55 protein-coding genes and 1 pseudogene (1 of these 56 cut by a window edge) are annotated in these 56,885 nt (G+C 62.7%); 18 read left to right on the forward strand and 38 right to left on the reverse strand.

Features of this window, described 5'->3' with window-relative positions:
• Window positions 1-4: 4 nt before the first annotated feature.
• From NKH50_RS18650 to NKH50_RS18680, 7 genes are read right to left on the reverse strand one after another with little or no spacing between them, the layout of a single operon-like run.
• Window positions 5-1,801 carry an ABC transporter ATP-binding protein gene (locus NKH50_RS18650; protein ID WP_352880345.1) on the reverse strand — a complete coding sequence of 599 codons (1,797 nt, stop codon included), beginning with the start codon at window positions 1,799-1,801 and terminating at the stop codon, window positions 5-7.
• Entirely contained in the window at window positions 1,798-2,742 is a 945-nt protein-coding gene (locus NKH50_RS18655; protein ID WP_352880347.1) for an acetamidase/formamidase family protein, read from the reverse strand. Before NKH50_RS18655 ends, NKH50_RS18650 begins: the two co-directional genes overlap by 4 nt.
• Entirely contained in the window at window positions 2,732-4,375 is a 1,644-nt protein-coding gene (locus NKH50_RS18660) for an ABC transporter substrate-binding protein (protein ID WP_352880349.1), read from the reverse strand. Before NKH50_RS18660 ends, NKH50_RS18655 begins: the two co-directional genes overlap by 11 nt.
• A 31-nt stretch (window positions 4,376-4,406) precedes the next feature.
• Window positions 4,407-5,327: an ABC transporter permease gene (locus NKH50_RS18665; RefSeq protein ID WP_352880351.1), complete on the reverse strand. Its 921-nt coding sequence runs from the start codon at window positions 5,325-5,327 to the stop codon at window positions 4,407-4,409.
• Window positions 5,324-6,190, reverse strand: coding sequence for an ABC transporter permease (locus NKH50_RS18670; protein ID WP_254818659.1), 867 nt, complete (start codon window positions 6,188-6,190; stop codon window positions 5,324-5,326). The genes NKH50_RS18665 and NKH50_RS18670 overlap by 4 nt, the downstream gene beginning before the upstream one ends.
• Window positions 6,191-6,209: 19 nt before the next feature.
• Window positions 6,210-6,812 (reverse strand): ANTAR domain-containing response regulator, encoded by a 603-nt coding sequence (locus NKH50_RS18675; RefSeq protein ID WP_352476692.1) that lies wholly within the window; start codon window positions 6,810-6,812, stop codon window positions 6,210-6,212.
• Window positions 6,809-7,936 carry a transporter substrate-binding protein gene (locus tag NKH50_RS18680; protein WP_352505196.1) on the reverse strand — a complete coding sequence of 376 codons (1,128 nt, stop codon included), beginning with the start codon at window positions 7,934-7,936 and terminating at the stop codon, window positions 6,809-6,811. The genes NKH50_RS18675 and NKH50_RS18680 overlap by 4 nt, the downstream gene beginning before the upstream one ends.
• Before the next feature lie 516 nt (window positions 7,937-8,452).
• Here NKH50_RS18680 and NKH50_RS18685 point away from each other — a divergent pair.
• Window positions 8,453-9,568: a hypothetical protein gene (locus tag NKH50_RS18685; protein WP_352880354.1), complete on the forward strand. Its 1,116-nt coding sequence runs from the start codon at window positions 8,453-8,455 to the stop codon at window positions 9,566-9,568.
• A gap of 47 nt (window positions 9,569-9,615) precedes the next feature.
• Here the strand turns inward: NKH50_RS18685 and nadE are convergent, their stop codons facing one another.
• From nadE to NKH50_RS18725, 8 genes are all read right to left on the reverse strand, one after another.
• Window positions 9,616-10,623, reverse strand: coding sequence for an NAD(+) synthase (nadE, locus tag NKH50_RS18690; protein ID WP_352701589.1), 1,008 nt, complete (start codon window positions 10,621-10,623; stop codon window positions 9,616-9,618).
• Complete coding sequence (locus NKH50_RS18695; protein ID WP_352737045.1) at window positions 10,620-12,167, reverse strand: class I adenylate-forming enzyme family protein; 1,548 nt, start codon at window positions 12,165-12,167, stop codon at window positions 10,620-10,622. The genes nadE and NKH50_RS18695 overlap by 4 nt, the downstream gene beginning before the upstream one ends.
• A 22-nt stretch (window positions 12,168-12,189) precedes the next feature.
• The gene (locus NKH50_RS18700; protein ID WP_254818658.1) at window positions 12,190-12,453 is read right to left on the reverse strand and encodes an acyl carrier protein; all 264 of its coding nucleotides are present in this window, start codon (window positions 12,451-12,453) and stop codon (window positions 12,190-12,192) included.
• A gap of 19 nt (window positions 12,454-12,472) precedes the next feature.
• Window positions 12,473-14,410: an asparagine synthase (glutamine-hydrolyzing) gene (asnB, locus tag NKH50_RS18705; protein WP_352737046.1), complete on the reverse strand. Its 1,938-nt coding sequence runs from the start codon at window positions 14,408-14,410 to the stop codon at window positions 12,473-12,475.
• A gap of 184 nt (window positions 14,411-14,594) precedes the next feature.
• Window positions 14,595-15,566: an NAD-dependent epimerase/dehydratase family protein gene (locus NKH50_RS18710; protein WP_352880356.1), complete on the reverse strand. Its 972-nt coding sequence runs from the start codon at window positions 15,564-15,566 to the stop codon at window positions 14,595-14,597.
• Window positions 15,567-15,675: 109 nt separating this feature from the next.
• Window positions 15,676-19,134 (reverse strand): chromosome segregation protein SMC, encoded by a 3,459-nt coding sequence (smc, locus tag NKH50_RS18715; protein WP_352880358.1) that lies wholly within the window; start codon window positions 19,132-19,134, stop codon window positions 15,676-15,678.
• Between the two features lie 117 nt (window positions 19,135-19,251).
• Complete coding sequence (locus tag NKH50_RS18720; protein WP_352688951.1) at window positions 19,252-19,980, reverse strand: DsbA family protein; 729 nt, start codon at window positions 19,978-19,980, stop codon at window positions 19,252-19,254.
• Window positions 19,981-20,109: 129 nt separating this feature from the next.
• On the reverse strand, window positions 20,110-20,610 hold the full coding sequence (locus NKH50_RS18725) for a DUF721 domain-containing protein (RefSeq protein ID WP_352807613.1): 501 nt from the start codon (window positions 20,608-20,610) through the stop codon (window positions 20,110-20,112).
• Between the two features lie 49 nt (window positions 20,611-20,659).
• Here NKH50_RS18725 and mutY point away from each other — a divergent pair, with 49 nt between their 5' ends.
• Both mutY and NKH50_RS18735 read left to right on the forward strand, forming a co-directional pair.
• The gene (mutY, locus tag NKH50_RS18730) at window positions 20,660-21,772 is read left to right on the forward strand and encodes an A/G-specific adenine glycosylase (protein ID WP_352880361.1); all 1,113 of its coding nucleotides are present in this window, start codon (window positions 20,660-20,662) and stop codon (window positions 21,770-21,772) included.
• Between the two features lie 11 nt (window positions 21,773-21,783).
• Window positions 21,784-22,395, forward strand: a complete 612-nt coding sequence (locus NKH50_RS18735; protein ID WP_352645940.1) for an HAD family hydrolase — start codon at window positions 21,784-21,786, stop codon at window positions 22,393-22,395.
• 62 nt (window positions 22,396-22,457) lie between these two features.
• Here the strand turns inward: NKH50_RS18735 and NKH50_RS18740 are convergent, their stop codons facing one another.
• The gene (locus NKH50_RS18740; protein WP_352476683.1) at window positions 22,458-23,591 is read right to left on the reverse strand and encodes a site-specific DNA-methyltransferase; all 1,134 of its coding nucleotides are present in this window, start codon (window positions 23,589-23,591) and stop codon (window positions 22,458-22,460) included.
• Between the two features lie 181 nt (window positions 23,592-23,772).
• On the opposite strand from NKH50_RS18740, the gene NKH50_RS18745 reads away from it, so the two are divergent.
• Complete coding sequence (locus NKH50_RS18745) at window positions 23,773-24,462, forward strand: HAD family hydrolase (RefSeq protein WP_352880363.1); 690 nt, start codon at window positions 23,773-23,775, stop codon at window positions 24,460-24,462.
• Between the two features lie 38 nt (window positions 24,463-24,500).
• On the opposite strand, the gene NKH50_RS18750 is transcribed toward NKH50_RS18745, so the two are convergent.
• Window positions 24,501-25,199, reverse strand: coding sequence for a hypothetical protein (locus NKH50_RS18750; RefSeq protein WP_352476682.1), 699 nt, complete (start codon window positions 25,197-25,199; stop codon window positions 24,501-24,503).
• A 128-nt stretch (window positions 25,200-25,327) separates the two neighbouring features.
• Between NKH50_RS18750 and thrC the strand changes: the two genes are divergently transcribed.
• From thrC to NKH50_RS18770, 4 genes are read left to right on the forward strand one after another with little or no spacing between them, the layout of a single operon-like run.
• A complete protein-coding gene (gene thrC, locus NKH50_RS18755; protein WP_352880365.1) occupies window positions 25,328-26,725 on the forward strand; it encodes a threonine synthase in 1,398 nt (465 codons plus the stop codon).
• 14 nt (window positions 26,726-26,739) lie between these two features.
• Complete coding sequence (locus NKH50_RS18760; RefSeq protein WP_352476680.1) at window positions 26,740-28,032, forward strand: M16 family metallopeptidase; 1,293 nt, start codon at window positions 26,740-26,742, stop codon at window positions 28,030-28,032.
• Window positions 28,033-28,047: 15 nt separating this feature from the next.
• On the forward strand, window positions 28,048-28,644 hold the full coding sequence (locus NKH50_RS18765; protein WP_254818464.1) for a GNAT family N-acetyltransferase: 597 nt from the start codon (window positions 28,048-28,050) through the stop codon (window positions 28,642-28,644).
• Between the two features lie 3 nt (window positions 28,645-28,647).
• Entirely contained in the window at window positions 28,648-31,536 is a 2,889-nt protein-coding gene (locus tag NKH50_RS18770) for an EAL domain-containing protein (protein ID WP_302895658.1), read from the forward strand.
• Between the two features lie 25 nt (window positions 31,537-31,561).
• On the opposite strand, the gene NKH50_RS18775 is transcribed toward NKH50_RS18770, so the two are convergent.
• Window positions 31,562-32,170, reverse strand: a complete 609-nt coding sequence (locus NKH50_RS18775; protein ID WP_352777207.1) for a YqgE/AlgH family protein — start codon at window positions 32,168-32,170, stop codon at window positions 31,562-31,564.
• Window positions 32,171-32,317: 147 nt separating this feature from the next.
• Between NKH50_RS18775 and NKH50_RS18780 the strand changes: the two genes are divergently transcribed.
• From NKH50_RS18780 to NKH50_RS18790, 3 genes are all read left to right on the forward strand, one after another.
• A complete protein-coding gene (locus NKH50_RS18780) occupies window positions 32,318-33,124 on the forward strand; it encodes a protein-disulfide reductase DsbD domain-containing protein (protein WP_352880368.1) in 807 nt (268 codons plus the stop codon).
• Window positions 33,125-33,206: 82 nt separating this feature from the next.
• Entirely contained in the window at window positions 33,207-33,707 is a 501-nt protein-coding gene (locus tag NKH50_RS18785) for a peroxiredoxin (protein WP_352688974.1), read from the forward strand.
• A 148-nt stretch (window positions 33,708-33,855) separates the two neighbouring features.
• Entirely contained in the window at window positions 33,856-34,335 is a 480-nt protein-coding gene (locus tag NKH50_RS18790; RefSeq protein ID WP_352880371.1) for a DUF2938 domain-containing protein, read from the forward strand.
• Window positions 34,336-34,353: 18 nt separating this feature from the next.
• On the opposite strand, the gene rnhA is transcribed toward NKH50_RS18790, so the two are convergent.
• The 11 genes from rnhA to coxB form a co-directional block, all read right to left on the reverse strand.
• Complete coding sequence (gene rnhA, locus NKH50_RS18795) at window positions 34,354-34,893, reverse strand: ribonuclease HI (protein WP_352701603.1); 540 nt, start codon at window positions 34,891-34,893, stop codon at window positions 34,354-34,356.
• Window positions 34,890-35,852 carry a homoserine kinase gene (locus NKH50_RS18800; protein ID WP_352645925.1) on the reverse strand — a complete coding sequence of 321 codons (963 nt, stop codon included), beginning with the start codon at window positions 35,850-35,852 and terminating at the stop codon, window positions 34,890-34,892. The genes rnhA and NKH50_RS18800 overlap by 4 nt, the downstream gene beginning before the upstream one ends.
• Window positions 35,853-35,857: 5 nt before the next feature.
• A complete protein-coding gene (gene ispH, locus NKH50_RS18805) occupies window positions 35,858-36,862 on the reverse strand; it encodes a 4-hydroxy-3-methylbut-2-enyl diphosphate reductase (RefSeq protein WP_254818458.1) in 1,005 nt (334 codons plus the stop codon).
• A gap of 107 nt (window positions 36,863-36,969) precedes the next feature.
• Window positions 36,970-37,725 carry an SURF1 family protein gene (locus NKH50_RS18810; protein ID WP_352880373.1) on the reverse strand — a complete coding sequence of 252 codons (756 nt, stop codon included), beginning with the start codon at window positions 37,723-37,725 and terminating at the stop codon, window positions 36,970-36,972.
• Window positions 37,722-38,108 (reverse strand): DUF983 domain-containing protein, encoded by a 387-nt coding sequence (locus NKH50_RS18815; RefSeq protein WP_352645920.1) that lies wholly within the window; start codon window positions 38,106-38,108, stop codon window positions 37,722-37,724. Before NKH50_RS18815 ends, NKH50_RS18810 begins: the two co-directional genes overlap by 4 nt.
• Before the next feature lie 82 nt (window positions 38,109-38,190).
• The gene (locus tag NKH50_RS18820) at window positions 38,191-39,072 is read right to left on the reverse strand and encodes a cytochrome c oxidase subunit 3 (protein WP_254818455.1); all 882 of its coding nucleotides are present in this window, start codon (window positions 39,070-39,072) and stop codon (window positions 38,191-38,193) included.
• A 1-nt stretch (window position 39,073) separates the two neighbouring features.
• A complete protein-coding gene (locus NKH50_RS18825) occupies window positions 39,074-39,706 on the reverse strand; it encodes a cytochrome c oxidase assembly protein (RefSeq protein WP_352476673.1) in 633 nt (210 codons plus the stop codon).
• A gap of 7 nt (window positions 39,707-39,713) precedes the next feature.
• The gene (locus NKH50_RS18830; RefSeq protein WP_023674135.1) at window positions 39,714-39,881 is read right to left on the reverse strand and encodes a cytochrome c oxidase system small membrane protein; all 168 of its coding nucleotides are present in this window, start codon (window positions 39,879-39,881) and stop codon (window positions 39,714-39,716) included.
• Window positions 39,878-40,822, reverse strand: coding sequence for a heme o synthase (locus NKH50_RS18835; RefSeq protein ID WP_352645918.1), 945 nt, complete (start codon window positions 40,820-40,822; stop codon window positions 39,878-39,880). Before NKH50_RS18835 ends, NKH50_RS18830 begins: the two co-directional genes overlap by 4 nt.
• 76 nt (window positions 40,823-40,898) lie before the next feature.
• On the reverse strand, window positions 40,899-42,551 hold the full coding sequence (gene ctaD, locus NKH50_RS18840; RefSeq protein WP_352476671.1) for a cytochrome c oxidase subunit I: 1,653 nt from the start codon (window positions 42,549-42,551) through the stop codon (window positions 40,899-40,901).
• A 38-nt stretch (window positions 42,552-42,589) separates the two neighbouring features.
• Entirely contained in the window at window positions 42,590-43,468 is an 879-nt protein-coding gene (gene coxB / locus NKH50_RS18845; protein WP_352701609.1) for a cytochrome c oxidase subunit II, read from the reverse strand.
• A 371-nt stretch (window positions 43,469-43,839) separates the two neighbouring features.
• Between coxB and NKH50_RS18850 the strand changes: the two genes are divergently transcribed.
• The 5 genes from NKH50_RS18850 to NKH50_RS18870 all read left to right on the forward strand — a co-directional run bounded on the left by NKH50_RS18850 (window position 43,840) and on the right by NKH50_RS18870 (window position 47,128).
• Window positions 43,840-44,364 carry an invasion associated locus B family protein gene (locus tag NKH50_RS18850; protein ID WP_254818452.1) on the forward strand — a complete coding sequence of 175 codons (525 nt, stop codon included), beginning with the start codon at window positions 43,840-43,842 and terminating at the stop codon, window positions 44,362-44,364.
• Between the two features lie 9 nt (window positions 44,365-44,373).
• Window positions 44,374-44,865 (forward strand): GNAT family N-acetyltransferase, encoded by a 492-nt coding sequence (locus tag NKH50_RS18855; protein WP_352880377.1) that lies wholly within the window; start codon window positions 44,374-44,376, stop codon window positions 44,863-44,865.
• A gap of 82 nt (window positions 44,866-44,947) precedes the next feature.
• Window positions 44,948-46,360, forward strand: coding sequence for a metalloprotease TldD (tldD, locus tag NKH50_RS18860; protein ID WP_352737062.1), 1,413 nt, complete (start codon window positions 44,948-44,950; stop codon window positions 46,358-46,360).
• A gap of 116 nt (window positions 46,361-46,476) precedes the next feature.
• The gene (locus tag NKH50_RS18865; RefSeq protein WP_254818449.1) at window positions 46,477-46,752 is read left to right on the forward strand and encodes an AbrB/MazE/SpoVT family DNA-binding domain-containing protein; all 276 of its coding nucleotides are present in this window, start codon (window positions 46,477-46,479) and stop codon (window positions 46,750-46,752) included.
• Entirely contained in the window at window positions 46,739-47,128 is a 390-nt protein-coding gene (locus tag NKH50_RS18870; protein WP_352880379.1) for a type II toxin-antitoxin system VapC family toxin, read from the forward strand. Before NKH50_RS18865 ends, NKH50_RS18870 begins: the two co-directional genes overlap by 14 nt.
• A gap of 39 nt (window positions 47,129-47,167) precedes the next feature.
• On the opposite strand, the pseudogene NKH50_RS18875 reads toward NKH50_RS18870, so the two are convergent.
• The 3 genes and pseudogenes from NKH50_RS18875 to NKH50_RS18885 all read right to left on the reverse strand — a co-directional run bounded on the left by NKH50_RS18875 (window position 47,168) and on the right by NKH50_RS18885 (window position 49,635).
• A pseudogene (locus NKH50_RS18875) lies at window positions 47,168-47,536 on the reverse strand (antitoxin Xre/MbcA/ParS toxin-binding domain-containing protein).
• An 81-nt stretch (window positions 47,537-47,617) separates the two neighbouring features.
• The gene (locus NKH50_RS18880; RefSeq protein WP_352880381.1) at window positions 47,618-48,859 is read right to left on the reverse strand and encodes a class I SAM-dependent RNA methyltransferase; all 1,242 of its coding nucleotides are present in this window, start codon (window positions 48,857-48,859) and stop codon (window positions 47,618-47,620) included.
• Window positions 48,856-49,635: a TlyA family RNA methyltransferase gene (locus NKH50_RS18885; protein WP_352737065.1), complete on the reverse strand. Its 780-nt coding sequence runs from the start codon at window positions 49,633-49,635 to the stop codon at window positions 48,856-48,858. The genes NKH50_RS18880 and NKH50_RS18885 overlap by 4 nt, the downstream gene beginning before the upstream one ends.
• A gap of 174 nt (window positions 49,636-49,809) precedes the next feature.
• Here NKH50_RS18885 and NKH50_RS18890 point away from each other — a divergent pair, with 174 nt between their 5' ends.
• A complete protein-coding gene (locus NKH50_RS18890; protein WP_352737108.1) occupies window positions 49,810-50,211 on the forward strand; it encodes a GFA family protein in 402 nt (133 codons plus the stop codon).
• 243 nt (window positions 50,212-50,454) lie between these two features.
• Here NKH50_RS18890 and dxs read toward each other — a convergent pair whose 3' ends face one another.
• The 6 genes from dxs to NKH50_RS18920 form a co-directional block, all read right to left on the reverse strand.
• Window positions 50,455-52,368, reverse strand: coding sequence for a 1-deoxy-D-xylulose-5-phosphate synthase (gene dxs, locus NKH50_RS18895; RefSeq protein WP_352476664.1), 1,914 nt, complete (start codon window positions 52,366-52,368; stop codon window positions 50,455-50,457).
• 81 nt (window positions 52,369-52,449) lie between these two features.
• Window positions 52,450-53,370 (reverse strand): pirin family protein, encoded by a 921-nt coding sequence (locus NKH50_RS18900; protein WP_352505222.1) that lies wholly within the window; start codon window positions 53,368-53,370, stop codon window positions 52,450-52,452.
• A gap of 9 nt (window positions 53,371-53,379) precedes the next feature.
• Complete coding sequence (locus NKH50_RS18905) at window positions 53,380-53,646, reverse strand: DUF2277 domain-containing protein (protein ID WP_023716908.1); 267 nt, start codon at window positions 53,644-53,646, stop codon at window positions 53,380-53,382.
• 109 nt (window positions 53,647-53,755) lie between these two features.
• A complete protein-coding gene (locus NKH50_RS18910; RefSeq protein ID WP_031211056.1) occupies window positions 53,756-54,007 on the reverse strand; it encodes an exodeoxyribonuclease VII small subunit in 252 nt (83 codons plus the stop codon).
• A 3-nt stretch (window positions 54,008-54,010) separates the two neighbouring features.
• Window positions 54,011-54,937, reverse strand: coding sequence for a histone deacetylase family protein (locus NKH50_RS18915; protein WP_352880384.1), 927 nt, complete (start codon window positions 54,935-54,937; stop codon window positions 54,011-54,013).
• Between the two features lie 132 nt (window positions 54,938-55,069).
• Window positions 55,070-55,723 (reverse strand): TetR/AcrR family transcriptional regulator, encoded by a 654-nt coding sequence (locus NKH50_RS18920; protein ID WP_352505223.1) that lies wholly within the window; start codon window positions 55,721-55,723, stop codon window positions 55,070-55,072.
• A 118-nt stretch (window positions 55,724-55,841) separates the two neighbouring features.
• Here NKH50_RS18920 and NKH50_RS18925 point away from each other — a divergent pair, with 118 nt between their 5' ends.
• Window positions 55,842-56,885, forward strand: partial view of an MFS transporter gene (locus NKH50_RS18925; RefSeq protein WP_352880386.1) — the 5' portion only. The gene runs 180 nt beyond the window's last position; only the first 1,044 of its 1,224 coding nucleotides appear in the window; it begins with the start codon at window positions 55,842-55,844; the stop codon falls past the right edge of the window.

The following is a 56,885-nucleotide window of genomic DNA, read 5'->3' on the forward strand; positions in this document are numbered from 1 at the left end:
TCGATCAAGTAGCGACGAGGTGGCCGTCGCCAACATCTTCGAGCTTGAGTTTCCGGGGCTCCTCACCGATGCGCCGCACAGCGCTTGGAATTTCGCTGTCCAAACGGGCGAACCGGGCGCGGCGCCGGCCCGGATCGGGAACCGGAACGGCTTCGATCAGCCGCTTTGTGTAAGGATGGCACGGGTTGGAGAAGATCTGGTCGCGGGTGCCCATCTCGACGATCTGCCCCAGATACATTACCGCCACGCGATCCGAGATGTTTTCTACCACCGCCATGTCGTGCGAGATGAAGAGATACGCGACGCCAAATTCGCGCTGCAGTTCCTTCAGCAGTCTTAACACGCGCGCTTGCACCGACACGTCGAGAGCAGAGACGCTCTCGTCGGCAATGATCAGCTTCGGTCGCAGCGCCAGCGCCCTTGCAATGCAGATTCGCTGGCGCTGGCCGCCGGAGAATTCGTGGGGATAGCGCTCCATCTGGTCAGCGGAGAGGCCCACGCGTTCGAACAGGGCGGCGATCTGGGCACGCCGTTGCTCTCTGTCGCCAAGGCCGTGGATCAGCAGAGGCTCGGCGACGAGATCGCCTACTCGCATACGCGGGTCGAGGGACGCGAAGGGATCCTGAAAGATCATCTGCACATTGCGGCGGACAGCCTTGCGCTCCTTTCGGCTGAGTGCGGACAAGTCCTGGCCGCCGATTGAAATGCTGCCGATGTAGGGCACCAGCCCGGCGATCGCCTTGGCCGTCGTCGACTTGCCGCAGCCCGATTCGCCGACCAGCGACAGGGTTTCGTGCGGCGCGATCGAGAAACTGACACCTTCGACCGCGTGCACCCTGCGGTCAACGCGGCCGAAGAAGCCGCCACGCAGGTCGAAGCGGACGTGAAGATCGCCGACATATACAAGCTCGGCCGGCATGTTGGCGGCATCTTGTCGGTCTTCGGCCATCCGTCCGCCGCCGATACGCGGCACGGCGGCCAGAAGCTCGCGCGTATAGTCGGCCTGCGGGCGATTGAAGATGTCAGCCGCCCTGCCCTGCTCGACCATCCGGCCGTCGCGCATGACAATGACGCGGTCCGCCATCTCGGCGACGACGCCCATGTCGTGCGTGATCAGGATAACACTGGTGCCGTACTCGCGCTGCAGGTCGCGCAGCAGCTCCAGCACCTCGCCCTGAACCGTGACATCGAGGGCGGTCGTCGGCTCATCGGCGATCAGCACATCCGGGTTCAGGGCCAGAGCCATGGCAATCATCACGCGCTGACGCATGCCGCCTGAGAGTTCGTGCGGATAGTGCTCGAGCCGCCGTTCGGCATCCGGAATTCGGACTGCCTTCAGCGCCTCGAGCGCCCTCAGCCGCGAGTCGGAGCGCGACAGCGAGGTGTGTGCCTCGATCGCCTCCGTGAGCTGACGGCCGATGGACAGAACCGGATTGAGCGATGTCATCGGTTCCTGAAAGATCATTGCAATACGGTTGCCGCGGATGCGGCGCATGCCGCTCTCGCTGAGAGCCGCGAGATCCTGATCGCCGAGCCGGATGGAGCCTGATCTGATGCGTGCCGCCGGCTGCGGCAGCAAGCCCATGATGGCCAGCGCCGTCATCGACTTGCCGGAACCGGACTCGCCGGCAATGCAAAGCGTTTCGCCGCGCATCAGGCCGAATGTCAGGTCGGAAACGACGTCGCGCTCGCCCTCCTCGCCACGCACGGCGACGCTCAGACCTGAGACGCTGAGTACCGTCCTAATGGAGCCACTCTCCGCGGCGGCCTGCCCGGATCGTTTGATGTCCTCCACGTTCATTCAAAGACGCAGCGGGGGAAGTAGAACGAAACCACCCAGTTGGGCATGTCGACGATCTCGCTGATGCGCAGGTCACCGCAAACCGAGACGAGCATATAGGCATCTACCGGATCCATGCCGTAGCGGCCGGAGAGCAGGTCGATCATCTGGGAGACGGCGCTCCTGGCGCCGTCCATCAGATCCGGCCCGATACCGGTTGTCACCTCATAACCCTTGGCGTCGAGATGCCGCGACACCGGACCGGGCGTTGTGAAACGCGGCGTCCGCAGCCGGGCATCCTTGACCAGATCGAGCGTCAGCACGGCATTCATGGGGCTCTCGATTGCCGTGCCGCAGACCTCGCCGTCGCCTTGCGCGGCGTGCGTGTCGCCGACCGAGAACAACGCTCCCGCGACCTCTACGGGCAGGTAGAGCACCGTGCCGGCAGCGAGATCGCGTATGTCCAGATTGCCGCCCACGCGCCGCGGCGGGACCACCGAATGCAGACCCGGCTCAGCCGGGGCATTGCCGATGGTGCCGGCGAAGGGCTTGAGCGGCACCCGGCCGCTCTTGCCGAACAGCGCCGGTTCGAGCGAGGCGGCGTCGTACTTCCAGATATTCAGTGCCGGTTGAGTGAAGTCATCCGCCAACAGACCGAATCCCGGGATATTTGCCGTCCACCCGAAGCCGGACGGCTTGAACGCCTCGATAGTGATTTTCAGGGCGTCGCCCGGCTCCGCCCCGTCGACATAGATCGGCCCAGTGACCGGGTTCACCTTGGCAAAATCGAGCACAGCAACGTCGTCGACGGTGCTCTCCATCGTCAGCTGCCCGCCGGACGAGTCCAGGCACTGGAACTCGATCGTCGACCCTGGCACCACTCGTTCGGCCGGGACAAAGGAATTGTCCCAGCCGAAATGATGGTGGCGCCCGTGGATGGTGTAGTCGCAGTTATTGCACATCGGTCACATACACATTGTCGTAGTTGATCGGGATGTGGACCGGGTCGACATAGAGGTTGTCGGCGCCACCCATGCGGGCTGATTTCATGGTGAAACGCTGCTCGTTGAACACCGGTGCCCAGGGCGCGTCTTCCATGATCTTGCCGTAGATCTCGCTCCACATCTTGGCCCGTTCGCCAGCCTTGGCCGGGTCGACGATGGAGTCGGCTTCGGCTGCCTTGGCGTCGAGCTCCTTGTTGCAATACCACGACCAGTTCCAGCCGCCCGGGACGGCACCAGCGCAGCCGAGGATCGGTCCGTAGAAGTTCGACGGATCGGGGAAGTCGGCGATCCAGGCCATGCCGCCGGACCAGATCATCGGCGCACCGGCCTTGTCGCCGCCGGCGGCGATGACGTTGGCCTGCGCGAGCGACTGGATACTGGCCTTGATGCCGACCGCCGCCAGATCCTGCTGAATGGCCTGCGCGATGCGCGGGTTGGGATCGGTGTTCATGGCAAACAACTGCGTGTCAAATCCGTCGGGATGCCCGGCCTCGGCAAGCAAAGCCTTGGCCTTGCTCACGTCATAGGGATAGCCCTTGAATTCCTTGTCGTAGCCAGGCATCGACGGCGGCAACGGCTGATTGGCCGGCACCGCACGGTTGTTGATCAGCTGGACGATGCGGTCCTTGTTGATCGCCATGTTGACCGCCTGCCGTACCTTCACATTGTCGAAGGGCGCCATGGTGGTATTCATGGTGATATAGCCGGTGTGCAACTGGCCGCCCTCGACGACACGGGCCTTCTGCTCGGGATCGGCCATCACCTCCTGGAATTTCGCCGGGGGAATGCCGTCACCGGGAACGTCGATCTCGCCTTTCTGCAGCCGCAGCAGCGCCACGATCGGCTCCTGGCCGATCTCAAAGGTGATCTTGTCGAGATGCGGCAGACCTTTGTGCCAGTAATCCGGGTTGCGCTCGAAGACCACGCGCTGGCCGAGCGTCCATTCGGCGAGCTTGAAGGCCCCGGTTCCGACCGGATGCTTGCCGAAGTCCGCGCCGTATTTTTCGACCTCTTCCTTCGGCACGACGTGCGAGAAGTTGATCGCCATGACATGCAGGAAGGTGGCGTCGGGCCGGGTCAGCTCGAACTTGATCGTGTAGGGATCGACGACGGTTATGCCGGCCAGGCTTTCCGCCTTGCCGGCAGCGACATCGTCATAGCCTTTGATCGAGCCGAAGAAGCCGGCACCCGGGCTCTGTGTCTTTGGATTGGTGACCCGGTCGAGCGAATATTTCACGTCGTCGGCGGTCATCTCGCGGCCGTTGTGGAATTTCACTCCATGGCGCAGCTTGAAGGCGAAGGTCTTGCCATCAGGCGCAATCTCGTAGCTCTCGGCAAGGTCGGGCCGCAGGTTGGTGGTGCCCGGCTCGTAGTCCATCAGCCCGTCGAACAGGCTCTTGATCATCGACCAGTTCTGCCAGTCATAGCCGATGGCCGGATCGAGCGTGGCGACGTCGTCCTTGTAGGTGATGGTGATCGCGCCGCCCTGCTTGGCATTCGGATCGACAATGTCTTCGGCGCGTACGCTCGTCATGCCAAGCACCAGCGCAAGCGCCGATGCTGCCACGGTGGATATCAGATATTTTCTCATGTCATGTTCCCTTTCTCTGATTTTTTGGTTTTCATCTGAGCTTGATGCGCGGATCGATGAACGGTGCGACAGTGTCGGCCAGGAGATTGCCGAGCACGATGGCAAAGGCCGAAACCAGGGTGACTCCCATGATGATCGGAATGTCGATGCGCTGAATGGCCTGCCAGGCTAGCTGGCCGATGCCTGGCCAGCCGAACACGCTTTCGACAACCACGATGCCGCCCATGAAGATGCCGATGTCGATGCCGATCATGGCGATGACCGGCAGGATGGCGTTGGGCAGCGCGTGCCGGAAGATAATGGCGCTGCGTGCAAGACCCTTGGCACGCGCGGTACGCACGTAATCCTGGCGCAGCACGTCGATCATCGACGAGCGCATCATGCGGGCGTACCAGCCGGCGCCAAGAATTCCCATGGTCAGCGACGGCAGCACCAGATGACGCCAGGTGCCGTAACCGCCGATCGGGAACCAGCCGAGCTGCACCGCGAATACATAAAGCAGCAGCAGGCCGACGACGAACTGCGGTGCCGAGACGCCGACGAAGGAGGCGACCATCAGCGACTGGTCGGTGGCGGTGCCACGCTTGATGGCGGCGATGAGGCCCATCGTCAGCCCGATCATGACTTCGCAAGCAATGGCGCCGACCATCAGCAGCAGGCTTGCCGGCAGCCGCGAGACGATAAGCTCCGTGACCTCCGAACGCTGAATGTAGGAGCGCCCCAGATCACCGCTGAGAAGGCTGGTCAGGTAGTGCCAGTACTGGACGACAAAGGGCTGGTCGAGACCGAGCTGCCGGCGGATGCTCTCGACCGTCTCGGGCGTTGCGCTGCGGCCGGCGATCTGGCGGACAGGATCGGCGGGCAGCAGATAGAGCAGCGCAAAGGTGATCAGGGAGACGCCGAGCAAGATGAGAACCGACTGGACAACGCGGCGGCCGAGATAGGCGATCATGCCCGCCCCCTTTGCGTCGGATCGAGGATGTCGCGCAGCGCGTCGCCGACCAGGTTAAAGGCTAGCGCCAGCGCCAGGATCGCCGCACCCGGAAAGAAAACAAGCCAGGGCGCTGCCTGAAAATAGGTTTGATTTTCGAAGATGATGTTGCCCCAGGAAGCAGTCGGCGGTTGCACGCCGATGCCGAGATAGCTGAGCGTCGCTTCCAGAAGTACCGTCGTCGAGATGCCGAGCGTGCCCCAGACGATGATTGTCGGCAAAAGGTGGGGCAGGATATGGCGAAACAGGATACGTGGAGCGCTTGCGCCGATGGTGCGCTCGGCATCGATGAACTCGCGCTCGGAGAGCGAACTTGTCTCGGTATAGATGACGCGGGCGGTCTGCACCCAGTTCACCAATGCGATCACCATGGCGACGATCCACAGGCTCGGCTGGAGCACCGCCGCCAGGCAGATGGCGAGCAGCAGCGCCGGGAAAGCCATCATCAAATCGGTGAAGCGCATAAGCGCGCTGCCGATCCAGCCGCGGAAATAGCCGGCGGTGATGCCGACCAGCGTGCCGATCAGAAGCGCCACGCCATTGGCGACGATGCCGATGATCAGCGACGTGCGCGCGCCGAATAGGAGACGCGTCAGCAGGTCGCGGCCAAGCAGGTCGGTGCCTAGCCAGAACTGGGCTCCCGGCGGCAGTGGCGCGCCTTCAAGCGTGAGCCCGTCGAACATCTGCTCGTTCGGATCGTAGCCTGTCAGCCACGGTGCAAGAATGGCGCCGGCCAAGACAAGGGCAATAATCCCGAGGCCGAGCAAAGCGAGAGGCCGTTTTAGCAGACGTCGCCAAACGCCGGCGCGAGGCTTGGCTGGCATACGCCCGGCAGCTGAAAGCTCAGGCGCGATCGGATTGGTCATCGTCGCCTTCTTCTTGTGTCATCGCCACGATCCTGCGCGCGGCTTCCTCGACGCTGATTTGCCAGCTCATCGCCAGCGAGCGGAGCTGCGCATAGGCACGGCCGTCCTCGGCGCCCTTCGACAAGGCCTCCACCGCGCGTACTATGGTCTGGCGCTCCGCGACCCGCTGACGAAGCGAGGCGATCTCGCCGGCCAGAAGCTTGCGCGCCTCGAAACTCTGCCTTGCGATCAAAAGCGCGCTATAGACGCCGGCATTGCCGACCGGTTTCAGCAATTGGGCATCGGCCTTGTGCGACAGTGCCCATTCGACACGCCCCGGCGCCTCGGAGCCGATCAGCGCTATCAGCGGCATCGGGGCCTCGCCCGGCTTCCACGGAAATTGCTCGTCAAAGCCGAGGTCGACGTCGAAGAAGACGAAGTCCGCCGCCAAGGCTTCGGCCGGCAGTTCCGGCCAGAAGCCAATCGCCTCAAGGCCGATGGCCGACAATTGCCTTGTGATCGCCTGCACGGTCGGATGTGGACGATGCAGGACAAAAGCCCTGGCACCTCCAAGGTTCGGGATACGCGCCATCTTGCTCACGACACCACCCGCAGGCGTGGCCGCCCGAACGTCTCCGTCCGGTCATAGCGGGAAAGGTAGGGATCGGGTGCCACGCCCTTCGTCAGCGTGACCGTTTTGAACGATGTTCCATCGATACGTCCGATCTGCACCGGCAACGTAGCATGCTGGGTTTGCGGGTCGATGGCGATGTCGCCCAGCGGCGTTCGAAATGATGTTCCGGCAAAGACCTTGGGAAGGTCCATCCATTGTGCACCGGGGTTGCGGGTGAGTATCTCTGCGAGCGTACGCACCGAGGCATAAGCCGCCGCCTCGAAGGATGAGGCAGGCATAACGGAAGACACTGAAGCCGCTCCGCGATCCGCGCCTGAGATGTCGTGAAAATAGGGCCCAACCGAAAGATGGCCATCGCCTGCCCCGTTGAGCGCCGGCAATTCGCATTCCGTGAGATTGCAGGACAGGATCGGGCAACGCTCCGGCCTGAAATGCGGGTCGCGCCGGCCAAGCTCGGCATAGGCGGCGATAAAGGCATAGGACGAAGGGCCGATGAGATTGTTCAGAATGAAATCAGGTCTCGTCGCCTGTACCTCCGCGATCAGCCGCGCAACGTCGACCTCGCCGAGTGGCAGATAGCGTTCGCCCAGCACCTTGCCGCCGGCGTCCGCAATCAGGTCGCGCGCCACACGGTTGGTCTCCCAACCCCAGATGTAGTTGGAACCGAGCAGGAAGCCGTCGGCGCCGAAACGAGGCACGACATAGGCAAGCAGCGGTACGAGATGCTGATTGGGGCAGGCGTGCGTATAGACGACGTGCTCGTTGGCTTCGAAGCCTTCGTACGGGCAGGCGTACCACAGCGTGCCGCCTGCCCTTTCCAGGATTGGAATGACCTCCTTGCGGCTCCACGAGGTGACGCAGCCAATGATGTGACGCGCGCCACTGTTGGCGAGAATGTCCGCGCAGCCGCTTGCATACCGATCGATGTTGCCCTGCGGGTCGCGCTCAACCGGGACGAATTCGAAGGGGACAGCGGGATCGGCATTGACGTCCGCGATGGCGTTCACCGCGCCCGCGCGGCAGGAGTCGGACACCAGCCGGTAGTTGCCGGACCGCGAATAGAGAATGCCGATCTCGATATGCCGTTTCAAGCAAAGCCTCAAAATGACAATGCCCCGCAGCCACCGCCGCAAGGCGAGGCATACGAGGCATTCTTGCCGCCCGGCGGCCAGAGCCGGTATTTGTCCTCACCGTATTCCGCCCGCGCTCCCAGTCAAGAGCCGCCGCACGAAACTTTGGCTAGCCGCAACGGTTCGACGTGGAGCACGCAACTCACGCCGGTCGTATGGAGTCCGCCAGGAACCAAAATTGCTGATGCCCAGGTATGAGCCCGGACAACCAGGTTCGCTACCATTCAAAGCAACGACTTTAATATCGGTTTACCTGAATCTGCTAGCAGCAATGACGCCGGTTTTTCGTCGGTCAAGCAAAGGGTTCACCTTGCCGCAGCAATTCAGCATTCCGTTCGGTCACCCGGGCGATCGCAACTGGCCGAGGTTCCACGGCTTCATGGGCGCCGAATTGGAACGCGCGCCCGATGTTCTCGTGCCTCGTGTCGCCTTGGCCCGGAAGCTCGGTGGGTGGAACTTTGGTGGCGGGAGCCGGGCTTGAGCGTCATTCGCGCCTTGCAAGGCGCCGATCTCCCAGCAGTCGCGAACATGTTTCAACGCGTCCTGCTGAAGGAAAGGACCGAAGCGCCGGCCTCTCTCGTGGAATACATGAAACGGTTTTATCTGGATGCGCCCGGTTGCGGAGATAGCCTCCGGTCGCTTGTCCACGTCAACGACGCCGGTCGTGTCTCCGGGTTTGTCGGTGTTCATGTGTTGCCGATGACGTTCAACGGCCGTCAAGTACGCGCCGCCATCTGTAGCTCGCTCATGGTCGAGGACCATGAGCACGACCCGCTGGCCGGCGCCCGCTTGCTGAAAGCTTACCTGGATGGTCCGCAGGACATCTCCTTCAGCGAGACGGCCAACGATATCTCGGTGAAATTGTGGACCCGGCTGCGCGGCGTGGTCCTGCCGCAATACAGCCTCGACTGGGTGCGTGTGATGCGGCCAGCGACCTTCATGCTCAGCCTTTCCGCCAATCGCATGGAGCTTGCCCGAGTGCTCAATCCGTTGGCGCGTGCCGTCGACCGATTCTATTGCAGGAGGATGACGTCCAGCGAACGACGCTGGTCGGGTGTGGCGGCGGACGGGGCAGGTCACGGGGGATTTCGCATGTCCGAAATCGACAGCCACACATTTGCCAAGCTAATCGAGCCGTTTATCGCGCGTTTCGCGCTACGCCCGGAATGGACGGAAGACCAACTCAACCACATCCTGACCGATGCCGCACAAAAGCCGGATCTGGGCGAGCTTGTCTACGTTTGCGTGACGTCGCCAGTCGGCACCAATGTCGGCGCTTTCGCCTATTACGCACGGAAGTATGAAATTGGCCGCGTGCTGCAGATCCTCGCCCTGCCCGGCCAGGCGGGCTCCGTGATAGACTGCCTGATCGATCATGCCGCCGCGCGCGGCGTCAGCGGCCTGCGCGGACGTGTTCAACCTGCACTTCTAGAGGCGATGCTTGGACGACGGATCGCTTTCCTGACCGTTGCTTCAACGGTGGTGCATTCACGTGATACAGAGCTGTTGGACGCCATGAAGAACTCGCAAGTTTTCCTGAACGGGCTTGCGGGCGAGCAATGGAGCCGGCTGATCGGCACCCGTTTCAGCTAGAGCGGGATGCATGCAAATCGAACCGTGCACACCGCTCTACCTGTTTGTCAGGTGCCGATTTCCTCGACGACATCAACGAGTTGCGGACGCTGGTGCAGATAACGCGTCGCCCTGCGTTTGGCGATGATATCGGCCCAGACGCTTTCCACTTGTGTGGCGGCCAACCCCGCCGCCTGCCCCACTACCTCAGCCGCCACGCCGTTGTTGAGACCGTAAAGGCACAGATCCATGCGGTCATAAGGAAGCGAGAAGTAAAACTCCTCCTGGGTCTGCGCCAGCGAGTAGGTATCGGTGGTCGGAGGCCGGTTAAGGATTTCCTCCGGAACACCGAGATGGGCCGCAAGCGCATAGACCTGCGTTTTATAGAGATGGGCGATCGGCTTGACGTCCGCGGCGCCGTCACCGTTCTTCACGAAGAAACCCTGATCGTATTCCAGCCGGTTCGGTGTTCCAAGAACGGCGAAATTCAGGCGGTCGGCGTGATAGTATTCAATCTGCTTGCGGGTGCGTTGTTTCATATTGGTAGCGGCGACGACGCCGAGATAGACAGGCAGCGGCATTCTCAGTTTCGTCTGCTTGCCGTCCGGATCCTGCACCACCAGGGATGAGATGTTGTAACCCCCGCCCTCGAGCGCGTTCGCGATGACGATCTTCGAGGCCCAGCCTTCGCCGTATTCCGGGACCACTTCGCGGATGAAGGCGTCGCGACGCTTGTAGCAGCCCATTGCGCGCAGGATCGGCCCTATATCCTCCGTCACAGCCTCGACACCGAAAGTTTCGGCGACGAGGCGGCCGAGCCGCAGGCTTTCAGGATCGGAATCGCTTTCCGGCATGAACAGGCAAAGCACATTCTTGGGCCCGACGGCTCGTGCCGCCAACGCGACCGACACGCTCGAATCGATCCCGCCCGAAAGACCGAGCACAAGGCCCCGCTTGCGAAGCCCGCGCAACTGCTGGCGCAAGGCCGTTACGATACGGTCCGTTTCGGTGATCAGGTCGATTGCCAGAGCCTGCGTCAGAAAGGTCCGCGCATCCTCGGTCGGGCGAACATTCATTGCGCGGCCTCCATGGTTTCTGCCGCAAGCCGACGGCTGACCTTGCCGGTATCAGTCTTCGGCAGTTCCCGGCGGAACTCGATGACCTTGGGGACCATGAAGTCCTCAAGGTGGCGTGCACAGTGACGGATGATATCCTTTTCGCTAAGCGCCGGGTCGGACCGTACGATAACTGCGCCGATCGAATGCCCGAGCACGGGATCCGGCACACCGACAACCACCGCTTCCGCGATGCCCGGATGAGCGTGAAGCACGGCTTCCACTTCCTTGGGCGCCACCTTCTCCCCCCGCGACTTTATGATGTCGTCCTTGCGGCCGACGAAATAAAGGAAGCCCTCCTCATCGGCCCTGAACAGATCGCCGGTGTAGAGAACCTTCTCCCAAGGGTTCGGACCCGGGCGCAGGGCTCGTGCTGTCGCAGCTTCGTTTCGCCAATAACCCTGCATGACGTGCGGCCCGCGAATGATCAGCTCGCCTGCTACGCCCGGCGGCACCCGTTGCCCGTGGTCGTCGACGACAAAGGCTTCGGTGTTCGGAATGGCTATTCCGACCGAGCCCGGCCGGCGGTCGAGCTCCTCGGGCGGCAGATAGGTGCAGCGCTTGCATTCCGTCAGGCCATACATCGAATAGAGCCTGACACCGGGGAAAAGGAACCGAAGGCGTTCTATGTGAGAGGGCGGCAAGGCAGCCGCCGTGTTGGAAATATAGCGAAGGCTGGGCAGGAAGCCCGGCGCCAGATCACGCATCTGCAGGATCATCGCTGCCATCGTGGGCACGAGCGGAAGCCCGGTGACTCGTTCCTGGCGGATGCGTTCAAAGACCGCCTGGGGAAAAGCGAAGGACTTCTCGAGCACGAGCGTGGCGCCGAGCCTGACGGCCATCAGCAACTGATAGAGGCCGTAGTCGAAGGCGAGCGGCAGAACATTCAAGATGATGTCGTCGGGCGAGTTGCGCAGATAAGTGGTGATGGAGTCGGCCGCCGCGTCGCAATTGCGGTGCGTCATCATCACACCCTTGGGCCGGCCGGTCGAGCCCGAGGTGTAGATCAACATCGCAAGATCGACGTCAATGCCGCGATGGTCAATCTCCCCGGCTTGAAACGTCAAGCAATCCGCCAGGGATGTGGCTCCTGCCGGGCATTGGTTATCGGCAGCAACGGTGGAAGCCACGAAGATACCGGTCTTGCCGGAGTATCTTGACGCCTCCGCGACCACGGGCATCAGTTTTGCTTGAGTGAGAATCGCGGCCGCATCGCAATCGGTGATAATGTAGGCCAGCTTTTCGGCCTTAGTGGATGCGTTGATCGGACTGAAAGTCGCGCCTGCTTTAAGAACCGCGAAAATCGAAACCGCAGCCTCCCAGCAATTGTCCATGAAGATCAGGACCCGGTCGTCGCGCCTGACGCCATTCATGAAAAGGGCGGCGGCCAGGCGGCTCGAGAGATCGTCCAGCTCTTCGTAGCACAGCCTTTTGTGCTCGGTGATCAATGCCGTTTTGGCTGGATCGGCAGCGGCTTTCGCCGTCAGAAAATGTTCGATTCGCACGGACGCTCCTCGCCGATGGCGCCTACGCTGCCAGCGCTTCTGCTTTTGCCTTGATGAAGGCTGAGATGCGGTCAATCGAATCCAGATTGGCCGGTACGATGTCGGCATCGACCATCGCTATGCCGAAATCATCCTCTATAAATGCCACGAGCTCCAACACGGCCGTCGAATCGATGATGCCGTTTTCGATCAGTGACGCGGAGTCCGCAAGCTCGTAGGACGTGTCGCCGAACAAGAAGTTGTCGACGATAAAGGTTTTGACCTTGTCCTTGATTGCTACCATGATTTTTCATTCCCTCGATTTCTCAGGCCGCTCGTGCTGCACCGACCTTTTCGCCGGTGAAAATCTTCTGCCACAGCTGCGTCGACAAAATGCCGACGAAAGCCGCATTGTCGCGGAATCCGGACGCGGGCTGCAAGCGGCATTTCTCGTGCAGGTTCGCCACCGCCTTGGCGTTGAATAGTCCTCCGGCGGCGATGCTTGCCTCGCTCAACGAGTCGCGTATGTAGTCCAGTTCTCCGGGTCCAACGAAGGAGCGGGCTTCCGGCGCCCGGTAAGGCTGTTTGGTGCGCTCGCTGATGGCCGTCGGAAGCAGGTGCTTGGCAACTTTGCGCAGTATGTGTTTTTCCACCAGTCCCTTGAGCTTCATCTCCGGCGGAAGTCTTGCCGCAAACTCCACCAAGCGATGGTCAAGGAAGGGGAAACGCCCTTCGATACCATGCGCCATGGCCATGCGATCGCCCTGGCTGGAGAGGATGTAGCCCGGCAGGAGAAAGCGGGTTTCGAGATATTGCGCTTGATGCAGCGGATGCCACCGGGAAAACGCCTCAGGCAACCGGCCGGCCAGTTCCTCGGCTGCGTCGTAGCCCTTCAATGTCGCACGCAGGTCACCGGAGAAAAACATCTTGGCCGCTGATGTGGTCTTGAAACGCGGCCGATGCGAGAACAGCGGATCGTCCAGGGCTGCGCTGCCGGTGCCGAAGAACGCGGCCAGGTACTCTACGGACTGCTGCTGCAGACCTGGCAGATAGGGATAAAGCTTCCGGAACAGCTGTGGTCTTATGCGCGATGCCGGCTGTCGTCCGCAGAAACGGCGAACCCGCGCTTCCTTGAAGACATCATAGCCGGCAAAGACTTCGTCGGCGCCTTCGCCTGTCAGCACCACTTTCAAACCGGCCTGGCGAACGAGGCCGGACAGTTGATAGAGGGGGGCCGGGGCGGTGCGGATGATCGGCCGCTCGGTAAAGCGGATGACTTCGGGAAACACGCCGGCGATATCACCGGCACGACAGGCTATGGTTCGATGGCGCGTGCCAAGTGCTGACGCCATTTCGGTCTGGAAGGCGCTTTCGTCATGCTCGCCGCTGTCGAACGTTACGGAAAATGTCTGCAGCTTAAGAGGAGTCATGCCGGCCGCGAGTGCCGAAACGAGGGATGAATCGAGCCCGCCCGAAAGGTAAGAACCGACCGGCACGTCGGCGCGCATGCGAAGCCTCACCGCGTCGGTCAACAAGGTCCGCAGTTCCTCGGCCGCGTCGTCCTCATTGGTGATCTTCGATGGCGCATCTCGATGAGGATAGTCCAGATGCCAGTATGGTTTGACCGTCACTTGCCCCTCGGTCGCGATCATTACGCTTGCCGGCTCCAGCTCGTGGATATCCCGGAAAGCCGTGCGTGGCGCGATCGGCGCCCAAAGCGTAAAGATCTGGTCGAGTGCAATCGGATCGATTTCGGCAGAGATGCCGGGTACCTTCAGCAGGGCTTTTATCTCGGACGCAAAGTAGACCACCCCGTCCTTGCTGGTGTAGAACAGCGGCCTAACACCCATGCGGTCTCTTGCAAGCACCATCCGCCGCCGCCGGCTATCCCAAATCGCGAAGGCGAAATCACCGTTCAGGAGCGGGAGGCAGTCTTCGCCCATTTCCTCATACAGCTGCAGGAGAACCTCGGTGTCGCTCGACGTGCGGAAGCGTCGGCCTTTGGCCAGCAGCCCTTCGCGCAATTCCACGTAATTGAAAATCTCGCCGTTGAACGCAATCGTCAAATTGCCGGTTTCGTCGGACATCGGCTGCTGGCCATCACCAATTCCGATCACCGACAGCCGCGCATGCCCGAGTCCAGCCTCGGGCGCTACGAATTTGCCTTGTTCATCCGGTCCGCGATGGGCGATCGCGGACGTCATGCGCGCAAGCAAAGCTTCCGCATCCCGGACTGAACCGAAATAGCCCCCGAATCCGCACATCCACACAGCTCATATTGAACAGCAAGCCACGAAACATAGCCGTCATAAGCGCCTCAAAGGTTAATCGGATACCTTTCAGCGAGCATGTGGTTAACAGGATGTTAGGACAAAACGATGCTTTTGCGGACCGGCTTGTGCCCACTCCAGGTGTCCCGCTTGAAGGCGTCACGGCGAGTGGTGCAAATCACTGCTTCGAGTATGGCCGGTACCAGTCGACAAACTTCTTCAGCCCGTCCTCTATCGAAACGCTAGGCCTGAAGCCGAAATCCCGCTCCAGCGCGCTCATGTCGGCGTAAGTCTTCTCGACGTCGCTCGCCTGCATCGGCTCGTTGTGGCGGATTGCCTTGACCTTGAGCAGCCTTTCCAGAATGTCGATGAAGTCGCCCAGACGCACCGGCCGGTTGTTGCCGACATTGTAGAGCCTGTTCGGCGGAACGTCGGCTGCCGGCGGCTTGTCGAGCACGGCGACGACCGCCTTAACCACATCGTCTATGTAGGTGAAATCGCGCCACATTTCGCCATTGTTGAAAACCCGGATCGGTTTGCCCTCGAGCATCGCCCGGGTGAACATCCAATAGGCCATGTCGGGGCGGCCCCAGGGACCATAGACCGTGAAAAACCGCAGGCCGGTCTGCGATATGCCGAACAGATGGGCGTAGGTGTGGCTCATCAACTCATCGGTTTTCTTGGTGGCGGCGTAGAGCGAAACGGGCTTGTCGACCTGATCGGCTTCGCTGAACGGCACGCTGCGGTTGCCGCCATACACCGAGCTCGACGAGGCATAGACCAGATGCTCGAATGCCGGCTCGGCGCGACAGAATTCGAGCACTTCGAGGTGGCCCATGACATTGGAGCGGACATAGAGCCGCGGATTGTCGAGTGAGTGACGCACACCGGCCTGCGCGGCGAGATGCACGATCCTGACGATGCCTTGCCCGGCCAGAGCAGCCGCAAGCGCGCCCTGTTCGGCAATATCGAGCTGGTGGAACGAAAAATCCTTGCGGGGCAGAAGGCGGGCAAGCCGCCCCTTTTTGAGCGCCAGGTCGTAATAGTCGTTCATGTTGTCGACGCCGACGACCGCTTGTCCCCGGTCGAGCAGATAGTGGCAAACGTGACTGCCAATGAACCCCGCGGCACCGGTGACAAGTATAGGCAACAAGCTTCTCCACGCGCATAGCCGGGCCGGTATCTGGAGCGGCAGATCCGGCCCATTTCGTCGTGCTATAGTCGAAAGCCGAGGTGGAGACCACCATTAAGCTGATGCGTCAGCTTGCCTCGCGCATGGCTTCGGCCGCCTGCAGGTCAACCGACACCAGTTGGCTGACGCCTTGCTCGGCCATGGTTACCCCGAACAGCCGGTCCATGCGCGCCATGGTGATCGGGTTGTGTGTGATGATGACGAAGCGCGTTTCGGTGGTTGCGGCCATTTCGTCCATCAGATTGCAGAAGCGTTCGACATTGTGGTCGTCGAGCGGCGCGTCGACTTCGTCGAGCACGCAGATCGGCGCCGGATTGGTCAGGAACACGGCGAAGATCAGCGACATCGCCGTCAACGCCTGCTCGCCGCCCGACAGCAGCGTCATCGTCTGCGGCTTCTTGCCGGGCGGTCGCGCCAGGATCTCGAGCCCGGCTTCGAGCGGATCGTCGGACTCGATCAGTTGCAGCTCGGCGGTGCCGCCGCCGAACAGATGCGAAAACAGCCGTTGAAAATGGCCGTTGACCACCTCGAAGGCAGCGAGCAGCCGCTCGCGGCCTTCACGGTTCAGGCTGTGGATCGCCTGCCGCAGCTTCCGGATCGCCTCGATGATGTCGTCGCGTTCGGAGACGATGGTCTCCAGCCGGTCCGACAGTTCCTTCTGCTCTTCCTCGGCGCGCAAATTGACGGCGCCCAACCGTTCGCGCTCGACCTTCAGCCGGTCGAGCTGACGCTCGATCTCGGCCATTTCGGGCATCGGGCTGTCGGGTTCGAGGCCGGTGTGGCGGATCACCAGATGCGGCGGCGTGTTCAGCGTTTCCTGGATGCGCGCTTCGACTTCCAGCCGACGCTCGTCGGCGGCGGTCAGCCGCTCTTCGGCGCGAACACGCGTTTCGCGCGCTTCGGCGAGCGATTGGATGGCAGCGGTCGCAGCCTTGTCCAGCTCGGACTGCCGGTTCTCCGCTTCCTGCAAGCGGTCGCCGGCAGCCTTGCGCAGGCTTTCGGCCTCGGCGAGCTGCGACAGCAAGGCGCGCCGCTTGGCGTCGATCTCGTCGGGGGCGTCGGCCAGCCGCTCGCGCTCGGCCTCGGCCTCGGCCTTGCGTTCGCCGAGCGCTGCGATCTGCGTCGACGCGTTTTCGGCGCGCTCCACCCAGTTGCGCCGTTCCGCGCCGATGGCGTCGAGCCGGCGCGCACGTGCCTCGGCTTCCCGCTTCAGGCCCTCGTGAACGGCGCGCGCATCGGCAAGGGCGGCGCGGTCGCGGGCGACGTTGGCGGCCGACTGGTCGAGTTGCGACTGCAGATCGCCGAGATCGGGCGCGTCCTGCAGCAGCATTTCCGCCTCGACGAATGCTGTCGCCGTTTCCTCATGGCTGTCGACAATGCGGGCGCGCGCCTCGTCAAGTGCTGCACGCCGGCTCGACAGTTCGCCGCCGGCCTTTTCGGCCTCGGCCAGCGCATTGCGAGCGGCGTCCAGCCCGTGCTGGGCGTCGCGCCCGGCCTGTCGAGCGGAGCGTTCGGCTTCGCTCGCCTGGGCAAGCACCTGTTCGGCCCGGGCAAGAGCCTGTTCGGCGTCGCGCAGGATGCGGGTGGCATGGACGGCTTCGGCGTCGAGTTCGGCCAGCCGGTTTTTCTGCGCCAGCCGCTGCGCGGCAGCGGTCGGCGCATCGGCGCTGGCGGTAAAGCCGTCCCAGCGCCACAGCGCGCCTTCGCGGCTGACCAATCGCTGCCCGGGAGCAAGCAGCGTCTGCAGCCTTCTTCCGTCGGCGGCTTCGACAATGCCGATCTGGGCCAGCCGGCGGGCCAGCTGCGCCGGCGCGCGCACCACGCTGGCGAGGCTCTTTATGCCTTCGGGCAACGCGGCGTCGCCGGGCTGGATTTCGCTCTGGCCCCAATGCACCGGCGCGCTGCGGTCGAGCGGCACGTCGAGATCTTCGCCAAGTGCGGCACCCAGCGCCGTCTCGTAGCCGCGCTCGACGCTGATCTGCTCCAGTACCGAGGGAAACAAGTCGCCGCTCGCAGCATTGAGGATCTTGGCAAGCGTGCGGGCCTCGGTTTCGATCCGCGCCAGCTCGGCTTTTGCGTCCTGAACTGGTGGGCGGGCAGCACCTTCGCCCGCACGCGCCTCGGCGACCGCCCGTTCGGCTGCAATCGCTGCGGCCTCGGCCCCTTCGAGCAGTGCCAGCGCCTGTTCGACCAGCAGCCGCTTCTCGGCGGGATCGGGCAGGCCGGCGACCCTGGAGACAATCTCCGACAATTCGCGGTCGACATCGGCGAGCTGGCGGGCAAAGCGGTCGCGGCGCTCAGCGGCGTCGCGCAGCGTCCGTTCGATCTGGTTGCGCGAGGCGGCGGCCTCGGCCCGTTCGGCGGTCAGCGCGGCGAGCCTGGCCTCGCTCGAGGCAAGCGTCGATGCCGCCTGCTCGACAGCCGCGCGGGTGCTGGCCTCGCGCTCGGCGGCGCCGGCGTTTTCGACGTTGAGCACGGCTTCTTCGGCGGCGAGACGTTCGAGGATATCGGCATTGTCGCGGACCATGCGCTCCTCGCGGGCAAGGTCGCCATCAAGCTGTTGCAGTCGGCGGTCGAGCTCTGCCTGGCGGGCGCGGATGCGGCCTGCCTCTTCCTCGATCTGCGCCTTGGCGATCGACAGACGCTGGAAGGCTGCGGCGGCAGCGGCTTCGGCATCGCGCAGGTCCGGCAGCCGGTGGGCGTTGATGCCTTGTTCCCTGGCGGCAGCCATCTGGGCGGCGGCACGGTCGCCGACCAGCGCGGTGGCAATCGCCAGCGCCGAACGCGCTTCGCCTTCCTGCGTCTTGGCCAGCGTCCAGCGAAGATGCAGCAGCGTCGCTTCGGCCTTGCGGATGTCGGCCGACAGGTTCTTGAAGCGCGAGGCTTGGCGGGCCTGGCGTTTCAGGCTTTCGATCTGGCTTTCCAGCTCGCCGACGACGTCGTCCAGCCTTTCGAGGTTCTGTTCCGCCGCCTTCAGCCGCAGCTCGGCTTCGTGGCGCCGTGTGTGCAGGCCGGAAATTCCGGCTGCCTCTTCCAGCAGCGCGCGCCGCGCCTGCGGCTTTGCCTGGATCAGCTCGCCGATGCGGCCCTGCCCGACCATCGACGGCGAACGCGCGCCGGTCGACTGGTCGGCGAAGAGCAGCTGCACATCCTTGGCGCGGGCTTCCTTGCCGTTGATGCGGTAGAGCGAACCCGCCTCGCGTTCGATGCGGCGCGAAACCTGCAACTCGTCTGCATCATTGAAGGCCGAGGGCGCGCTACGGTCGCTGTTGTCGAGAAAAAGCGTGACTTCAGCGGTGTTGCGGGCCGGTCGTGTTCCGGAACCGGAAAAGATGACGTCGTCCATGCCGGACGCACGCATGTTCTTGTAGGAGCTTTCGCCCATAACCCAGCGCAGCGCCTCGACCAGGTTCGACTTGCCGCAGCCATTCGGCCCGACGATGCCGGTCAGGCCGCGTTCGATGACGAACTCGCCGGGTTCTACGAAGGATTTGAAGCCGAGCAGGCGAAGGCGCGAGAACTTCATTCGCGCCGGCCCATAGCCAAGTTTCGCAACACTGTTCCGGGGTTTTGCAAGGAGAACCCGCGGCAAAACAAAGAAGTGCGCACGCCGAAGCGATGCCGCTTCGGCGCTGCCGAAACGTCAGAGCAGAGGGTCGATGATGGCCGACATTTCCGCAATCGACATCGCCCCTTTGTAGGTCTTTCCGTTGATAAAAAAGGTCGGTGTGGAATCGACCTTGAATTCGTCGGCGCCGCGCTTCTGGACGGATCTCACATCGTCTAGAAGTTTCTGGTCCGTCAAGCAGGCCTCGAAGGACTCCTGTGTAAAACCGGCAAGCTTGGCGATTTGCAGCAGTGCGTCCTTGGTATTGTTCACACCAACCCAGTTGGCCTGCTGCCTGAACAGAACGTCGACCATCGGGAAATAGTTGTCCTTGGAGCAGCGCGCCAGCATGAAACCGGCCTCGGCGCTGGGATCGAACGGAAACTCGCGCAGGATGTAACGGGCCTTGCCGGTGTCGATATATTTCGTCTTCAGCTCCGGAAAAGTGGTCTCGGCGAAATGCGCGCAATGCGGGCAGGTCATCGATGCATATTCGACGATAGTGACCTTTGCATCGTCCTTGCCGAGCTGCATATCGGGCAGCGCGCCGGGCTTCAACAAGGCTGCCATATCCACCGTGCCCTGAGCTTCAGGCGCTTTGGCGGCGGCCGGAGCGGCCGGCTTCGCAGGTTCCGCCGGAGCCGCAGGTTTCACATCCTGCGCCTCGGCTTTCTCGCCCGAGTCGCTGCAGGCGGCAAGCAGGGCCGCCGCTGGTATTGCGGCCAGCGAAGTCAAAAGGTGTCTGCGGGACAAGGAACGAATCATACGAATCACCTGGCAATAGTTGGATTTTGCAATGCAAAGGCTACAAAAAGCGAGAGTTGGCGCGAATTAAGGCATTACCGCCCCTATTCCAATCGCCAAATCCGGGCATACCATCACGATAGCGCGAGATCACGGCTTCTTTTGACCAAGAATGGTGGCGCCAAGGCGCTCCAATGAGGCGCGCAGCCCGTCGTCCTCGATCAAACCGACAGTGCCCGACAGCTTCGCCTTCTCCGCCACGGTCAGCGGCCGCAAACTGGGTGTCGGCTTTTCCTTGCCCGCCATTACCGGCTTCTGCACGATCCTGATCCGGCCGATCGCATTGAAACCGAGAAACGCATTGACCCGGTTGATGATCTCGCCGGTCTCGTGCTGCAGATGCAGTGCCGCCACACCCTCGCAGGCAATTACCAGCACGGCCGGCTCGAACGGATCGTCCTCGTGCATGCGGCGCGGCCACTGGATCTTTTCCGGGCGCGAGCGGCCGGCAAGCCGCGGTCCGGCAATCTCTTCCCACGACTGGACCAGCCCGATCGACATGCCGGCCCGCTTGCGCAGCACCGGGTCGAGGATCTCGGTTGCGAGATCGCTCACCGGAACGGGATTGCCGAAGGGCCTTTTCCCTGCCATGTGCGTTCTCCAGCTTCAGCACCAGTGGATTAGGGCCGACCCTCGATCAATGGCACTGCACGACCAGACCCGCAAGGCCGTATCCGGAGACAATGGCGAGATCGCGTTCCGGCTGCTTGGCTGGTACGACGCGCATCACCGCGAGCTGCCGTGGCGCGTTCCGCCGCGTGCGCTGGCGGGCGGCGCCCAGCCCGATCCCTATCTCGTCTGGCTTTCCGAAGTGATGCTGCAGCAAACCACGGTCGAGGCGGTAAAATCCTATTTCCGGGCTTTCGTGCAGAAATGGCCAACTGTCGAGGCACTGGCGGCGGCACCGACCGAAGACGTCATGAAGGCCTGGGCCGGGCTCGGCTATTATTCCCGCGCCCGTAACCTCAAAGCCTGCGCCGATCTCGTCGCGCGGCAAGGCGGCCGCTTTCCGGACAGCGAGTCCGGCTTGAGGGAACTGCCCGGCATCGGCGCCTATACGGCGGCGGCGATCGCGGCGATCGCCTTCGACCGACCAGCCGCGGTCGTCGACGGCAATGTCGAACGGGTCGTCTCACGGCTGTATTCGATCGCCACGCCTCTGGGCGACGCCAAGGGCGAGATACGCGGCCAGGTCGAACGCATGGTTCCCCCGACAAGGCCCGGCGACTTCGCGCAGGCGATGATGGACCTGGGCGCGACGATCTGCACGCCGCGCCGGCCCCGCTGCATGCTCTGCCCCGTCAGGCAGGATTGCAGCGCCACAATCTCGGGCGGTCCCGAGCGCTTTCCGGTCCGCCTGCCCAAGGCCGAGAAACCCTTGCGCCGCGGCGCCGCCTTCGTCGCAGTCAGGGGCGACGGCGCCATCCTTTTGCGAAAGCGCGCGGATAAAGGCCTGCTGGGCGGCATGACCGAAGTGCCGACGACCGGCTGGACCGCGCGGATCGATGGCGCCACCACGGCGGCGGCAGCCCCGTTCCCCGGTGACTGGCGGCAGGCCGGACGCATCGGCCATATCTTTACCCATTTTGCGCTTGAACTCGACGTGTTCAAGGCGGAGACCGACAGCGTCGGCCCGGCCGGGCATTTCTGGTCGCTGGCCCATGAAATTTCCGGGGAGGCGCTGCCGAGCGTCATGAAAAAGGTAATCGAAGCGGCGATACCGGGCGCGACGAAGAAGCAGCGGCCGCATTGAAAGAGAGAAGAATGTCCGAAATCCGGCACATCGTTTTCGACATCGGCAAAGTGCTGATCCACTATGATCCGAACCTGCCGTTCAGCCGCTTGATCCCCGATCCCGACGAACGGAAATGGTTCTTCGACAATGTCTGCACGCACGACTGGAACATCGAGCAGGATCGCGGCCGCAGTTGGGAAGAGGCCGAAGCGCTGGCGATCGCTCAATATCCCGACCATGCCGAAAACATCCGCAATTTCCGCCGGCACTGGCACGAGATGGTGCCTCATGCCTATGAGGACAGCGTCGCCATCATGATCGGGCTGATCGAGAGCGGCCACGACGTGACGATGCTGACCAATTTCGCGGCCGATACGCTTGCCGAGGCCCGCGAGCGGTTCGATTTCCTCAATAGGCCGCGCGGCGTGACCGTGTCGGGCGACATCCGCCAGATCAAGCCGGATCGCGCCATCTACGATCACCACGTCGCCGCGTTCGGCCTCGATCCGGCAGCCACGCTGTTCATCGACGACAGCCAGAAGAATGTCGACGGTGCCAAGGCGGCCGGTTGGCAGGCTGTGCTGTTCACCGATGCAAAGACGCTCAGGGCGGACCTTGAGCGCCTTGGGATCAAAGTGTGATTTGAATCGCTTCCAGAGGTTGGGTGAGCCTTCGCATAACCGATCTGTCGCAGCTTGGAGCCTCAGGCCCCTGCCCGCTCCATGCCCAGGCGGGCAATGCGGCGAAGCTCGTCGATTGGGGTCAGGCCGCCGCTGCGCTCATAATGCCAGAAGGTCCATCCGTTGCAAGCGTCCAGCCCCTGCACGTGTGCGCCGATCTTGTGGATCGACCCGGCACTGTCGCCGATCGCCAGCGTGCCATCGGCACGCACTTTTGCCGCCCAGCGCTTCTTGGCGTCGTAGAGCGTGGCGCCGGGCGCCACCAAGCCATTGTCGAGAAGCGTGACGAATGCGACGCGCGGCTCAGCCCGCTTGCCGGTCAGCACCGTCAAATTGGCGCCTTCCAGCGGCCGGACCGCATCGATACGTTCCATGGCGGCATCGATATAGGCCTGCTCACGCTCGATGCCGACGAAGTGGCGGCCAAGCCGCTTGGCCACAGCCCCGGTGGTACCTGAACCGAAGAAGGGGTCGAGCACGATGTCGCCCGGCCTGGTCGATGCCGTCATGACGCGGGCAAGCAACGCTTCCGGCTTCTGCGTCGGATGCAATTTGTCACCATTGTCGTTCTTCAGACGCTCGCCGCCGGTGCAGATCGGAAATAGCCAGTCGGAACGCATCTGAATGTCGTCATTCGACGCCTTCAGCGCCTCGTAGTTGAATGTGTAACCCTTGCCCTTTTGGTCGCGCGATGCCCAGATCATCGTCTCATGCGCGTTCTGGAAACGGCGGCCACGGAAATTGGGCATTGGATTGGTCTTGCGCCAGACGACGTCGTTGAGGATCCAGAAGCCCAGGTCCTGCATCTTGGCGCCGACCCTGAAAATATTGTGGTAGGAGCCGATGACCCAGATCGTGCCGTTGGGCTTCAACACGCGGCGCGCCGCTAGCAGCCAGGCGCGGGTGAAGGCGTCGTAGGCCTCAAAACTGTCGAACTGGTCCCAATGGTCGTCGACGGCATCGACCTTGGATTGGTCGGGCCGATGCAGATCGCCATCGAGCTGCAGATTGTAAGGCGGATCGGCAAAGATCACGTCGATCGACTTTTCCGGCAGCCGTTCGAGCGCGGCGACGCAGTCGCCCTTCAGGATCGTATCCAGCCACTCGGATTGCTGGGGAGCATCGGAAAGGTCGTCGAGAAGACGCACGGCAGACATTGTGACACCCAAGGCACGCGTTACTGTTTACTGTCCGTTATGGTTACCGATCAGCGTAAATATTCAGTGAAGCAGCACGCCGAATTTGCGAAGCCCGGCCTGTTGGTGTATGCCGCGCCGCCTGAGCCGTTTTGACCAAAGGCCCTCTCGGCATTCCCCTCATCCCGCTTCCCGGATCACCATGCCCCAGCCAGATCTTGTCATCTTCGATTGCGACGGCGTGCTCGTCGATTCCGAAATCATCGCCGCGCGTATCGATGCCGAGCTTTTGACCTCGGCCGGCTACGAGATATCGGCCGAGGAGATTTCCGAGGTCTATGCCGGGCTGACTTTCAAGGACATCATGATGCGGGTCGAGGAAAAGTCCCGGATCCCGTTCCAGGCCTCCCTGATCGACAAGGAGGAACAGCTTGTCGATCGTAGGCTGCGCAGCGACGTGCGTGCCATCGACGGAGCGCACGAAGCTGTCGCCGCGGTAGCAGTGCCGCGCTGCGTCTGTTCGAATTCGCGTTCTGAGCGGATCGAATTCATGCTGGAGAAGGTGCAGCTTTTGCCGTTCTTTGCCGGCCGGATCTTTTCCTCGCTGGAAACCCCGACCGGGAAAACCAAGCCGGCGCCGGACGTGTTTCGGTTCGCCGCGGAAAAGCTCAAGGCCGGTCCTGCGAACACCTTTGTCATCGAGGATTCGGTGCATGGCGTCACCGGCGCCAAGACGGCGGGAATGCGTGTCATCGGCTTTACCGGCGCGGCGCACAGCTATCCCGGCCACGCCGATGCGCTGACCGAGGCCGGCGCGGAAACGGTCATCCGCCGCTGGGCGGAACTGAAAAGCGTGATCGCCGCGCTGTCGGAATGGTCGGCGGACGCGTGAGAGGCCGCCTCCAGCCGCCGTGGCGCGAATGCAGCGGCTTAGTTGGTCGCGGCGGCTTTCTTCTTCCTCGGCTTGTCTGTCGCTACTTTCGGAGCGCCCTCGTCATACCCGGCATATGCCTGGTAGTCCTTCGCCGTCGGCTCCGGAACGACGACGTTGGAATCGGTGAAGACGAACTGCGTGGCACTCGAAGGATCGGTAACCTGGACCTGATAGGAGTGAAGCTGCGAATAGAGAACTTCGGTGCCGTGCATCACCGCGATGCGGATCGGCATGGTGATGGTCCCGGGGGTGAACATCGGGCCAGGCACGACCTTGCCGGCGACGGCTATCTTCATCGACAAGGAGCCGTTGGCGCGGCTGCAGTCGCGGGTCACATCGGTGATCGAAGCCTGATAGATGATCTTGGCGGAATCGTCCGGCTGATCGACGCCAGCCGCGTCCGCTGCCGGCTGCGCGGCTTCCTCGGCGGCAACATCGGTTTTTTTCTTCGGCTTCGGACCGCTCTTGGCGTAGGTATTGAAGAAAGCGGTGCCGTCACGCAACGTCACTTTCGGGCAATAGGCCTGCAGCTGGCTGGAAAGCACCTTGGGATCGGGTGGCGGTGGCGGCGTCGTGTCCTTCTTGCCGAAGCCGAGAATACCATTGTCGCTCGATTGGCAGCCTGCGGCGGCAAGCATAAAGCCGGCGAGCCCCAGACCCGCGACAAAACGACCGTTGAATGAATGAAACGCCATGAACTGCACTTCCCTCTCGCAAAGCCGGTGACGTATATCAACCGCGCGGCAAAAATGCGACTGAGCCAGCGCAGAAATCCACCACCTCGCGGCGGGCCAAAATTCCCGGCAGCAATGGAACCGTAACGATGCAATATGTGAGTACCCGCGGGGAAGCGCCCGCGCTGGGATTTTCCGACGCGGTGCTGGCCGGACTGGCGCGCGACGGCGGGCTCTACCTGCCGAGCGCCTGGCCGCATTTTTCCGCAGCCGAGATCCGCGCCATGCGCGGCCTTGCGTATCCCGATCTTGCCATCCGGGTGCTGTCGCCGTTCCTCGGCGGCGAGATCGCGGCGCCGGTGTTCGAACGGCTGGTGCGCGAAGCCTATGCGAGCTTCCGCCATGAGGCCGTCTGCCCGCTGGTGCAGACCGGGCCGAACAGCTTCGTGCTCGAGCTCTTCCATGGCCCGACGCTCGCGTTCAAGGACGTGGCGATGCAGCTTCTTGCACGGCTGATGGACTATGTGCTGGCCGAGCGCGACCAGCGCGCCACCATTGTCGGCGCCACCTCCGGCGACACCGGAGGGGCCGCCATCGATGCCTTTGCCGGGCGCAACCGCACCGACATCTTCGTGCTTTTCCCGCATGGCCGCGTCTCGCCGGTACAGCAGCGGCAGATGACGACCTCGACCGCCGCAAACGTCCATGCGTTGGCGATCGAAGGTAATTTCGATGACTGCCAGGGCCTGGTGAAGGACATGTTCAACGACCACGGTTTTCGCGACCGGGTATCGCTGTCGGGCGTCAATTCGATCAACTGGGCCCGCATCATGGCCCAGATCGTCTATTATTTCTCCTCCGCGCTGTCGCTCGGCGCGCCCGACAGACCGGTTTCCTTCACCGTGCCGACCGGCAATTTCGGCGACATCTTTGCCGGCTATGCCGCCAAGAAGATGGGGCTGCCGATCGAACGGCTGATCATCGCCACCAACGACAACGATATTCTGGCGCGCACGCTGGCGACCGGCGAATACCGCATGAAGGGGGTTTTTTCGACCACGTCGCCCTCGATGGACATCCAGGTGTCTTCGAACTTCGAACGCTTGCTGTTCGAAGCGTCCGGCCGCGATGCCTCGACCGTGCGGCGCTACATGAACGGGCTCAAGCAGTCCGGCGCCTTCACCATCGAGGCTGGCGAAATCGCCAAGATCCGCTCCGAATTCGACGCCGGCCGCGCCACCATGGACGAGGTCGCCGCCACTATCCGCACCACACTAGCGGCGAGCGGCTATCTGCTCGACCCGCATACGGCCGCGGCCGTGCATGTGGCCGCCGGCAAGGCTGCGGGTGAGGTGCCGATGGTGGTGCTGGGCACTGCGCACCCGGCAAAGTTTCCCGCCGCCGTCGAAGCCGCCAGCGGCGTGTCGCCTGCCCTGCCTGCATGGCTAGGCGGGTTGATGAGCGCCGAGGAAAAATACACGGTACTTCCATCCGACCTGAAAATGGTGGAAGATTATCTCTGCCGCCACACGCGGGCGGCGCGTTAGGGAGTAATTGCCATATGGGTGTTGAGGTAAGCCGTCTGTCGAACGGCCTGACAGTCGCCACCGAAACCCTTCCAAGCCTCGAATCTGTTGCCCTTGGCGCCTGGGTCAAGTCGGGCGCACGCAACGAGCGTGACGAAGAGCACGGAATGGCGCACTTGCTCGAGCACATGGCTTTCAAGGGCACCAGGCGGCGAAGCGCCTTCGAGATTGCCTCGGAGATCGAGGACGTCGGCGGTGAGATCAATGCCGCCACCAGCGTCGAGACGACCTCCTATTATGCAAGGGTTCTTAGCGACGACGTGCCGCTGGCGGTCGATATTCTTTCCGACATCCTGCAGGACTCCGAATTCGATCCGCAGGAGTTGGAACGAGAGCAGCATGTGATTTTGCAGGAGATCGGCGCCGCGCACGATACGCCCGACGACGTCGTTTTCGATCACTTTACCGAGACCGCCTTTCGCCACCAGACTATCGGCCGCTCGATTCTCGGCACGCCGGAAACCGTCAAATCCTTCACTTCGAAGCAGTTGCACGACTTCATCGAGCGACAGTACGGTGCCGAGAACATGGTGATGGTGGCGGCCGGCGATATCAAGCACGACGATTTCGTGCGGGAGGTCGAAAAGCGGCTCGGCAGCTTCCGCGGCAAGGCCGACGGCACCATCCCGCAATATGCGCAGTATGTCGGCGGCGATTTTCGCGAGGACCGCGACCTGATGGACGCCCAGATCGTGCTGGGTTTCGAGGGCCGCGCCTATCACGTCCGCGATTTCTATGCCTCCCAGGTCCTGTCGATGATCCTGGGCGGCGGCATGTCGTCGCGACTTTTCCAGGAAGTCCGCGAAAAACGCGGCCTGTGCTATTCGGTCTATGCCTTCCATTGGGGTTTTTCCGACACCGGCGTCTTCGGGGTCCATGCCGCGACCGGACAAAGCGATATTGCCGAGCTGGTGCCTGTGATCATCGACGAGCTGCAAAAGGCCGGCGAAAACATCCTGCAGGAGGAGCTTGACCGGGCGCGTGCCCAGTACCGCGCCGGGCTGATCATGTCGGCCGAGAGCCCGGCCAGCCGCGCCTCGCAGATCGCCAGGCAGTTGCTTCTGTTCGGCAGGCCGATCGCCAAGGAAGAGCTGATGGAGCGCCTGTCGGCGTTGACTGTCGAGCGGCTGACGGATCTGTCGTCCCGGCTTTTTTCGACCAAGCCGACGCTTACAGCTGTCGGGCCGGTGGGTACGCTCGCGCCCTACGAGGCGATCCTCGATTCGCTTTCGGGCACGCAGACCACTGCCCGTAAGCTTGCCGTCTAAGCCCATTCGAGCATCGTGTTCGCGCTCCCTTTCTTTCGCCGCGACCTGCCGGCACTGAAGGGCGAGCTGGTCACGCTGCGCGTGCCGCTGACCAACGACTATCGCGAGTGGTCGGTGCTGCGCAGTGAAAGCCGCGCCTTCCTCGAGCCGTGGGAGCCGCGATGGACCCCTGACGAGCTCGACCGCACGGCGTGGCGGCACCGTATCGGCCGCTACCGCGAGGACTACGCGCAGGGGACGGCGATCGCCTTCTTCATCTTCGAGAAAAGCAGCGGCAAGCTGGCCGGCGGTATCACCCTCGGCAATATCCGCCACGGGGTCGCCCAAAGCGGCCATATCGGCTACTGGATCGGCGAGCGCTTCAGCGGACGCGGGCTGATGACCGATGCCGTCAAGGTGGTGACGCGTTTCGCCTTCGAAACGCTGCGGTTGCACCGGATCGAAGCTGCCTGTATCCCCGATAATGCCCGGTCGATCCGCGTGCTTGAAAAAGCCGGATTCCGGCGCGAAGGACTGCTACGATCCTATCTCAGGATCAACGGCATCTGGCAGGACCATTACCTATACGCCCGAATCGCGGACGATCCGCCGGGCGTTGGAACAAAGGACTGATTTTTGACGAATTTTCTGCGCAACGGGTCGCTGCTTGCCTTTATGCTGGCGGCAATCGTCACGCTCTGCGCGGCATCGTCGGCGTTTGCGGTCGAACCGATCAAGATCGCCCGCGACGACGTGGCGCTCGACCTTTCGGGTGCCGTCGCAATCTACCGCAACCAGGGCGAGAATTTCCAGGTCTCGACGGCACCCGGCCCGGACGGCATCGTACGGCGCATCGAGGTCGAGGCCAATGACGCGCGCTCGACCGGCGACTGGGCGGTGTTCGCGCTCGCTAACACCACCGACCAGCAGCTCGACAGGCTGATTGTCGCACCGCATTTCCGGCTGGTGAATTCCGGCCTGTTTTGGCCGGATCTCGGCTCGACCCGTATCGCTGCGATCACGCCCAGCGAAGGCTTTGCGCTCGACCGCCAGACCAGCCCCGACGCCGACGTGTTCCGGGTGACGTTGAACCCCGGAACGGTGATCACCTTCATCGCCGAGCTCGCCTCGCCCAAGCTGCCGCAGGTCTATCTGTGGGATCCTGAATCCTACAAGGACTCGGTCAATTCCTACACGCTGTTTCGTGGCATCGTCATCGGCATCGCCGGCCTGCTGGCGCTGTTCCTGACCATTCTTTTCGTCGTCAAGGGGACCTCGATGTTCCCGGCGACGGCGGCCCTTGCCTGGGCGGTGCTTGCGTATATCTGCGTCGATTTCGGCTTTCTTAACAAGATCATAGAAATATCCCCGGGCAACGAGCAGATGTGGCGCGCCGGAACGGAGGTGGCGCTTGCGGCGACCTTCGTGGTGTTCCTGTTTGCCTATCTCAACCTCAACCGGTGGCACGGCCATTTCAGCTACGGCGCGCTGGTCTGGATTCTCGGGCTGGTGCTGATCGCCGGCGTCGCCATCATCGATCCGGCGGTTGCCGCCGGCATTGCCAGGCTGTCCTTCGCCGCCACCGCACTGACCGGGCTCGGCCTGATCATCTTCCTCGGTATCCGCGGTTACGACCGCGCCATCATGCTCGTGCCCAGTTGGGTGATGGTTCTGCTGTGGCTATGCGGATCGTGGATGGCGATCACCGGCATGCTGGACAACGATATCGCCCAGCCGGCGCTGGGCGGCGGGCTGATCCTCATCATCCTGCTGATCGGCTTCACGGTGATGCAGCACGCTTTTGCTGGCGGCGCCCTGCATCAGGGCCTGTTCTCCGATCTCGAGCGGCAGGCGCTGGCGGTTGCCGGATCGGGCGATACTGTGTGGGACTGGGACGTGCTGCGCGACCGGGTCGTCACTCGTCCCGACGTCAGCATTCAGCTCGGCCTTGCTCCCAACAGTCTCGGCGGTCCCGCCCGCAACTGGCTGCCGGTGCTGCATGCCGACGACCGCGACACGTTTCGCACGACGCTCGACGTGGTGCTCGAGCACCGGCGTGGCCGGGTGTCGCAAAACTTCCGCCTGCGCGGCGCCGACGGGCACTATCACTGGTTTGCGCTGCGCGCCCGGCCGGTGATCGGCTCGGACGGCGAGGTCATCCGCTGCGTCGGCACCATGGTCGACGTGACGGAGCAGAAGAAGTCCGAGGAACGGCTGCTGCACGACGCCGTGCACGACAATCTGACCGGCTTGCCCAACCGCGAGCTGTTCATGAACCGGCTGGAGGCGATCATTTCGATCGCCCGCACCGAAGAGAAGGTGCGCCCGACCGTCTTCGTCATCGACATCGATCGCTTCAAGCAGGTCAATGACGGGCTCGGCATCTCGGCCGGCGATACCATCCTTTTGACCATAGCGCGGCGGCTGCACCGGCTGCTCAAGCCGAAGGATTCGCTGTCGCGCTTTGCCGGCGACCAGTTCGCGCTGATGCTTTTGTCGGAGCAGGATCCGGCTCGCATCGCGGCCATTGCCGATGCCATCAAGCACGCCATCAACAACCCGATCACCTTCGCCAAGCGCGAGATCGTGCTGACCGCCTCGATCGGTCTGATCACCTGGACGTCCACGCAGACCTCGGCCGAGGACATGGTCAAGGATGCCGAGCTTGCCATGCATCAGGCCAAGCGCTTCGGCGGCGACAGGATCGAGCCGTTCCGGCCCGCCTTCCGCACCGTCGGCACCGACCGGCTGCAGTTCGAGTCCGACCTGCGCCGCGCCATCGAGCGACGCGAATTCACGCTTGCCTATCAGCCGATCGTGCGGCTGGAGGACGGCAGCGTTGCCGGCTTCGAAGCGTTGCTGCGCTGGGACCATCCGCGGCGCGGCATGATCCCGCCGGCGGATTTCATTCCGGTTGCCGAAAACTGCGGCCTGATCGTGCAGCTTGGGCTGTTCGCCATGCAGCAGGCTGCCGAAGACCTGGCCGGATGGCAAAAGCAGATCGGCGATGCGCCGCTGTCGGTCTCGGTCAATCTGTCCAGCCGTCAGCTCATCCGCCGCGACCTGGTCAGCGACGTCCGCTCGGTGATCGCGCGAGCCAACCTGAAACCGCGCTGCTTCCGGCTCGAACTCACCGAATCGCTGGTGATGGACAATCCCGAGCAGACCGCCCATGTGCTGACCAAGCTGAAGCAGCTTGGCATTGGCCTGTCGCTGGACGATTTCGGCACCGGCTACTCATCGCTGGCCTATCTGACGCGCTTTCCATTCGACACCATCAAGATCGACAAGAGCTTCGTCGACGACGCGACGCCGAAACGCGCGGTGCTGCTCAAATCGATGGTCAACATGGCGCATGAGCTCGGCCTGTCGGTCGTTGCCGAAGGCATTTCGGACGAAAGCGATGCGCTGGAGCTACGGCAGATGGGCTGCGAATACGTGCAGAGCTTCATGTTCGGCGCGCCGATGCCCGGCGACCAGGTGCTGAAGACGCTGAAGGAACAGTATCCGCTCACTCAAGCGTGACAAGTTTCTGGGACGTGATGAGGGCTCAGGCGTGACCGGCAGCCAGGCTGAGATGCGCGAGATCGATGCCGATCGAGGCAAGGATCCGGTCGTATTTGCGGTCGATGTCGGCGTCGAACAGAAGCTCGGCACTTGCCGGGCAAGTCAGCCATCCATTCTCGGCGATCTCGTTTTCAAGCTGGCCCGCACCCCAGCCGGCATAGCCGAGAGCCATCAGCGCCCGCCGGGGTCCGCGGCCGGAGGAGATGGCGCGCAAAATGTCGACGGTCGCGGTCAGGCAGACGTCGTCGGACACGGCGAGCGAGGATTCCACCCGGTAGTCGCCCGAATGTAGAACGAAGCCGCGGCTGCGATCCACCGGTCCGCCATTGCGCACGACAAAGTCGCGCGCCGGCGCCGGCAGACGGATCGCCTCCATCTCATTCATGATGCCAAGTTGCACGAGCAGGTCCGGAAACAGCATCTGCTGCGTCTGGTTGATGATCAGCCCCATCGCACCTTCGTCGCTGTGCGCGCAAATGTAGATGACAGAGCGCGTGAAGCGGTCGTCCTTCATGCCGGGCATGGCAATCAGGAACTGATCGTCGAGAAAGCCGGGTCCTGCGGCCGTCCTTTTATGGCGCAACAAATCCATGGCCACAGCGTAACGCGTTTCCGGGGCGTCGAAAAGATGGGCGGCGCCCGATTTGATCAGGCTCAAAAGCCGAAGGTCACGCAAATATGATGCCGGCGGCGTCATGAAATCATTGCGCGGCCATCAACGGACGATCAAATCATCGCCATGCAAAGCTTGAAAATCCTGCTGCTTGGTGTGGCCATTGGATCGGCGACCGGCTTCCCCGCCTCAGCCTCCTCGTCGGCCTGGTACAACAGCGAAGGCGGCAGGGTGCGGCTGGTAACAAGCGGCAAAGCCGACGAGGCCGGACGTCTCCAGGGCGTCCTCGACATTGCGCTGAAGCCCGGCTGGAAAACCTATTGGCGCGATCCGGGCGATGCGGGCGTGCCGCCACAGATCGACGTCTCGGCCAGCACCAACATTGCCGACGCGACGCTTTCGTTTCCGCCGCCGCAGCGCCACGATGACGGCTATGGCAAATGGGCCGGCTACGACCACCCGGTTTCGTTACCGGTGACGTTTACGCTTGCCGCGCCCGGCCAGCCGGCCGTCATCGATGCGGACATTTTCCTCGGCATCTGCGAAACCATCTGCATCCCGGTGCAAACAAGACTGACCGTCGATCCCGGCGCCGATCCGGACAACGCCGAGGACGCGGCACTGGTCAAGGCAGGCCTTGCCACCCTGCCCGCCACGGCAACGCCCGATTTCGGCATAAACGTACTGCCGGGCGACCACGAAACGCTGATTGTCGAAGCGAGCTTTCCGGGCAGCCCCGAGCGCGCCGACTTCTTCGTTGCCGGCGAACGCGATTACATGTTCGGTGCCCCGGCACGCAGTGTAAAGGATGGCAAGCTGATCTTTACTGTGCCGATCCTCGACAGGCCGTCGACAACGCCAACCGATGGCGGCCTGCACTACACACTGACAAGTGCCGCAGGCGCGGTCGAAGGCCTGTTGCCATTCCCGTGATGCCAACGTCTGGACGGTTGCCGGGCGCGCCTTAATTCGCTATCGCAAGGACACTCCCTTCCATTTCCAAACGAGGACCATCATGACGATCTCCGTTGGCGACAAACTGCCCGATGCGACCTTCAAGACAATGACCGCCGACGGTGCAAAGCCGATCACGACGGGCGAGATATTCTCAGGAAAGACGGTGGTGCTGTTTGGCGTTCCAGGCGCTTTCACGCCGACCTGCAGCAACAATCATCTGCCCGGCTACCTGGACAATTACGACGCCATCCTGGCGCGCGGCGTCGACACTATCGCCGTTGTCTCGGTCAACGATGTTCACGTCATGGGGGCTTGGGCCCGCTTCAGCGGCGGTGAAGGCAAAATCCTTTATCTTGCCGATGGCAATGGCGATTTCGCCAAATCGGTCGGCCTCGACGCCGACCTCTCCAGCGGCGGCATGGGGCTGCGCTCGAAGCGTTTTTCGATGATCGTCGAGGACGGCAAGGTCACCGCACTCAATGTCGAGACAAAGCCCGGCGTCGATGAGTCCGGTGCGGCTCACATTCTCGGACAGCTTTCCGTCCTGGCGACAGCTTAGGCCTGGGACGGCGGCGGGGCGCCTTCTAGCGCTCAACGTCCAAAGGACGCTGACTTTTGCATCGGCGCATGATCCTTCCGAAAGCCGACCCGGTTTTCGGGGCCATGTGTCGGCCCTTCGGGACTGCTTGCTTTTGGGGACCTCGATTATGTCTGACATCTTGTGGCGCAGCGTCGCGATCGGCATCGGCGCAACCGCGCTTATGGATGTCTGGGCGATTTTCCTGAGCAAGGCCTTTGCCCAACCGCGGCCGAACTGGGGGCTGGTCGGCCGCTGGGTCTGGCATCTCCGGGAAGGCAAGGTCTTCCATGACGACATTGGCAAGGCCTCGCCCTACCCGCATGAATCAGTACTTGGCTGGGCCTTTCATTATGCTGTCGGCATCGTCTACGGCATCATACTGGTCGTGCTGGCCGGGACGGCCTGGCTCACCGCGCCGACCTTCCTGCCGGCCTTTATCCTCGGCATCGTCACCGTCGGCGCCGGGTGGTTTCTGCTGGCGCCCGGCATGGGCGCCGGCTGGGCCGCTTCGAAGCGGCCCAATCCGATGCAGGTCCGCGCCCTCAATCTTGTGTCGCATACGGTGTTTGCCATCGGACTGTTCGGCACCGCCCTCCTGATCCGCTGACACGCCAGTTCAACCGGATCAATAACTCTGGGTCGAGCGCCGAACCTTCTTGGCCGCCGATTGCCTGGACTGGGTGCCTTCCTTCGGCGGCTCGGACGCGAGCACGGGTTTCGCCGACTTCGTCTTGAATGGCGCCATGCCGAGCCGCGCCAATTCGTCGGCGCGCTCGTTCTCAGGATGGCCGGCATGGCCCTTGACCCAATGCCAGGTGACCTGATGGCGGTTGCGCGCCGCGTCGAGCTGCTGCCACAGCTCGGCATTCTTCACCGGCTGCCGGGCGGCGGTCTTCCAGCCGTTGCGCTTCCAGCCATCGATCCAACCGAAAATGCCGTCCTTGACGTAGTTGCTGTCGGTATAAAGGTCGACGACGCAAGGCTCCTTGAGCGCGTTGAGCGCCGAGATCGCCGCCAACAACTCCATGCGGTTGTTGGTGGTCAGAGCCTCGCCACCATGGAGCTCCTTGATGGCGCCGTTGAAGCGCAGGATTGCGCCCCAGCCGCCAGGCCCGGGATTGCCCGAACAGGCACCATCGGTGAAGATTTCAACGCGCTTGGTCATGTCAGTCCATATTCGGAAGGAGAGTTGATCGCCCGGTGGAAGCGCATCCGGCGAATATACTCGGTCGGGTCGCGTTTCATCACCAGCCCGCCGTCCGGAACCGTCAGCCAGTCGTAGAGCCGGGTCAGCATGAAGCGCAGCGCCGAGCCGCGCGCCAGCATCGGCAGCGCAGCTTTCTCGTCACTGCTCAACGGCCGCACGCTTTGGTAGCCGGCAAGCAGCGCCGTGCCCTTGGTCAGATTGAAGGAAAAATCCTTCTCGAAGCACCAGGCGTTCAGGCACGTGGCAACGTCATAGGCGTAGAGGTCGTTGCAGGCGAAATAGAAGTCGATCAGCCCGGACAGTTTCTCGCCGAGGAAGAACACATTGTCCGGGAAAAGATCGGCATGGATGATGCCTTGCGGCAGACCGTCCGGCCAGTTCCGCTCGAAATCGGCGAAATCGGCATCGACCTCGGCCGCCAGTCCCGGCTCGACCTCGTCGGCGCGGGCGCGGGCGGCATTCCACAGCTTGCGCCAGCCATCGATGGCAAGCGCGTTGGGGCGGGTCATCGGAAAATCCGCGCCGGCGAGATGCAGTGCCGCCAGCGCCTTGCCGACCTCGCCGCAATGCGCAGCCGTCGGCCGCCGCAGCGACAGGCCTTCGAGAAAGGTGATGATGACCGCCGGCCGACCGGCAAGTGTTCCGATCACACCGCCATCATGTGCGGTGACCGGGAGCGGACACGAAATGCCCTTTCTGGCGAGGTGAGCCATAAGGCCGAGAAAGAACGGCAGGTCAGCCTTGTCGACGCGCTTCTCGTAAAGCGTCAGGATGTAGGAGCCGCTGCTGGTGTGCAGCAGAAAATTCGAGTTTTCGGTGCCTTCGGCGATGCCCTTGTAGGACAGGAGGTCGCCGACCGGATAGTTCTTGAGGAATGCGCCGAGCTCGCCCTCGTTGACGTCGGTATAGACCGCCATCGTTGTTACGCGGCCCCGTTGACGAAGGCCATGTCGGCAGCCGTCAGTTCGACATCGCGCAACACCCGCATCACCGGAAAGTCCTCCGTCTCCGTCGCCGTTACGGCCAGCTCGATGGTCACGTCGAAGCGCTGCCTGAACGCATCGACGATCTCGTCGACGATGATCTCCGGCGCCGAGGCGCCCGCCGACAGGCCGAGCGTCGAAATGCCGGCAATCTCATTCCACGGAATTTCGGACGCGCGCTGCACGAGAAGCGACATCGAGGCGCCAGCGCGCTCGGCCACTTCGACCAGGCGCCGCGAGTTGGAGGAGTTAGGTGCGCCGACAACGAGGAAGAGATCGGCGCCGGCCGCTGTTTCCTTGACCGCTTCCTGGCGATTGGTGGTGGCATAACAGATCGATTCCGCCGCCGGCGCGTGCAGCTCGGGAAAACGCTGCTGCAGGGCGCGAATGATACCGGCGGTGTCCTCGACCGACAGCGTCGTCTGGGTCACGAAGCCGAGCGCCTGCGGGTCTGCAGGCACGAAGCTTGCGGCGTCGGCTTCGGTCTCGATCAGAGTGACCGCGCCATCCGGCAACTGGCCCATTGTGCCGATCACCTCGGGATGCCCAGCATGGCCGATCAAAAGCACGTGGCGGCCAAGCCGCTGATGGCGCATTGCCTGCTTGTGGACTTTCGAAACCAGCGGACAAGTCGCGTCGAGATAGAAGAGGTTGCGCGACTGGGCGTCGGCCGGCACCGATTTCGGCACGCCATGCGCCGAAAAGACGACCGGGCTCTGGCGATGCTCGGGCGGGATTTCGGAGAGCTCCTCGATGAACACCGCGCCGAGGCTTTGCAGCCCTTCGACGACGTAGCGGTTGTGCACGATCTCGTGGCGGACATAGACCGGCGCGCCGTATTTCTTCAGCGCCAGCACGACGATCTGGATGGCACGGTCGACGCCGGCACAGAAACCGCGCGGCTGGCAAAGCCGGATGGTCAGCGGTGGCTTTGTGTGAAGCATGATTGCATCTTACGCTGATTGTAGGCCGGTTGATCGGACTGTGACTTCTGAGCTCTAGGCGCGAAATGAGGTGCGCGGCCCTGCCCTGTCAAGGGTAGTGGCGGCGATCATTGGTCTTTCGCCGGGCGGCGGAGCCAGGAGATAAGGACACCGGCAAGGGCGGCGGCAAGGCCGTACCAGGTTATCGCATATTGCAGATGGCTGTTCGGCAGGTCGATGACGGTGACGCCGCCGACCGGCAGCCCGCCGGGGTTGGGCGTGGCGTTCGCATCGATGAAGATCGGCACCAGCGCCGCACCTGCCGGCAGGCCGGCGCTCGAGGCCATCGCATCACGATCCTTCCAGTAGAAGATGTTCTTCTGCGGATCATTGTCGGGAAGCATCATCGAGGGCCTGGCCGGCAGCGGGTTGCGGGCGAGCCCCGTCACCGTCACTTCGCCCGTTACCTGCCCCTGCGGCCGCTTGGCTGGGTCCTTGAAATCGTAAGGCACGAAGCCGCGGTTGATCAGTACGAAACGGCCATCGTCGAGTTGCAGCGGCGTGAAGACATCGAAACCGGACTGGCCTTCCCAGGTGGCGAGGAAATGCCGCTCGCCTTGATGCAGGAAAGTGCCGGTCACCGTTACCGGCGTGTAGTCCACGTCGCGGGTGGCAGCAAACCGCTTTTCGACCTCGGCCAATGGCACGGGCGCCGAATGCGTGCGCTGGTCTATCGTCTCGAGAAGGCCCTCTTTCCAGTGCAGGCGCTGAACCTGCCAGGTGCCGAGCGCCAGCAGGATCAAAAACACGATGATACCCAGGCCGAGCGCCAATGCGCGCTTGGGCCGCGACCGGCCGGCCACCAAACCTGATGCCTCGCTCATTCGCCGCGGTCCAGTCGGCCCTCGGCCGCCTTGTTGCGGTATTGCAGCGTCAGCAGCACGCCCTTGATCAGCCGGAGCGCCGCCAGGCAAAGCACCAGCGTCAGCGGAATCCACAGCAACAGATGCAGCCAGAGCGGCGGATTGAGCGTCACCTCCGTCCACAACGCCAGGCCGACGACGATGAAGCCGATGATCAGGATAACGAACACCGCCGGCCCGTCGCCGGCATCGGCGAAGGAATAATCGAGGCCGCAATTGGTGCAGCGATTGCCAACCGTGAGGAATCCAGAAAACAGCTTGCCCTCGCCGCAGCGCGGGCAGCGGCCATGCAGGCCGGCCGAGATCGGGTCGATTGGTGGCCAGATCGCCTTGTCGTCGCTCATCGGATCATCCTAGGAGCATTTGCCGCAAAAGATAAGGCGGCCACGTCGCCGCAGCCGCCTTGTCGACTTCCTCAGGTCGATCTCAATGCGGTTCGATCATCGCGCCGTTCGATGCCCAGACGTAGATCGAGGCAAACAGGAACAGCCACACCACGTCGACGAAGTGCCAGTACCAGGCGGCGGCCTCGAAGCCGAAATGCTGCTTGGGCGTGAAGTCGCCCTTCATGGCGCGGATCAGGCAGACCAACAGGAAGATCGTGCCGATGATGACGTGGAAGCCGTGGAAGCCGGTCGCCATGAAGAAGGTGGCGCCGTAGATCGAATCCCTGAAGCCGAACGGCGCGTGCATGTACTCGTAGGCCTGCACCATGGTGAACAGCATGCCGAGGCCGACGGTCAGCACCAAGCCATTGATCAGGCCTTTGCGGTCGCCGTGGATGAGCGAGTGATGCGCCCATGTCACCGTGGTCCCCGACAGAAGCAGGATGACGGTGTTGTAGAGCGGCAGATGGAAGGGGTCGAGAACTTCGATGCCCTTGGGCGGCCAGACGCCGCCGGTGAAGGCGGTGCGGGCGTATTGATGGACCTCGCCCGGAAACAGGCTGGCGTCGAAGAAGGCCCAGAACCAGGCGACGAAGAACATCACCTCGGAGGCAATGAACATGATCATGCCGTAGCGCAGATGCAGCGACACGACGCGGGTGTGGCGACCCTCATGCGCCTCCTTGATGGTGTCGGACCACCAAGCGAACATCGTGTAGATGACGATCAAAAGGCCAATGAAGAACAGCCACGGATTGGCAATATTGAAACCGAAGATCGGGAAATCGCCGCCCTTGAGATACTGCATGTAACAGACGCCGCCGATCGCGGTCACCAGTGCCCCGACGGAGCCCAGGAAAGGCCACGGGCTCGGGTCGACGAGATGATAGTCATGCTGTGGTTTTGCGTGTGCGTCTGCCATATCAACCCCCGAGGCTTGCTTCGGTATCTGAAATCTTGTTGCGGCGGCCGTCGGCCGGCACCGATGATGCGACCGGCTTGGTCTTGTCGACCGGGAACATCGTGTAGGACAGGGTAATCGTCCTCAAATCCTTCAATTCCGGCGCGTTGACGATGTCGGGATCGACATAGAACACGACCGGCATGTCCAGCGTCTCGCCCGGCTTCAGCGTCGTGTCGGTGAAGCAGAAACACTCGACCTTGTTGAAGTAAGGCCCAGCCAGTTCCGGCTGCACGTTGAAGGTGGCGCGTCCGGTGATGGGCCGGCTGAATTTGTTCGTCGCGCTGAAATGCGCCTCGGCGGTCTCGCCGATCTTGATGGTGATCGAGCGGTCGACCGGCTGGAATTGCCAGGGAACGCCGGCGGTGTTGGCATCAAAGCGGATGGTGATGTCGCGGTCGAGCACCCGATCGGCATATTGCTGGGTCGCCCGTTTGACGGTGCCGCCGTAGCCTGTCGCCTGGCAGAACATCGCATAGAGCGGCACTGCGGCGTAAGCCATGCCGATCATGCCGCCGAAGAACGCGATGCAGACGGCAGCGACGACGCGGTTCGTATTCTTCTTCGTAGGATCGGTGACTGTTTGCCTGGTCATCGTCAGCTCACATCGAGCCAGGGAAACTGTGGCCAAATTTCACGATGGTCGCGACGTAGAATATGACGACCAGCGCCGCCAGCGCGAAACCGATTGCGGCCGAGCGATTGCGGCGCGCCTTCTGCTGACGTTCGGTCAGCGTGACCAGTTCAAGCTTCTTTTCGGCCATGCTCATGCTCCGCCGACGGTCAGCGCGCGCGCGACGACGCAATCGCCAAGGTAGGTGGCGAAGATGGCGAAGAGATAAAGCAGCGAATAGCCGAACAAGGCCTTGGCCGGCTTCATCGCCCTGTCGTCATCGGCCATTTGCAGCACCTTCCACGCATACCATAGGAAGCCGACGCCGAGCAGCAACGCAACGATGCCATAGGCCGGCGTAGTGAAGCCAAGAACCCATGGCAGCACGCCAACCGGCGCGAGGACCAGCGCATAGGCAAAGATCTGGCGCCTGGTCGCGGGATGGCCGGCGACATTCGGCATCATCGGAATGCCTGCCTTGGCGTAGTCCTCCGACTTGAACAGCGCGAGCGCCCAGAAATGCGGCGGCGTCCACAGGAAGATGATCAGGAACAGCACCAAGCTTTCGAGGCTGACCGATCCGGTTACCGCCGCCCAGCCGATGACCGGCGGAATGGCGCCGGCAGCACCGCCGATGACGATGTTCTGCGGCGTCCAGCGCTTCAGCCACATCGTATAGATGACGGCATAGAAAAAGATGGTGAAGGCCAGAAGCGATGCGGCCAACCAGTTGACCAGCACGCCGAGCGTCATCACCGACAGAACCGACAGCACCAGCCCGAAACTCAATGCCTCGCCTGGCCGGATGCGGCCGGCCGGCACGGGACGGCCGGCGGTGCGCGTCATCACCGCATCGATGTCTGCGTCGTACCACATGTTGAGCGCACCGGACGCGCCAGCTCCAATGGCAATAGCCAGGATCGCGATCACCGCCAGCAGCGGATTGATGGTTACCGGGGCGGCGACCATGCCGACAAACGCGGTGAACACCACCAGCGACATGACGCGCGGCTTCAGCAGGGCGAAAAAATCGCCCGCCGTCGCTTCCGACATGCGGAAGCCTGGCTCGTCAATCAGTCTGTCTTCGGCAAGGGCCATGCGTACTTAAAGTCCATCATTCCGTTGGCCAAAACCGCCGGTCGGCCGGCGGTTCCGTATTAAAGGAGGCAACCGCCTACTTGATCTTCGGCAACTGTTCCCACTGGTGGAACGGCGGCGGCGAAGGCAGTTGCCATTCCAGCGTGGTCGCACCCTCGCCCCAAGGATTGGCGCCGGCGACACGCTTCTTCTGGAACGCCTCGAAGACGCCGAACAGGAAGATGACGACGCCGACAGCCGAGATGTACGAGCCGTAGGACGACACCATATTCCAGCCGGCGAAGGCATCCGGATAGTCGATATAGCGACGCGGCATACCGGAAAGACCGAGGAAGTGCTGCGGGAAAAAGACCAGGTTGACGCCGACGAAAGTGACCCAGAAGTGGGTGTTGGCGATCACCGGCGAATACATGTAGCCGGTCATTTTCGGGAACCAGTAGTACCAGCCGGCGAAGATGGCGAAGACCGCGCCCAGCGACAACACGTAGTGGAAGTGCGCGACCACGAAATAGGTGTCGTGCAGCGGGCGGTCGAGGCCGGCATTGGCCAGCTGCACGCCGGTGACGCCGCCAACAGTGAACAGGAAGATGAAGCCGATCGCCCACAGCATCGGCGTCTTGAGCGAAATCGACCCGCCCCACATGGTGGCGATCCACGAGAAGATCTTCACACCCGTCGGCACCGCGATGACCATGGTGGCAAAGACGAAATAGCGCTGGGTGTCGAGCGACAGGCCCGTCGTGTACATGTGGTGGGCCCAGACGATGAAGCCCACCGCGCCGATGGCAACCATCGCATAGGCCATGCCTAGATAGCCGAACACCGGCTTCCTCGAAAAGGTCGAGATGATGTGGCTGATGATGCCGAAACCCGGGAGGATCAGAATGTAGACCTCCGGATGGCCGAAGAACCAGAACAGGTGCTGGAACAGGATCGGATCGCCGCCGCCGTCCGGGGCGAAGAAGGTGGTGCCGAAATTACGGTCGGTCAACAGCATGGTGATGCCGCCAGCCAACACTGGAAGCGACAGAAGCAGCAGGAAGGCGGTGATCAACACCGACCAGGCGAACAGCGGCATCTTGTGCATGGTCATGCCGGGCGCGCGCATGTTGAAGATGGTGGTGATGAAGTTGATGGCGCCAAGAATCGAGGAGGCGCCGGCGATGTGGATTGAAAGGATCGCCAGGTCCATGGCCGGTCCGGGCTGGCCCGATGTCGATAGCGGCGGATAAAGCGTCCAGCCGCCGCCGACGCCGTAGGCGCCGGGCGCACTCGGGACGAAGGCCGAGATAATCAGCAGGATGAAAGCCGGCGGCAGCAGCCAGAACGAGACGTTGTTCATGCGCGGGAAGGCCATGTCCGGCGCGCCGATCATGATCGGCACCATCCAGTTGGCAAAACCGCCTATCAGCGCCGGCATCACCATGAAGAAGATCATGATCAGCGCATGCGCGGTGGTGAAAGCATTGTACATGCTCTTGCCGCCGTCGATGGCGGCGTCACCATTCATGCCGTAGACCATCTGCGCCAGGCCAGTGAATATCTGGATGCCCGGCTCCTGCAATTCCATGCGCATGACGACCGACAAGGCCCCACCGATGCAGCCCGCCATGATCGCGAAGATCAGATAAAGCGTGCCAATGTCCTTGTGGTTGGTCGAATACACCCACCGGACCCAGCCATGATACGGCTTGTGGTCGTGGTCGTCGTGAACTGCAGCGTCTGCCATGATCGGCTCCGTTCCCTGAATCTTTTCTGGTCGCGGCATCAGTTGCCGGCGGCCGCTACCTTGTTCGTGCCATCGACCTCGGCCATCAGCGCCTTGTTGGCGCCGGGAAGGTCGGTCTTGGCTGCCGCCAGCCAGGTCTTGTATTGCGCATCGGAGACGACGCGAATAGCGATCGGCATGAAGGCGTGGTCCTTGCCGCAGAGTTCCGAGCACTGGCCATAATAGAGGCCTTCCTTGTCGGCCTTGAACCATACCTCGTTGATGCGGCCCGGCACCGCATCGGTCTTGATGCCGAAGGACGGCATGGCAAACGCGTGAATGACGTCGGTCGCCGTCACCAGCACCCGGGTCATGGTGTTGACCGGCACCACCATCTCATTGTCGACGGCGAGCAGGCGCGGATACGCGGCGCGATCTTCCTTGCCGGCAGCAGCCCTGTCGGCATCCTGAAGGATCGCGGAATTGAAGGAAAGCGTATTGTCGACCTGGTATTCGTAGTCCCAGTTCCACTGATTTCCGGTCGCCTTGACGGTCAGCTTGGCTTCTTCCGGCGGCGTGTACTGCGCGGTCAGCAGCTGGAACGAGGGAATGGCGAGACAGAGCAGGATGACGACGGGACCGACAGTCCAGATGACCTCGATCAGCGTGTTGTGGCTGGTGCGCGACGGGGTCGGGTTGACGCTCGCCCGGAACCGCAAAATGCAGTAGGCGATCAGGAAAAGCACCAAGGCGGTGATCACAATGATGAACGCGAACGAGTAGTTCCCGAACCACTCGATCTGCCTCATAATGTCGGTCGCCGGAGGCTGAAAACTGGTTTCCCAAGGTTGGGGCTGGGCTGCACGAGCCGATGCAGCGGCAAACAACGTGGCGGCGGCACTAGCTACGATTTTGGCGGTTGCCAGGAATTTTCTCATCGCCCTCGTCATCTCCCAGTTCCTCGCGATCGGACCGCAAGAATGTCGAACAATGCCGGGACGGGAATCCCGGACAATTCAAGGCTGGTTCAAACCATACTCTATTTGCCTCCGCAAGAAAGGAGCGCCGGAACCCGTGCGGCATTTTTGCGCGCAAGCGCGGCGCTGGCTTCGTGCGGTGACGGCTCGCCGCGAATCACCAGAGCGACATCCGAGTAGAATGAGCCGCGCGGCGCGCGGAACCGTCGCAATTAGGGCGAAATTGGCGCGGAAAAGCGCATTGTCGCCTGTGTCGGGGCAGATCGCCGGGGTCTCGTCCTTTACTTGGGTTTAGTGCGGCTTAAAGTGCCGTGATTCGCAATGGAGCCGTCATGAACCCTTGGCTTTCGAGAACCTTGGCGAAGGTCATCCTTGTTGCCGCCGCAATAGCCTTGCCCGGCGCCGGCTTGGCCAATGCCGCGCAGCCAAGCGGCACCGTGAAGTCGACGCATGGGGCGTGGTCGATCATCTGCGATACGCCGGCCGGTGCTACGTCCGAACAATGCGTGATGATGCAGAACGTCGTCGCCGAGGACCGCCCGGAAATGGGTCTTTCCGTAGTCGTGCTGCGTACAGCCGACAATAAGGCCGAAATCCTTCGCGTGCTGGCGCCGCTCGGCGTGCTGTTGCCCAACGGGCTCGGCCTCAATGTCGACGGCAAGGATATCGGCCGCGCCTATTTCGTGCGCTGTTTCCAGGACGGCTGCTACGCCGAGGTCATCCTGGAAAAGCCGCTGCTCGACACGCTGAAGACCGGTACGTCCGCCACCTTCATCGTCTTCCAGACGCCGGAAGAGGGTATCGGCATTCCCGTCGACCTCAAGGGTTTCGCCGACGGCTTTGCCGCCCTGCCTTGAGGCTGCACGTTGACGCTGAAACTGCTCGATGCGGACGACTTCGAGATATTCAAGCGAATTCGCCTGGAGGCTTTGCGCGCTGCGCCCGAAGCCTTCGCCAGCAGCGCAGCGGAATGGGAGCAACTTCCCGACGAGGAATGGCGGCGGCGCCTGACGAACAACCTGGTCGTCGTCAGCTTTCGGAGCGGGGAACCTGTCGGCATAATGGGCCTGATGCGCCAGCCGGCCAGCAGGATGGCGCACCGCGCGACGATCGTCATGGTCTATTTGCGCGGCAGCGAGCGTGGCGGCGGATACGCCGTCAAGATGCTCAATCTGCTGCTCGATCACGCCCGAGCATTGGGCATAAGGCAGGTCGAGCTGGCTGTAAGTGCTGAAAATCCAGCGGCCATACGATTCTATCAACGAGAAGGTTTTCACGATATAGGCTGCATACCGGCCGGCTTTCTTCATGAAGGCAGGGAGATCGACGAAATCATGATGGCACGCCGCTTGACTTAGGTCGTGGTGTTCCGCCGTGAAGTTGCCGAACGGCGCCCAGGCGCCTACATGCCGTAAAATCACTTCTCAAGAGGCCAGCGCCATGAACAGCCTGATCGGCCAATTCGACATTTCCGACGATCGCATCAAACAGATCGTCGCCGAGACTATAAACGGCGCCGACGACGGTGAACTGTTTCTCGAATACAGCGAAAGCGAAGCGCTGATGTTCGACAATGGCAAGCTGAAGACCGCCAATTTCAACACCGACCAGGGTTTCGGCCTGCGCGCAGTCGCCGGCGAGGCCAGCGGCTACGCCCATTCCAGTGATCTCTCCGAAGCCTCGCTGCTGCGCGCCGCCGATGCGGTTTCGACGGTGAAGAGCGGCTATTCCGGCACGCTTGCTGCGGCTCCCGCCCGCACCAACCGCCATCTCTACGGCGACGGAAACCCTATCCCCTCACCTTCCTTCGAGACCAAGGCCAAGCTGCTCCAGGAAATCGATGCCTGGCTAAGGGCCGAGGATTCGCGCGTCCGACAGGTGACGGCGTCGCTCGCCGCCTCCTGGCAGCATGTCGAGATCGTGCGCGCTGATGGCCAGATGGTCCGCGACATCCGCCCGCTGGTCAGGATCAACGTGTCGGTGGTGGTCGGCGACGGTGACCGCCAGGAGAGCGGCTCCTACGGCATGGGCGGGCGCAAGGATTTTGGCGAGTTCCTGATCGAGGACAGCTGGAAGCATGCGGCCAAGGAGGCGCTGCGGCAAGCACTGGTCAATCTCGAAGCGGTTCCCGCGCCTGCCGGCACTTTCGACATCGTGCTGTCGAGCGGCTGGCCGGGCGTCATGCTGCACGAGGCCGTCGGCCACGGGCTGGAAGGCGATTTCAACCGCAAGAAGACATCTGCCTTCGCCGGCCTGCTTGGCCAGCAGGTGGCGGCGAAAGGCGTCACCGTCGTCGACGACGGCACCATTCCCGAACGGCGTGGTTCGCTGACCGTCGACGATGAAGGCACGCCTTCTGCCCACAACGTGTTGATCGATGATGGCAAGCTGGTCGGTTACATGCAGGACCGCCAGAACGCGCGTCTGATGGGCATGAAAGCCACCGGCAACGGGCGGCGCCAAGGTTACGCACACGAGCCGATGCCGCGCATGACCAATACCTACATGACCGCAGGCGACATGGAGCCGGAGGAAATCATTGCCTCGGTCAAGAACGGCATCTATGCCGTGTCGTTCGGCGGCGGCCAGGTCGACATCACTTCGGGCAAGTTCGTGTTCGGCTGCACCGAGGCCTACATGATCGAGAACGGCAAGGTAACGCAGCCGATCAAGGGCGCCATGCTGATCGGCAACGGGCCGGATGCCATGCATCGTGTGGCGATGATCGGTAACGACATGAAGCTCGACACCGGCATCGGCATGTGCGGCAAGGCCGGACAGGGCGTGCCGGTCGGCGTCGGCCAGCCGCATCTCAGGATGAACCAGATGACGGTCGGCGGCACCAGGGTTTGATGCGGCCGGCTTCGAACACCCTGTCCGTCCTGTCGTCCCATTGAGCTATTCGAGCCTTGAACTGGGCGCGATCTTCACTTATCTTACGTTCGTCTTACATCCAGAGGAGCGCCATCATGGCTGCCGCGGAAAAGCTCGTGACCACCGTCTCGACCAAGGGACAGGTCATCCTGCCCAGTTCGATCCGGAAACGGAGAGAATGGGACGCCGGCACACGCCTTCTGGTCGAAGATACCCCAGAGGGAGTGCTACTGAAGCCCGCGCCAGTCTTCGCCGAGACGCGGCCAGAGGACGTGTTTGGATCGCTGCGCTATAGCGGCAGGCCGAAGACGTTGGAAGAAATGGACGCGGGCGTGCTCGCCGAAGCGCGGCGGCGCCATGCTCGCGATTGATACCAACCTGATCGTCCGCTACCTGACGGACGATCACCCGACTCAGTCTTCCCGCGCCCGCGCGTTGATCGATAGCCAGCCAGTCTTTGTCGCCGTCACGGTAATCCTGGAGGTCGAGTGGGAGTTGCGCAGCGCCTACGGTTTGGCACCGCTCGAAATCGCCCGCACGCTACGGGCGTTTAGCGGGCTCCCTACGGTAGAGGTGGAAGACGGGACGGTCGTGTCGTCCGCGCTCGACCTCTCGGAAAGGGGATTGGATTTCGCTGATGCGCTGCATCTGGGCAAATCTGCTCACTGCGTTGGCTTCGCGACTTTTGATCGTAAGTTCGTCACGGCAGCGCGGGCGGCTGGATATGACGGCGTGCAAGAAGCATAGCAGTTTATGGCTACCCAGCATGGCATGAAGGCGCGCCGTTCAGGCATAGATACCGGAACGAGCGGCCTTCAGGTAAGCGAGAACCTTATCCGTCTTGCCTTCGCGAACCAGATCATAGGCGGTCTTTCCCACCCAGCCGGGATCGGCTGATGTTTGAACCAGATTGCTGCACGCACTTGATCGCCGGTCATCTCGCCGGCCGTCGCAGAATACGAATGATGGGGCTCAATGCGGCGTCGACCTTGCGCGCTCCGGTCTTAGCGGCAACGTGTTGCGGGCGATGCCGCTCAGGCCCGCCAGTTCGGTCATAGTGACCCCGAGCAGTTCAGCCACCCGCTTCGACGAGAGAAACGGCGTCCGCTCCTCGCCGCAGCGGGATGCCGAAATGCCAAAGGCTTGGGCCACTATAAATTTCCTAAAATATTTGACCGGCGTACGCTCAAATGCGCTTCTTTAGTGCGCATTTCACGCCCGATAAATGCAGCTAGACTAGCGCCTTCTCTTGGGCCTCTCCAGCAATGCCACTGCCTCGACATGTGGCGACCACAGGAACTGGTCGATCGGGGTTACGCTCTTCAAGGCGTAACCGCCATCGAGGAGGATGCGAAGATCCCGCGCCAGCGTTGCCGGATTGCAGGACACCGCGGCGACGAGCGGCACGTCGGAGCGCGCGATCTGCTTCGACTGATCCTCGGCGCCGGCGCGGGGCGGGTCGAAGACTACGCCGTCAAAGGCATTCAACTCCTTGAATGTGAGCGGCCTCCGGAACAGGTCGCGACGTTCGCCGGTCACCCGCTTCAGGCCGCTGGCGAAACGGAATGCCCGGTCGAGCGCCGCGAGTGCTGCCGCATCGCCTTCCACCGCGTGAACCTCAGATCTTGCGGCCAGGCGCAGCGCGAAGCTGCCGCAGCCGGCGAAGAGATCGGCGACCTTTTTGGCGCGCGCGAAATGCTGGCCGACAATGTTGGCCATCGCCTGTTCGGCAGCCTCGGTCGCCTGCAGGAAAGCGCCCGGAGGCAGTGCGACGGTGACGCCATCAAACAGGACGACCGGTTTCTTTGGTTCGATAATGATCTCGCCGTCGACCGACAGCCTGGCTAGCCCCTCGGCGATGACGAAGTTGGACGCGACGCGGCGCTGGTTCTCGCCGAGCTTGCCGGAATCGTGAACCGCGACATCAAGGCCGGAACCGGTCACCGTTACCGCCATGTGGAACGATTTGGTCGTGGTGCAGATCAGCCCGGCAAGCATCCTCAAACGGTCGAGCGCAGCGACGATCTGCGGCAGCGAGATCGGGCATTCCTCGATCGAGATGATCTCGGATGACAGCGCGCGAACAAAGCCGAACTGCATTCCCGCCTCGCTCCGCCGGGCGGTGAAGACGACGCGGCGGCGCGTGTGCGGCGAGCACGGCACCAGCGCGCCGACATCGCAAGCGATGCCCTTGCTCTTCAGCGCATGCACGACCTTTTCGCGCTTCCACCGGTGATAGGCTTCTGTCTCGAGATGCTGAACGGCGCAGCCGCCGCACGCGCCGAAATGCCGGCACGGCGGATCGACCCGCAACGGCGAAGCCTCAAGGACCGACATCAAGGTGGCGCGATCTTTCTCCCGCGCGGCGGTGACGATCTCTTCCGGCAGCGCGAACGGAATGAAAACCTCGCCGGTTTCCGTCTCGGCGATGCCGTCGCCCTGCGAGCCCAACCTTGCGATCGTGAAACGGGTGCTCATCGCTTCTGGGTCTCGACGTCCTTGATGCCGCCGAGCAGGAACTCGCGGTTGCCGTCACCGCCCTCTATCGGCGACAGGTGCAGCCCTAGCGAGCGCCAGCCGGGAATGGCATCGAGCCAGTCCTGCATCAGGCCGGCAATACGCGCCGCATCATAGGGGTCCTTCAGCAGCCCGCCCTTGCCGATCGCCTCGCGGCCGGCCTCGAACTGCGGCTTGACCAGAAACACAGCCTTTGCGCCGTTCCCGGCCAAGGCAAGCGCCGGCGGCAGCGCCAGTTTCAGCGAGATGAAGCTGACGTCCGAGACGACGAAATCCGGCACACGGCCGCCGAGATCGGCTGCCGACAGTTCGCGCGCATTCAGGCCCTCAATTACCGTCACGCGCGGATCGCCGGCAATGTCGGAGTGCATCTGGCCGTGCCCGACATCGATCGCCGTGACATGCGCCGCGCCGCGTTCGAGCAGCACCTGCGTGAAGCCGCCGGTCGAGGCGCCGACATCGAGGGCTTCGCTGCCGGTGGGGTCGAGGCCGAAATGGTCGAGACCAGCCTTCAGCTTCAGTGCGGCGCGCGACACGTAACCTTGCGCCGGATCATCAACGACGATGTTGCACTCAGGCAGAACGGCCTGGCTTGGCTTGCGGGCGACGATGCCATCGACCGTCACGGTGCCGCGCCCCACGGCATCGCGGGCACGCGAGCGGCTGGCAAACAGGCCGCGCTGGACGAGCAATTCGTCGAGCCTCTGGCGTATGCTGGCTGGCGGAAGGGAAGTCATCGGCCTTCATGGCGAATGCCAACGATGATGGCAAGGATATTGGCGATGAGACAAGGCATGGCTGGAAAAGCGGTGAACGCATCAAGCCGCTCCGCTACCAGTCGAACCTCGCGCCAGGCGCGACGCGATGCTAAGAACGAGATGCCGTTTTGCGGTCGAAACGCGGAGGAGGAAATGCTGACGGGAACCTGCCACTGCGGTGCCGCCCGCTGGACCCTGGAGGGCGATCCCGGTTCGGTAACTGCCTGCAACTGCACACTTTGCCGTCGCTACGGCACGCTCTGGGCGTACGATTTTGTCGACGAACGCATCCGCCTTGCCGGGCCCGTAAGCGCCTATAGTCGCGTCGGAAAGGCTCATCCTTCACTTGAGATTCTCTTCTGTCCAACGTGCGCTTGCGTCCTGGCCTGGCGCGGTTTGCATCCCGATGCGGCTGGGCGCTACCGCATCGCCGTCAATGTGAGGCTTGCGCCGCCCGAGGCCGTCGCCGATCTCCCGATCGACCATTTCGATGGTCTCGATACATTCGAGGATTTGCCGAGAGATGGTCGCTGCGTGCGGGATATGTGGTTCTAGTTTCTAAAGTCTCTTCGGGATCATGCTTTAGAATATCTTCCGCGAAACCCGCCGTTCGACGGCCGGCGTCAGACCGTCGCTGCTGTCGCCGGACACCTGCGTGCGCGGCCGGAAACAGCAGCGTAAACAGCATGTTACGACTGTTCGCCGGCAATTTGATTCAAGCAGTTGAGATTTTGATTCAGACCGGCATCTTGCAGCCAAGTTGAATCGCTTCGGCGTCGCGGGAAATGCGTCTAAAAACTAGGCGCGCTGGGCCTGCGCGGTATGCCCCAACGCCACGAACACTGTGCGCACGATGCCGGCGCTGTCCAGCCCGGCATCGGCATACATCTTTTCCGGCTTGGCATGGTCGACGAAGGCGTCGGGCAGCACGAGCGGGCGCACCTTCAAGCCGCTCTCCAGCAGCCCTTCATGGGCCAGGAACTGCAGCACATGGCTGGCGAAGCCGCCGACCGCGCCCTCTTCCACCGTCACCAGGATCTCGTGCGAACGGGCCAGCCGCCGGATCAGGTCCTCGTCGAGCGGCTTGGCAAAACGGGCATCGGCGACCGTGGTCGAAAGCCCGGCCGCGCCAAGCTCCTCGGCCGCGGCAAGGCAATCCTGCAGCCTGGTGCCGAAGGAAAGCAGCGCAACCTTGGTGCCTTCCCTGACGATCCGGCCCTTGCCGATCTCCAATACCGAGCCTCGTTGCGGCATCTCGACGCCAACGCCGTTGCCGCGCGGGTAGCGGAAGGCGATCGGGCCGTCATCGAAGCTTGCAGCGGTGCGTACCATGTGGCGCAGCTCGGCCTCATCGGCCGCGGCCATGACGACGAAACCGGGCAGCGTCGCCAGGAAGGTCGTGTCGAAGGCGCCGCAATGGGTGGCACCATCGGCGCCGACGAAGCCGGCGCGGTCGATCGGAAAGCGCACCGGCAATTTCTGGATCGCCACGTCGTGGACGACCTGGTCGTAGGCGCGCTGGAGAAAGGTCGAGTAGATCGCGGCGAAAGGCTTGAAGCCTTCCGTGGCAAGGCCGGCGGCGAAGGTAACCGCATGCTGCTCGGCGATGCCGACATCGAAGGTCCTCGCCGGAAACGCTTCGCCGAACAGGTCAAGCCCGGTGCCGTTCGGCATGGCGGCGGTGATGGCGACGATGCGGTCGTCCTCTCGGGCCTCCTGGATCAGACTTTCGGCAAACACCTTCGTATAGCTCGGCGCATTGGCGGGCGCCTTGGCCTGGGCGCCGGTGATGACGTCGAATTTGTTGACGCCATGATATTTGTCGGCCGCGGCCTCGGCCGGGGCGTAGCCCTTGCCCTTCTGGGTCACGACATGGATCAGCACCGGGCCGTCGGCATTGTCGCGGACGTTCTTCAGCACCGGGATCAGGTGCTCGAGGTTGTGACCGTCGATCGGACCGATGTGGTAGAAACCCATCTCCTCGAACAGCGTGCCGCCGGTGACGTAACCGCGCGCGTGCTCGACCGCGCGCTTGATGGCGCGATCGGCGCGCTCGCCAAGATAGGACGTCAGCTTCTTGCCGAAATCGCGCAACCCAAGATAGGTCTTGCCTGAGGCGAGCCGCGCCAGATAGGCGCTCATCGCACCGGTCGGCGGGGCGATCGACATGTCGTTGTCGTTCAAGATGACGATCAGCCGGGCATCGAGTGCGCCGGCATTGTTCATCGCCTCGTAGGCCATGCCGGCCGACATGGCGCCGTCGCCGATGACGGCAATGACATTGTTGCGGCCATCGGACAGATCGCGCGCCATCGCCATGCCGAGGCCGGCTGAAATCGAGGTTGAGGAGTGGGCTGCGCCAAACGGATCGTATTCGCTCTCGACGCGACGCGTGAAGCCGGACAGGCCGCCCTCCTGCCGCAGCGTGCGGATGCGGTCGCGGCGGCCGGTCAGGATCTTGTGCGGATAGGCCTGGTGGCCGACGTCCCAGATCAGCCGGTCGTCCGGCGTGTTGAAGACGTAGTGCAGCGCGACAGTCAGTTCGACCACGCCGAGGCCGGCGCCGAGATGGCCGCCGGTGTGGGAAACGACGTCGATCAGTTCGGCGCGAAGCTCTGACGCCAGCTGCGGCAGGTCGGCTTCGGCAAGCGTGCGCAAATCGGCTGGGACGCGGACCTTGTCGAGAAGCGGCGTATCGGGCTTTGCGTTCACTGTTTGCGAGCCTGGTCAGATTTTCTGTTCATCGTGAAATATGCCGCTGGCCGGCGAATGTAAATGTGGCGGTAACGCGCATCAGCTTTCGGGCAGCGGGATGAACTCTTGCTCGTCTCCAGGAACGATATCGAAGCGGCCCGTCTTCCATTCTTCTTTCGCCTGCTCGATGCGTTCCTTTGAGGACGATACGAAATTCCACCAGATATAACGTTTCGAACCGAGCGAAGCGCCGCCAAACAGCATGAAATGGGCGCCGCCCTCCGATGAAACAACGATCTCATCGCCGGGCCGGAAAACCAGCAGCCGCTCGGCCGGGAAGCGGTCACCGGATATCGAAACCTCGCCTGCCAGCGTATAGATGGCGCGCTCCTCGGCGTCGGCCGGGATCTTCACGCTGGCACCCGGCGCCAACCTGAGATCGGCATAGAGCGTGTCCGAAGCGGTGGCGACCGGGGAGCGCAGCCCGGACAATGCACCGATGACGATACGGCCGCTGACACCCTCTGCATCGATTTCGGGCAGGCGCAGGGCCGCGGTGTTTTCGAAGACCGGCGCGACCTCTTCCTTGCCGTCCGGCAGCGCCAGCCATGTCTGCAGGCCGGAAACCGACATCGGCAAGCCGCGCAGTTCTTCCGGCGTGCGCTCCGAATGGACGATGCCGCGGCCGGCGGTCATCAAATTCACGTCGCCGGGCTGGATCACCATCTCGGTGCCGAGCGAATCGCGGTGCCTGATCTTGCCGTCGAACAGGTAAGTCACCGTCGACAGGCCGATATGCGGATGCGGGCGCACGTCGAGCGCCTGGCCGGCCCGCAGAACGGCTGGACCCATGCGGTCGAAGAAGATGAAGGGTCCGACCAGCCGGCGCCTGGCCGTCGGCAAGGCGCGGCGAACCTGAAATCCGCCGATGTCCTTGGCATTCGGAATGACCATCAGTTCGATCTGATCGCTGGCGAAGGCATCGCCCATCTGCGGATCGTTTCCGGGAAAGAAGCTCACGCGGTCCCCTCAGGCGAAGCGAAGTGCAGATTTGGCCTTCGCCTTGGCCGCCACCTCTTCGCGATTGCGCGGATGCTGCGTCGTCTCGAGGCTGTCGAGCAATTCACGCGCCGAGGCGGCAATGGCCTCGACGGCATGGTCGAACGCATGCTGGTTCTGTTTCGACGGCCGTGTCGTTCCGCTCAGCTTGCGGACAAACTGAAGTGCGGCATCGCGGACCTCGTCATTGGTTGCCGGCGGATCGAAATTGAACAGGGTTTTGATGTTTCTGCACATCGTTCGCAATCTCCTCTCGTCCTGGAGCCGTTTCAAACGGGATGAGTTTTACCCTCAATCGTGATGATGTCCAAAGCCGGTAAGCACAATCGTCGTTCGAGGCCGCGCCTCAGTCCGCATCCAGCGGCTCTGTCCCCACCGGCTTGCCGTCACGCGACAGCCTGATTTTCTCGACCTTGTCCTCGGCCGCTTTCAGCAGCCGGTCGCAATGCGCCTTCAGCGCCTCGCCGCGCTCGTAAATGCGGATCGACTGGTCGAGCGGCACGTCGCCGCGCTCCAGATCGTCGACGATCCGTTCCAGCGCCTCGAGCGCCTGCTCGAAGCTCATCGCCTTGACGTCCTCGTTGGTCTCACCAGCCATCATCTATCCCTTCATCAGCCGCCCGACATGGGCGGCGACCGAAAATGCCAATCCCTGCAGATCGTAGCCGCCCTCGAGAACGCTGACGAGCCGGTTGCGGCTATGGCGACCGGCTCGTTCGAGCAACTGGCCGGTCGCCCAGTCGAAATCATCCTCGGTCAGGTTGATCTCGGCCAGCGGATCGCGGTGGTGGGCGTCGAAACCGGCGGAGATGATGATGAGATCGGGCGCAAAATTGTCGAGCGCCGGCAGGATGCGTGACAGAAAGGCGTCACGGAAAACATCGCTGCCGCTCTGCGGCGCCAGCGGCGCGTTGACGATGTTGCCGGCGCCGGTTTCGCTCGCGGCGCCGGTTCCCGGGTAAAGCGGCATCTGGTGTGTCGAGCAATAGAGCACCGACGGATCGTCCCAGAAGATGTCCTGCGTGCCGTTGCCGTGATGCACATCCCAGTCGACGACGGCGACACGGCCGGCGCCATGGTTCTTCTGCGCGTAGCGTGCCGCGATCGCCGCGGTGTTGAACAGGCAAAAACCCATGGAGGTGGTCTTTTCGGCATGATGGCCGGGCGGCCGTGCGGCGACGAAGACGTTCTCGGCACGGCCGGTGAAGACGTCATCGACCGCGGCGTTGGCAGCTCCGATCGCGGTCACGGCAGCCTGCCAGCTCTTCGGGCTGGCGGTGGTATCGGCGTCGATACGGGCGATGCCGGTGTCCGGTATCGCTGCACGGACACGTTCGACGAATTCGGGCGGATGCGCGTAGAGAATGGTTGCCTCGTCGCCTTCAGGCGCCTGGACGCGATCGAGCGCCGCGAAGGCCTCGTCGTCAAGCACACGCTCTATGACGCGCAGACGGTCCGGCCGCTCCGGATGACCGGGCGGTGTTATGTGCTCGAGGAAAATCGGATGCGTGTAAAGTCTCGTGACCATGCCCCGATATAGGCGCGCCTTACCGCTTTGGCCATGTTTTCGCGCGCTGGTGACGCGATGTTCAACAGGGTTTAGGCAACCGGCGTCGGCCGAGCCCACCGCGAGCCGCCTGGGATTGGCGAAAAGATGATCTCAGGCCGGTGATCGGTCAACCTCGGGCTGCATCGCTGACGGTCGATCAGGTTGATGCAGCCTGCCGGTGCGATTGAGCAGCCCCTCCAGAAGAACCTTGAACGCCTTCACTGCCTTCTTCGACGTCGCTTCGGGATCGTTCGAATTTGCGATCCACTGCGCCGCATGCAGCGAGGCGCCGCTGACCAGCCTTGCCGCGGCTTCGGGATCGACGGCGAGAATTGTCCCCTCGTCGCTCAGTCTTTGCAGGCTCTCTGTCATCGAGCGGATGCATGTGCTCTGGCTTGGCCATTGCGATGGATCGCCGAGCACCGCCGGCCCGTCGCGAAGCACGATACGCTGGATCTCCGGCTCCAGCGCCATCTCGATATAGGCGGTGCATTCGTCGACAAAGCCCTGCCAGAGATTGTCCGGCTTGGCCGAAACGACCTTCAGCCGGGCTGCCATTTCGGCGTCGATCTCGGCGATAACCGCCTGGAGCAGGCCCTTCTTGTCGCCGAAGTGATGATAGAGCGCACCGCGCGTCAGCCCGGCCGATGCCGTGAAGTTATCCATCGAGGCTTCGGCATAGCCGAGCGTGCCGAAGGCCTGGCGCGCCGCGGCAATCAGTTTGGCGCGGGTCTCGGCAATCATCTCCTTGCGTGGTTTGTGCATGCACTGGCCCTATTAACATACGCTTCGCATGCCAATTGACATACGCCACGTATGATCTATTTAAACTCATACGCTACGTATGTAATCGCCGAACCGGCCGTTGTCGAGGAGCCAGACCATGCAAAATCCCTATTCCCAGATCTTTCGCGCGCCGGGCGCCAAGGGCTTTGCTGCCGCCGGGTTCGTTGCCCGGCTGCCGATGGCCATGGCTCCGATCGGGATCGTCGCAATGCTGTCGCAGACCGATGGCCAATACTGGCTGGCCGGTGCCGTTTCCGCGACATATGCGCTGGCCAACGCTTTCGTCGCCCCGCAGGTATCGCGACTGGTGGACCGCCTCGGCCAGACGCGGATTGTGGTGCCGACCACCATGATTTCCACGCTCGCTTTCGCGATCCTGATTGCAGCGGCCAATCAGCATTGGCCGATATGGACGCTATTCGTCTCGGCGCTGCTCGCCGCCGTCATGCCCAGCATCCCGGCAATGGTGCGCGCACGCTGGACCGAGATTTTTCGCAACCGCCCCGAGCTGAACACGGCGTTCGCCTTCGAGTCGGCGGCGGACGAACTGGTGTACATCGCCGGCGCATCGCTGTCGGTAGGGCTGAGCGTCGCGCTTTTCCCGGAAGCGGGAGTGCTCGCGAGCACATTGTTCCTCGCCTTCGGTTCGACGGCCTTCATCCTGCAGCGCTCGACCGAACCGCGAGCCCGACCGGTGGAACATGGTTCAGGCGGCTCGGCAATCCGCCTGCGGCCGGTCCAGATCATCACCTTGGCCCTGATCTTCATCGGCGCGACCTTCGCCACCACGGAGGTGAGCACGGTGGCGATCACCAAGGAGCTTGGCCAGCCAGGCGCCGCCAGCTTCGTCATCGGCGTCTACGCGCTCGGATCGTTCGCCGTCGGCATCGTCATCGGCGCCCTGAACCTGAAAGTGCCGCTGCAGATTCAGCTTGCCATCGCAATCGCCATCATTGCGCTTACCACGCTGCCGCTGCTCGTCGCCGACACGGTGCCGCTGCTGGCACTGGCCGTCTTCGTCAGCGGCGTGGCGATCTCGCCGACCTTCATCACGGCATTTGGCCTGATCGAGCGCCGCGTGCCGGAGGCGGTGCTGACCGAAGGCGTGACCTGGGTGATGACCGGCATCGGCATTGGCATG

The organism is Mesorhizobium sp. M1027 (assembly GCF_040318745.1).
In the GTDB taxonomy this organism is placed as follows: Bacteria; Pseudomonadota; Alphaproteobacteria; order Rhizobiales; family Rhizobiaceae; genus Mesorhizobium.

Coding starts and splice junctions, on each gene's coding strand:
- NKH50_RS18650 (WP_352880345.1), bottom strand. CDS start 1,801: ATGAACGTGGAGGACATCAAACGATCCGGGCAGGCCGCCGCGGAGAGT.
- NKH50_RS18655 (WP_352880347.1), bottom strand. CDS start 2,742: ATGTGCAATAACTGCGACTACACCATCCACGGGCGCCACCATCATTTC.
- NKH50_RS18660 (WP_352880349.1), bottom strand. CDS start 4,375: ATGAGAAAATATCTGATATCCACCGTGGCAGCATCGGCGCTTGCGCTG.
- NKH50_RS18665 (WP_352880351.1), bottom strand. CDS start 5,327: ATGATCGCCTATCTCGGCCGCCGCGTTGTCCAGTCGGTTCTCATCTTG.
- NKH50_RS18670 (WP_254818659.1), bottom strand. CDS start 6,190: ATGCCAGCCAAGCCTCGCGCCGGCGTTTGGCGACGTCTGCTAAAACGG.
- nadE (WP_352701589.1), bottom strand. CDS start 10,623: ATGAATGTTCGCCCGACCGAGGATGCGCGGACCTTTCTGACGCAGGCT.
- asnB (WP_352737046.1), bottom strand. CDS start 14,410: ATGTGCGGATTCGGGGGCTATTTCGGTTCAGTCCGGGATGCGGAAGCT.
- smc (WP_352880358.1), bottom strand. CDS start 19,134: ATGAAGTTCTCGCGCCTTCGCCTGCTCGGCTTCAAATCCTTCGTAGAA.
- NKH50_RS18720 (WP_352688951.1), bottom strand. CDS start 19,980: ATGATTCGTTCCTTGTCCCGCAGACACCTTTTGACTTCGCTGGCCGCA.
- NKH50_RS18725 (WP_352807613.1), bottom strand. CDS start 20,610: ATGGCAGGGAAAAGGCCCTTCGGCAATCCCGTTCCGGTGAGCGATCTC.
- mutY (WP_352880361.1), top strand. CDS start 20,660: ATGGCACTGCACGACCAGACCCGCAAGGCCGTATCCGGAGACAATGGC.
- NKH50_RS18735 (WP_352645940.1), top strand. CDS start 21,784: ATGTCCGAAATCCGGCACATCGTTTTCGACATCGGCAAAGTGCTGATC.
- NKH50_RS18740 (WP_352476683.1), bottom strand. CDS start 23,591: ATGTCTGCCGTGCGTCTTCTCGACGACCTTTCCGATGCTCCCCAGCAA.
- NKH50_RS18745 (WP_352880363.1), top strand. CDS start 23,773: ATGCCCCAGCCAGATCTTGTCATCTTCGATTGCGACGGCGTGCTCGTC.
- NKH50_RS18750 (WP_352476682.1), bottom strand. CDS start 25,199: ATGGCGTTTCATTCATTCAACGGTCGTTTTGTCGCGGGTCTGGGGCTC.
- thrC (WP_352880365.1), top strand. CDS start 25,328: ATGCAATATGTGAGTACCCGCGGGGAAGCGCCCGCGCTGGGATTTTCC.
- NKH50_RS18760 (WP_352476680.1), top strand. CDS start 26,740: ATGGGTGTTGAGGTAAGCCGTCTGTCGAACGGCCTGACAGTCGCCACC.
- NKH50_RS18775 (WP_352777207.1), bottom strand. CDS start 32,170: ATGGATTTGTTGCGCCATAAAAGGACGGCCGCAGGACCCGGCTTTCTC.
- NKH50_RS18780 (WP_352880368.1), top strand. CDS start 32,318: ATGCAAAGCTTGAAAATCCTGCTGCTTGGTGTGGCCATTGGATCGGCG.
- NKH50_RS18785 (WP_352688974.1), top strand. CDS start 33,207: ATGACGATCTCCGTTGGCGACAAACTGCCCGATGCGACCTTCAAGACA.
- NKH50_RS18790 (WP_352880371.1), top strand. CDS start 33,856: ATGTCTGACATCTTGTGGCGCAGCGTCGCGATCGGCATCGGCGCAACC.
- rnhA (WP_352701603.1), bottom strand. CDS start 34,893: ATGACCAAGCGCGTTGAAATCTTCACCGATGGTGCCTGTTCGGGCAAT.
- NKH50_RS18800 (WP_352645925.1), bottom strand. CDS start 35,852: ATGGCGGTCTATACCGACGTCAACGAGGGCGAGCTCGGCGCATTCCTC.
- ispH (WP_254818458.1), bottom strand. CDS start 36,862: ATGCTTCACACAAAGCCACCGCTGACCATCCGGCTTTGCCAGCCGCGC.
- NKH50_RS18810 (WP_352880373.1), bottom strand. CDS start 37,725: ATGAGCGAGGCATCAGGTTTGGTGGCCGGCCGGTCGCGGCCCAAGCGC.
- NKH50_RS18815 (WP_352645920.1), bottom strand. CDS start 38,108: ATGAGCGACGACAAGGCGATCTGGCCACCAATCGACCCGATCTCGGCC.
- NKH50_RS18820 (WP_254818455.1), bottom strand. CDS start 39,072: ATGGCAGACGCACACGCAAAACCACAGCATGACTATCATCTCGTCGAC.
- NKH50_RS18825 (WP_352476673.1), bottom strand. CDS start 39,706: ATGACCAGGCAAACAGTCACCGATCCTACGAAGAAGAATACGAACCGC.
- NKH50_RS18830 (WP_023674135.1), bottom strand. CDS start 39,881: ATGAGCATGGCCGAAAAGAAGCTTGAACTGGTCACGCTGACCGAACGT.
- NKH50_RS18835 (WP_352645918.1), bottom strand. CDS start 40,822: ATGGCCCTTGCCGAAGACAGACTGATTGACGAGCCAGGCTTCCGCATG.
- ctaD (WP_352476671.1), bottom strand. CDS start 42,551: ATGGCAGACGCTGCAGTTCACGACGACCACGACCACAAGCCGTATCAT.
- coxB (WP_352701609.1), bottom strand. CDS start 43,468: ATGAGAAAATTCCTGGCAACCGCCAAAATCGTAGCTAGTGCCGCCGCC.
- NKH50_RS18850 (WP_254818452.1), top strand. CDS start 43,840: ATGAACCCTTGGCTTTCGAGAACCTTGGCGAAGGTCATCCTTGTTGCC.
- tldD (WP_352737062.1), top strand. CDS start 44,948: ATGAACAGCCTGATCGGCCAATTCGACATTTCCGACGATCGCATCAAA.
- NKH50_RS18865 (WP_254818449.1), top strand. CDS start 46,477: ATGGCTGCCGCGGAAAAGCTCGTGACCACCGTCTCGACCAAGGGACAG.
- NKH50_RS18870 (WP_352880379.1), top strand. CDS start 46,739: ATGCTCGCGATTGATACCAACCTGATCGTCCGCTACCTGACGGACGAT.
- NKH50_RS18880 (WP_352880381.1), bottom strand. CDS start 48,859: ATGAGCACCCGTTTCACGATCGCAAGGTTGGGCTCGCAGGGCGACGGC.
- NKH50_RS18885 (WP_352737065.1), bottom strand. CDS start 49,635: ATGACTTCCCTTCCGCCAGCCAGCATACGCCAGAGGCTCGACGAATTG.
- NKH50_RS18890 (WP_352737108.1), top strand. CDS start 49,810: ATGCTGACGGGAACCTGCCACTGCGGTGCCGCCCGCTGGACCCTGGAG.
- NKH50_RS18905 (WP_023716908.1), bottom strand. CDS start 53,646: ATGTGCAGAAACATCAAAACCCTGTTCAATTTCGATCCGCCGGCAACC.
- NKH50_RS18910 (WP_031211056.1), bottom strand. CDS start 54,007: ATGGCTGGTGAGACCAACGAGGACGTCAAGGCGATGAGCTTCGAGCAG.
- NKH50_RS18915 (WP_352880384.1), bottom strand. CDS start 54,937: ATGGTCACGAGACTTTACACGCATCCGATTTTCCTCGAGCACATAACA.
- NKH50_RS18920 (WP_352505223.1), bottom strand. CDS start 55,723: ATGCACAAACCACGCAAGGAGATGATTGCCGAGACCCGCGCCAAACTG.